At 50.6% G+C, this 57,043-nt stretch carries 56 protein-coding genes and 1 tRNA gene (1 of these 57 cut by a window edge); 23 read left to right on the top strand and 34 right to left on the bottom strand.

Annotated features, from left to right (window positions below):
- Positions 1-109 precede the first annotated feature (109 nt).
- The 3 genes from JOD20_RS14395 (at position 110) to JOD20_RS14405 (ending at position 2,416) form a co-directional block, all read left to right on the top strand.
- Positions 110-895, top strand: a complete 786-nt coding sequence (locus tag JOD20_RS14395) for a CHAT domain-containing protein (protein ID WP_338034192.1) — start codon at positions 110-112, stop codon at positions 893-895.
- 88 nt (positions 896-983) lie between these two features.
- Positions 984-1,763, top strand: a complete 780-nt coding sequence (locus JOD20_RS14400) for an RNA polymerase sigma factor (RefSeq protein ID WP_204755934.1) — start codon at positions 984-986, stop codon at positions 1,761-1,763.
- A 20-nt stretch (positions 1,764-1,783) separates the two neighbouring features.
- Entirely contained in the window at positions 1,784-2,416 is a 633-nt protein-coding gene (locus JOD20_RS14405; protein WP_204755935.1) for a hypothetical protein, read from the top strand.
- Between the two features lie 83 nt (positions 2,417-2,499).
- On the opposite strand, the gene JOD20_RS14410 is transcribed toward JOD20_RS14405, so the two are convergent.
- Both JOD20_RS14410 and JOD20_RS14415 read right to left on the bottom strand, forming a co-directional pair.
- On the bottom strand, positions 2,500-3,144 hold the full coding sequence (locus JOD20_RS14410) for an HD domain-containing protein (RefSeq protein WP_204755936.1): 645 nt from the start codon (positions 3,142-3,144) through the stop codon (positions 2,500-2,502).
- Positions 3,145-3,152: 8 nt separating this feature from the next.
- A complete protein-coding gene (locus JOD20_RS14415; protein ID WP_239583867.1) occupies positions 3,153-4,280 on the bottom strand; it encodes a glycosyltransferase family 4 protein in 1,128 nt (375 codons plus the stop codon).
- Positions 4,281-4,978: 698 nt separating this feature from the next.
- Here JOD20_RS14415 and JOD20_RS14420 point away from each other — a divergent pair.
- Complete coding sequence (locus JOD20_RS14420; protein ID WP_204755938.1) at positions 4,979-6,304, top strand: cytochrome ubiquinol oxidase subunit I; 1,326 nt, start codon at positions 4,979-4,981, stop codon at positions 6,302-6,304.
- Positions 6,294-7,304, top strand: coding sequence for a cytochrome d ubiquinol oxidase subunit II (locus JOD20_RS14425; RefSeq protein ID WP_204755939.1), 1,011 nt, complete (start codon positions 6,294-6,296; stop codon positions 7,302-7,304). The genes JOD20_RS14420 and JOD20_RS14425 overlap by 11 nt, the downstream gene beginning before the upstream one ends.
- A gap of 448 nt (positions 7,305-7,752) precedes the next feature.
- Here JOD20_RS14425 and JOD20_RS14430 read toward each other — a convergent pair whose 3' ends face one another.
- From JOD20_RS14430 to JOD20_RS14460, 7 genes are all read right to left on the bottom strand, one after another.
- Positions 7,753-8,076: a hypothetical protein gene (locus JOD20_RS14430; RefSeq protein WP_204755940.1), complete on the bottom strand. Its 324-nt coding sequence runs from the start codon at positions 8,074-8,076 to the stop codon at positions 7,753-7,755.
- A gap of 423 nt (positions 8,077-8,499) precedes the next feature.
- Positions 8,500-9,126 (bottom strand): lysophospholipid acyltransferase family protein, encoded by a 627-nt coding sequence (locus tag JOD20_RS14435; RefSeq protein ID WP_204755941.1) that lies wholly within the window; start codon positions 9,124-9,126, stop codon positions 8,500-8,502.
- 50 nt (positions 9,127-9,176) lie between these two features.
- The gene (gene hisS, locus JOD20_RS14440) at positions 9,177-10,481 is read right to left on the bottom strand and encodes a histidine--tRNA ligase (RefSeq protein WP_204755942.1); all 1,305 of its coding nucleotides are present in this window, start codon (positions 10,479-10,481) and stop codon (positions 9,177-9,179) included.
- A gap of 42 nt (positions 10,482-10,523) precedes the next feature.
- The gene (locus tag JOD20_RS14445) at positions 10,524-12,134 is read right to left on the bottom strand and encodes a peptide ABC transporter substrate-binding protein (protein ID WP_204755943.1); all 1,611 of its coding nucleotides are present in this window, start codon (positions 12,132-12,134) and stop codon (positions 10,524-10,526) included.
- Positions 12,135-12,243: 109 nt separating this feature from the next.
- Complete coding sequence (locus JOD20_RS14450) at positions 12,244-12,534, bottom strand: 4a-hydroxytetrahydrobiopterin dehydratase (protein WP_054533211.1); 291 nt, start codon at positions 12,532-12,534, stop codon at positions 12,244-12,246.
- 26 nt (positions 12,535-12,560) lie between these two features.
- Positions 12,561-13,817, bottom strand: a complete 1,257-nt coding sequence (locus JOD20_RS14455) for a glycosyltransferase (RefSeq protein ID WP_338034193.1) — start codon at positions 13,815-13,817, stop codon at positions 12,561-12,563.
- A gap of 314 nt (positions 13,818-14,131) precedes the next feature.
- Complete coding sequence (locus JOD20_RS14460) at positions 14,132-15,043, bottom strand: M15 family metallopeptidase (RefSeq protein ID WP_204755945.1); 912 nt, start codon at positions 15,041-15,043, stop codon at positions 14,132-14,134.
- Between the two features lie 504 nt (positions 15,044-15,547).
- On the opposite strand from JOD20_RS14460, the gene JOD20_RS14465 reads away from it, so the two are divergent.
- Entirely contained in the window at positions 15,548-16,495 is a 948-nt protein-coding gene (locus JOD20_RS14465; protein ID WP_204755946.1) for a TolB family protein, read from the top strand.
- Between the two features lie 68 nt (positions 16,496-16,563).
- On the opposite strand, the gene dnaN is transcribed toward JOD20_RS14465, so the two are convergent.
- From dnaN to JOD20_RS14480, 3 genes are all read right to left on the bottom strand, one after another.
- Positions 16,564-17,709, bottom strand: a complete 1,146-nt coding sequence (gene dnaN / locus JOD20_RS14470; RefSeq protein WP_054533208.1) for a DNA polymerase III subunit beta — start codon at positions 17,707-17,709, stop codon at positions 16,564-16,566.
- A gap of 88 nt (positions 17,710-17,797) precedes the next feature.
- Positions 17,798-18,433, bottom strand: a complete 636-nt coding sequence (locus JOD20_RS14475) for a PNPOx family protein (RefSeq protein ID WP_204755947.1) — start codon at positions 18,431-18,433, stop codon at positions 17,798-17,800.
- Between the two features lie 14 nt (positions 18,434-18,447).
- A complete protein-coding gene (locus tag JOD20_RS14480) occupies positions 18,448-19,623 on the bottom strand; it encodes an alpha/beta hydrolase fold domain-containing protein (protein ID WP_204755948.1) in 1,176 nt (391 codons plus the stop codon).
- A gap of 229 nt (positions 19,624-19,852) precedes the next feature.
- Between JOD20_RS14480 and JOD20_RS14485 the strand changes: the two genes are divergently transcribed.
- On the top strand, positions 19,853-20,647 hold the full coding sequence (locus JOD20_RS14485) for a DUF899 domain-containing protein (protein ID WP_204755949.1): 795 nt from the start codon (positions 19,853-19,855) through the stop codon (positions 20,645-20,647).
- 45 nt (positions 20,648-20,692) lie between these two features.
- Complete coding sequence (locus JOD20_RS14490; protein WP_204755950.1) at positions 20,693-21,478, top strand: alpha/beta fold hydrolase; 786 nt, start codon at positions 20,693-20,695, stop codon at positions 21,476-21,478.
- Positions 21,479-21,940: 462 nt separating this feature from the next.
- Here JOD20_RS14490 and JOD20_RS14495 read toward each other — a convergent pair whose 3' ends face one another.
- Positions 21,941-23,272 (bottom strand): aminoglycoside phosphotransferase family protein, encoded by a 1,332-nt coding sequence (locus JOD20_RS14495; protein ID WP_204755951.1) that lies wholly within the window; start codon positions 23,270-23,272, stop codon positions 21,941-21,943.
- Positions 23,273-23,365: 93 nt separating this feature from the next.
- Here JOD20_RS14495 and JOD20_RS14500 point away from each other — a divergent pair, with 93 nt between their 5' ends.
- From JOD20_RS14500 to JOD20_RS14515, 4 genes are all read left to right on the top strand, one after another.
- Positions 23,366-25,996, top strand: a complete 2,631-nt coding sequence (locus JOD20_RS14500; RefSeq protein ID WP_204755952.1) for a winged helix-turn-helix domain-containing protein — start codon at positions 23,366-23,368, stop codon at positions 25,994-25,996.
- A 115-nt stretch (positions 25,997-26,111) separates the two neighbouring features.
- Positions 26,112-26,381, top strand: a complete 270-nt coding sequence (locus JOD20_RS14505; protein WP_204755953.1) for a hypothetical protein — start codon at positions 26,112-26,114, stop codon at positions 26,379-26,381.
- A 14-nt stretch (positions 26,382-26,395) separates the two neighbouring features.
- Positions 26,396-27,391 (top strand): NAD(P)-dependent alcohol dehydrogenase, encoded by a 996-nt coding sequence (locus tag JOD20_RS14510; protein ID WP_204755954.1) that lies wholly within the window; start codon positions 26,396-26,398, stop codon positions 27,389-27,391.
- Positions 27,388-28,350 (top strand): NAD(P)-dependent alcohol dehydrogenase, encoded by a 963-nt coding sequence (locus JOD20_RS14515; RefSeq protein ID WP_204755955.1) that lies wholly within the window; start codon positions 27,388-27,390, stop codon positions 28,348-28,350. The genes JOD20_RS14510 and JOD20_RS14515 overlap by 4 nt, the downstream gene beginning before the upstream one ends.
- On the opposite strand, the gene JOD20_RS14520 is transcribed toward JOD20_RS14515, so the two are convergent.
- Complete coding sequence (locus JOD20_RS14520) at positions 28,347-30,032, bottom strand: adenylate/guanylate cyclase domain-containing protein (RefSeq protein WP_204755956.1); 1,686 nt, start codon at positions 30,030-30,032, stop codon at positions 28,347-28,349. The genes JOD20_RS14515 and JOD20_RS14520 overlap by 4 nt on opposite strands.
- 237 nt (positions 30,033-30,269) lie before the next feature.
- Here JOD20_RS14520 and JOD20_RS14525 point away from each other — a divergent pair, with 237 nt between their 5' ends.
- Entirely contained in the window at positions 30,270-30,737 is a 468-nt protein-coding gene (locus tag JOD20_RS14525) for an NUDIX hydrolase (protein ID WP_204755957.1), read from the top strand.
- Between the two features lie 16 nt (positions 30,738-30,753).
- On the opposite strand, the gene JOD20_RS14530 is transcribed toward JOD20_RS14525, so the two are convergent.
- Together JOD20_RS14530 and JOD20_RS14535 are read right to left on the bottom strand one after the other, a co-directional pair.
- On the bottom strand, positions 30,754-30,984 hold the full coding sequence (locus tag JOD20_RS14530; RefSeq protein ID WP_204755958.1) for a hypothetical protein: 231 nt from the start codon (positions 30,982-30,984) through the stop codon (positions 30,754-30,756).
- Positions 30,985-31,047: 63 nt separating this feature from the next.
- Entirely contained in the window at positions 31,048-31,494 is a 447-nt protein-coding gene (locus tag JOD20_RS14535; protein ID WP_204755959.1) for a hypothetical protein, read from the bottom strand.
- Between the two features lie 253 nt (positions 31,495-31,747).
- Here JOD20_RS14535 and JOD20_RS14540 point away from each other — a divergent pair, with 253 nt between their 5' ends.
- From JOD20_RS14540 to JOD20_RS14555, 4 genes are all read left to right on the top strand, one after another.
- Positions 31,748-33,073, top strand: a complete 1,326-nt coding sequence (locus JOD20_RS14540) for an FAD-dependent oxidoreductase (RefSeq protein WP_204755960.1) — start codon at positions 31,748-31,750, stop codon at positions 33,071-33,073.
- 195 nt (positions 33,074-33,268) lie between these two features.
- Positions 33,269-34,981, top strand: a complete 1,713-nt coding sequence (locus JOD20_RS14545; protein ID WP_204755961.1) for a formate--tetrahydrofolate ligase — start codon at positions 33,269-33,271, stop codon at positions 34,979-34,981.
- Positions 34,982-35,106: 125 nt separating this feature from the next.
- Positions 35,107-35,487 carry a hypothetical protein gene (locus tag JOD20_RS14550; protein WP_204755962.1) on the top strand — a complete coding sequence of 127 codons (381 nt, stop codon included), beginning with the start codon at positions 35,107-35,109 and terminating at the stop codon, positions 35,485-35,487.
- Entirely contained in the window at positions 35,484-35,705 is a 222-nt protein-coding gene (locus JOD20_RS14555) for a helix-turn-helix transcriptional regulator (RefSeq protein ID WP_204755963.1), read from the top strand. Before JOD20_RS14550 ends, JOD20_RS14555 begins: the two co-directional genes overlap by 4 nt.
- A 50-nt stretch (positions 35,706-35,755) precedes the next feature.
- On the opposite strand, the gene JOD20_RS14560 is transcribed toward JOD20_RS14555, so the two are convergent.
- Both JOD20_RS14560 and JOD20_RS14565 read right to left on the bottom strand, forming a co-directional pair.
- The gene (locus tag JOD20_RS14560; protein ID WP_204755964.1) at positions 35,756-36,334 is read right to left on the bottom strand and encodes a hypothetical protein; all 579 of its coding nucleotides are present in this window, start codon (positions 36,332-36,334) and stop codon (positions 35,756-35,758) included.
- Positions 36,335-36,362: 28 nt separating this feature from the next.
- The gene (locus JOD20_RS14565) at positions 36,363-36,980 is read right to left on the bottom strand and encodes a TetR/AcrR family transcriptional regulator (RefSeq protein ID WP_204755965.1); all 618 of its coding nucleotides are present in this window, start codon (positions 36,978-36,980) and stop codon (positions 36,363-36,365) included.
- Positions 36,981-37,476: 496 nt separating this feature from the next.
- Here JOD20_RS14565 and JOD20_RS14570 point away from each other — a divergent pair, with 496 nt between their 5' ends.
- Complete coding sequence (locus JOD20_RS14570) at positions 37,477-38,226, top strand: SDR family NAD(P)-dependent oxidoreductase (RefSeq protein WP_204755966.1); 750 nt, start codon at positions 37,477-37,479, stop codon at positions 38,224-38,226.
- A 46-nt stretch (positions 38,227-38,272) separates the two neighbouring features.
- Here JOD20_RS14570 and JOD20_RS14575 read toward each other — a convergent pair whose 3' ends face one another.
- The 12 genes from JOD20_RS14575 to JOD20_RS14630 form a co-directional block, all read right to left on the bottom strand.
- Positions 38,273-39,928 (bottom strand): CotH kinase family protein, encoded by a 1,656-nt coding sequence (locus JOD20_RS14575; protein WP_204755967.1) that lies wholly within the window; start codon positions 39,926-39,928, stop codon positions 38,273-38,275.
- Between the two features lie 52 nt (positions 39,929-39,980).
- The gene (locus JOD20_RS14580) at positions 39,981-40,619 is read right to left on the bottom strand and encodes a DUF4956 domain-containing protein (protein WP_204755968.1); all 639 of its coding nucleotides are present in this window, start codon (positions 40,617-40,619) and stop codon (positions 39,981-39,983) included.
- A complete protein-coding gene (locus JOD20_RS14585) occupies positions 40,616-41,458 on the bottom strand; it encodes a polyphosphate polymerase domain-containing protein (protein WP_204755969.1) in 843 nt (280 codons plus the stop codon). Before JOD20_RS14585 ends, JOD20_RS14580 begins: the two co-directional genes overlap by 4 nt.
- A gap of 207 nt (positions 41,459-41,665) precedes the next feature.
- A complete protein-coding gene (locus JOD20_RS14590) occupies positions 41,666-42,106 on the bottom strand; it encodes a PaaI family thioesterase (protein WP_110513579.1) in 441 nt (146 codons plus the stop codon).
- A gap of 91 nt (positions 42,107-42,197) precedes the next feature.
- Positions 42,198-43,460, bottom strand: a complete 1,263-nt coding sequence (locus JOD20_RS14595; protein ID WP_204755970.1) for an MFS transporter — start codon at positions 43,458-43,460, stop codon at positions 42,198-42,200.
- A 596-nt stretch (positions 43,461-44,056) separates the two neighbouring features.
- Positions 44,057-44,704 (bottom strand): urease accessory protein UreG, encoded by a 648-nt coding sequence (gene ureG, locus JOD20_RS14600; RefSeq protein ID WP_204755971.1) that lies wholly within the window; start codon positions 44,702-44,704, stop codon positions 44,057-44,059.
- Positions 44,705-44,717: 13 nt separating this feature from the next.
- Complete coding sequence (gene ureC, locus JOD20_RS14605) at positions 44,718-46,427, bottom strand: urease subunit alpha (RefSeq protein ID WP_204755972.1); 1,710 nt, start codon at positions 46,425-46,427, stop codon at positions 44,718-44,720.
- A complete protein-coding gene (gene ureB, locus JOD20_RS14610) occupies positions 46,424-46,816 on the bottom strand; it encodes an urease subunit beta (protein ID WP_204755973.1) in 393 nt (130 codons plus the stop codon). Before ureB ends, ureC begins: the two co-directional genes overlap by 4 nt.
- A gap of 13 nt (positions 46,817-46,829) precedes the next feature.
- Entirely contained in the window at positions 46,830-47,132 is a 303-nt protein-coding gene (locus JOD20_RS14615) for an urease subunit gamma (RefSeq protein ID WP_054533184.1), read from the bottom strand.
- Between the two features lie 15 nt (positions 47,133-47,147).
- Positions 47,148-48,011: an urease accessory protein UreD gene (locus JOD20_RS14620; protein WP_204755974.1), complete on the bottom strand. Its 864-nt coding sequence runs from the start codon at positions 48,009-48,011 to the stop codon at positions 47,148-47,150.
- Positions 48,011-48,757, bottom strand: coding sequence for an urease accessory protein UreF (locus JOD20_RS14625; RefSeq protein WP_204755975.1), 747 nt, complete (start codon positions 48,755-48,757; stop codon positions 48,011-48,013). Before JOD20_RS14625 ends, JOD20_RS14620 begins: the two co-directional genes overlap by 1 nt.
- 26 nt (positions 48,758-48,783) lie before the next feature.
- Entirely contained in the window at positions 48,784-49,527 is a 744-nt protein-coding gene (locus tag JOD20_RS14630) for an SIR2 family NAD-dependent protein deacylase (protein WP_204755976.1), read from the bottom strand.
- Positions 49,528-49,633: 106 nt separating this feature from the next.
- Between JOD20_RS14630 and JOD20_RS14635 the strand changes: the two genes are divergently transcribed.
- From JOD20_RS14635 to JOD20_RS14655, 5 genes are all read left to right on the top strand, one after another.
- Positions 49,634-50,374 carry a GNAT family N-acetyltransferase gene (locus tag JOD20_RS14635; RefSeq protein ID WP_204755977.1) on the top strand — a complete coding sequence of 247 codons (741 nt, stop codon included), beginning with the start codon at positions 49,634-49,636 and terminating at the stop codon, positions 50,372-50,374.
- A 75-nt stretch (positions 50,375-50,449) separates the two neighbouring features.
- Positions 50,450-51,310: an SDR family oxidoreductase gene (locus JOD20_RS14640; RefSeq protein WP_204755978.1), complete on the top strand. Its 861-nt coding sequence runs from the start codon at positions 50,450-50,452 to the stop codon at positions 51,308-51,310.
- Positions 51,311-51,313: 3 nt separating this feature from the next.
- Positions 51,314-51,991 carry a HEAT repeat domain-containing protein gene (locus JOD20_RS14645; RefSeq protein WP_204755979.1) on the top strand — a complete coding sequence of 226 codons (678 nt, stop codon included), beginning with the start codon at positions 51,314-51,316 and terminating at the stop codon, positions 51,989-51,991.
- Positions 51,988-52,371 carry an HIT family protein gene (locus JOD20_RS14650; protein WP_204755980.1) on the top strand — a complete coding sequence of 128 codons (384 nt, stop codon included), beginning with the start codon at positions 51,988-51,990 and terminating at the stop codon, positions 52,369-52,371. The genes JOD20_RS14645 and JOD20_RS14650 overlap by 4 nt, the downstream gene beginning before the upstream one ends.
- A gap of 24 nt (positions 52,372-52,395) precedes the next feature.
- A complete protein-coding gene (locus JOD20_RS14655; RefSeq protein ID WP_204755981.1) occupies positions 52,396-53,994 on the top strand; it encodes a hypothetical protein in 1,599 nt (532 codons plus the stop codon).
- A gap of 50 nt (positions 53,995-54,044) precedes the next feature.
- On the opposite strand, the gene JOD20_RS14660 is transcribed toward JOD20_RS14655, so the two are convergent.
- The 4 genes from JOD20_RS14660 to JOD20_RS14675 all read right to left on the bottom strand — a co-directional run.
- Entirely contained in the window at positions 54,045-54,269 is a 225-nt protein-coding gene (locus tag JOD20_RS14660; RefSeq protein WP_204755982.1) for a helix-turn-helix transcriptional regulator, read from the bottom strand.
- A complete protein-coding gene (locus JOD20_RS14665; RefSeq protein ID WP_204755983.1) occupies positions 54,266-54,691 on the bottom strand; it encodes a hypothetical protein in 426 nt (141 codons plus the stop codon). The genes JOD20_RS14660 and JOD20_RS14665 overlap by 4 nt, the downstream gene beginning before the upstream one ends.
- A 262-nt stretch (positions 54,692-54,953) precedes the next feature.
- Positions 54,954-55,029, bottom strand: a tRNA-Ile gene (locus JOD20_RS14670).
- A gap of 258 nt (positions 55,030-55,287) precedes the next feature.
- On the bottom strand, positions 55,288-57,043 hold the 3' portion of the coding sequence (locus JOD20_RS14675; protein WP_204755984.1) for an alpha/beta hydrolase family protein. Its footprint extends 131 nt past the window's final position; the window shows 1,756 of its 1,887 coding nt (coding positions 132-1,887); the start codon falls outside the window, past its right edge; it ends in the stop codon at positions 55,288-55,290.

Consider the following 57,043-nt stretch of genomic DNA (forward strand, 5'->3'; position numbering starts at 1 on the left):
CCCTACTCGAAGCGCCTCAAGACACCGCTGCATAAGGCTCATTTTTGTGCCATCCAAACGACAGACATAGGCATACTATGTCATTGCTGAGTTTCGCCCGTTGCACGATGTGCCGTTTATGGCCTTGCAAACCAGCGATGGCAATTGGCTGGTGCGCGATGAAAACCCAGCCATCGCCTTGGCTCCTAGTGCCACGATTTTGGTGCGCTATGCCTTGGGTCGCCCAGCCAGCAGCCAACAGCAACACTATTGTTTTGGCTACAATAGCGTTGGCGACGATGCCCTGACCTATGCAGAACACGAAGCTCAAGAAATTGCCAAACTTGTGGGCGGCCAGGCTTGGACAGGCGCATTAGCCACTGATCAATTTTTGCGCTATGCCCACGACGCACGGATTATTCACATTGCCTCGCATTGTGTCTATGATGCCCAGCAACCACTCAATTCGCACCTGATTCTTGGCAACGAAACCTTGAGTGCCCAAACAATTATGGATCATGTGCAGATCGATACCGATTTGGTGGTGTTGAGTGCCTGTGTTAGCGGGCGCAGTTTTGTGGCAGTCAGCGACGATCAATATGGCTTGCAACGAGCGTTTCTGTATGCTGGAACCCGCAGCTTGCTCTGTTCATTGTGGAACGCCTCAGACGTGGCAGCGTTGTTCGTGATGGATCGCTTTTATCGTCAATTACAGGCCGGAGTACGGATTGCGCTAGCACTCAAACACGCAGTTATTGCTGTACGAGACTTGACGCGGGTTGATATTATTAAACAGTTCCAAATTTGGCAGTTACCGACGAGCGCGATTCCGTTTGAACTTGATGGCCAGCACAATGACAGCCCTTTGGCAGATCCACGCTTTTGGGCTGGCTTTATGGTGATCGGTAAAGCCTAAAGTGTAAGCAACCACTGTTCGTTCGACCATTGTATAACTGTTTACGATGCTTCTCGAAGCATCACGCCTGAAAGCAAAGGTGCGCACCATGTTCGAGACCCAATTATCTGATAGCGAGCAGCTCTATACCGAACGTGCAACTCTTCTGATCAAGAAATATGGATGGACACTGCTCTCAATCGACGAGCTGGTACAACGAACTATGCGCCGTCGCCAGACCGATTTTCAAGGCACGCTTGATCAAACCCTGATTTGCTCGTACATGATTTCGTTATACGATGCATGTTCTGGCCGCGAAGGGTTCGGTCGACGTGAGGATGGCTATACGGAGCTTTTCCGCATGGTCTATAGTTATGCCATGCTTAAACGTTTTGAACCAGCTGAGGAAATTGCGCAGGCAACGATTGAGCGGGTGCTCAAACATTTTGACGATTGCCGCAAGCCTGGGGCGTTTTGGGAATTTGTGCGTTTGCAAATGAACAATGCCTTGCGCAGTTTGCGCCGTTGGACAAAATATCCCGCTGATTCGCTTGATCAACCAAGCATGAATGACGAGGGTCAAAATCGTTACGATGTGCTGGAAGATACCCAAAGCATTGCCCCAGCCACGGTGGTCATTCAACATGAAACTAAGGAGCGCATCTCGGCCTGTTTAAACGCCTATTTACGGGAACATCCCCGTTCACATAACCAATTAGCCGCATTGTGGCTGAAATATATTACCGGCCTAGATGACAATGCGATTAGCCGGACGTTGGAAACTACCGTAAGCCATGTACATACCCTGCGGAGCCGCGCAATCAAGCGGCTGCGTGATGATCCCCGCTGGCAAGCTGTTGCCACTGATCTAGGGATTGCTTACGAATAACTATTTGGTGAGGAACTACCATGAACACGTCACTTCCGACCGCATCTCACGAGATTATGCGTCAACGCCTTGTTGAGTATGCCCATGCTGTTGCCCTCGGCGCGCCAATAGATGCTGCGCTGCAAGTCGTCGCCGACCATGTTGAAACATGTTCAGGCTGCCGCGCCGAGTTATTTGATGCCTTGGATGCTAGTTATGCCTTGTATAGCACGTCGTTTGCAATGGCAGATAACATTCCAGCGCCTTCGTTGAAGTTCTTGCGCCAGCATTCGTTGGTCACCGCCGCCCCTGAAACGGTTGGCTATCGCTTTATGATCGAGTTTTCTGACCAAATGCTTCAGCAGATGCAAATTCAATTGCAATACACAGGCCAAATGCGTGGCCAGCGGCTGATTGGCACCTATCGTCAATCGTCGGTGAGTATTCCCGATGTGACGATTGAAATGTATGAGAGCATGCAACCAAAACATGCTGTTTTACACTGCTACATTCAAGTGCCAGAACGCGATCCTTTTGATCAAGCTGGAACTGAAGTCAAGGTCGTCTCGCCAAGCTACGAGAACAACGGCACAACCGATGCCGATGGCTTTGTCTTATTCGATCGTATTCCGATTGAAGAATTGGCTCGCTTGAAAATCAAAATTCTCAATTAGCAAGTGTGGGTAGTACGGGTTGTGTTGTGTTCTACCCACAGTTGCGAAACGAAACTAAAACCTAATCAACGAGAGAATCATTGCTACGATTCCCCAACTTCATGCGCTAATTGCTCCAAGAATTGGTTTAAAATACCGGTTCGTTGTTCTGCTAATGCACGGCCTGTGGCTGTTTGCATTGTTTGAGGCAGCTTTAAAAGTTTGGTATAAAAATGATCGATGCTGTTTGTCAAATCATCTGCTGGGCGAGTGCGCGGAATCGGCTGCTGTGGATCGTAGAGTCGGCGGCCAAGCTCAACGCTGAGCATCAAACAACGGGCTAAGCCAATCGCGCCCAGCGAATCAAGCCGATCGGCATCTTGCACGATTTTGGCCTCGATAGTTTCTGGTTGAATGTTGGCCGAGAAACTGTGAGCCGCAATCGCATGGCCAATTGCTGGCAAAGAGGCTGCTGGATAGCCTTGGCTGCTCAGCCATTGAGTTGCGTGTTCGGCGGCCATGCGCGAGGCTTGGCTGCGTAATGGCGAGGCCTTAGAAACCACCACGCAATCGTGCAACCAAGCTGCGGGAATAATTACCGCCAAATCGCCGCCTTCTTGGGCTTGAATTAATTGGGCATTGCGCACGACCCGTCGAATATGTTCAGGATCGTGCGAAACATCTGCTTGACCAAGCTCTTGCTCAATCCAGCTTGCAAAGCGTGGTTGCCATTGATTCAGATCAATCATCGTTCTACTTAGCTCCCAACCTTACGATACACGTCGAGCGTCGCTTTGGCCAAATTTTCCCACGAGAATGCTTGAGCACGAAGCAAGCCCCGTTCGCGCAGATCGGCACGCAGACTCGCATCATTGGCGATGCGCACCAATTCTTGCGCCAGCTGCTCGATATTATCAGGATCGACTTGGATCGCCGCATCGCCGACCACTTCGGGAATGCTGGTGGCATTGGTGGTGAGCACAGGCGTACCGGAAGCCATGGCCTCAAGTGGCGGAATGCCAAAACCTTCGTAGCGCGATGGATAGACAAAAGCAGTCGCGGCGTTATACCACAGCGGCAAATCTTCGCCAGGCACATAGCCCAAAAAGCTCACGCTATCGTGTAATTGTAATTGCTCATAGGTACTGAAAATTTCGTCGAAATTCCAGCCCTTGCCACCGCCAATTAACAATGGCATGCCAACGTCGTGCTTAACTTTGGCATAGGCACGCAGCAAATTGGGAATATTTTTGCGTGGCTCTAAGGTGCCAAGATAAAGCAAAAATTGCTCAGGCAATTGTTTTTGCTGTTTCCAAGCATTAATTTCGGCGCTTGAACGAGGGTGATATTGCGCGCCAGCAGCATTATAGGCAATGCTAATTTTGGCGGGGTCAAGCCCAAGCCGATCGACCATCGCAGCTTTGGTATATTCAGAAACCGCAAATAGATGGGCTGCTTGGCGGACACCTTGGCGAGTTGCCGCTGCCAAATACCGCCGATTGGCCTTGCGGTGCGAGCCTGTCACATCCATAAAAGCTAAATCGTGGATGGTGACGATGGTTGGCACTGGTGAAAGCAATGGCGTGATATTTAACAAGCCATGAAAGAGATTGACGCGGCGTTTGGCCAGCAGCCAAGGCGCAATAAATTGCTCCCATGGAATGCGATATTTGGGCTGAATTGTGGGCAAGCGCGATTCGACAATTTCCCAGTTGGCGGGCAAATTGAGGTGTTGGCGCACGTTTGGCCCAACAAACAGCGTGTATTGATTATCGTGGTCGAGCTTCGCGAGGTTTTCAATCAAAAAACGGGTGTGATTTGAGACCCCAGCTTGGCGAAAAGAGCTATCAAATGAGAGGAGATGACCATTAATTGTAAAATGCATAGGCTCAATTTCTAAAACTGCAAACGAGCGATTCTTCAGCGAGTATACCATACCTGGCTTTTGGGGCTATTCTAAGGGTTGTTTCAATAACCAGGTTTTTTCTCCTCCCTTCCGTCCCTCCGCTGGAGGGAAACGCAGGGGTTTTCATCCCCTGCACTCCTAATATTCATGCGGTGGATTGTGTGTATGTTTCTATATCCCCTTCTTCGATTTGGTTGCTTTGCGTTCTTCGTGTTCTTCGCGGTTTCTTGACCCTGACCCCTGAAATCTGATCCCTCAACAAGATTTCTCCTCCCTTCCGTCCCTCCGCTGGAGGGAAACGCAGGGGTTTTCATCCCCTGCACCCCTAATATTTGTTTTATGGATTGTTATTATGTTTCTATCATCCGCCAATTCTTTGTCTGATTTGTCCTTGACTACTATTTGTTTTATGGATTGTTACTATGTTTCTGCTTCCCCCTTTTTTCGATTTGTGTGCTTTGCATTCTTCGCGCTCTTCGTGGTTTCTCCTCCTTCGTAGACTTCGTGGATCAAAACTTCGTGGTTTCTTGGCCCTGATCCCTATTAAGCGTACCCTTACACTTCTATAATACGGTTAAGACCTTAGAACCATTCCAATCGTGATCCGATGGTTGGCTGAACAATTCTGGGTACGCTTATGGCTAGGGGGTTCTCCAACATTTTGCGGAGGAATACACATGGATACGTTGACCGCAGCACGGGCGCAGATGGAAGTCTCGCTCGCGTTTCACATGGTCTTTGCGGCACTGGGTATTGGCTTTCCCTTGCTGATGGTCATTAGCGAAGGTTTGGGCTTGAAAACGGGGCAAGCTCATTATCTTGCTCTGGCAAAAAAATGGGCTAAAGCAACGGCACTCACCTTTGCAATTGGCGCTGTTTCAGGCACAGCGCTCGCATTCGAATTGGGCTTGCTGTGGCCAACTTTTATGGGTTTTGCTGGCAGCATTATTGGCTCGGCCTTTACGCTTGAAGGCTTTGCCTTTTTTATCGAGGCGATTTTCCTTGGCCTTTATTTGTATGGCTGGAAGCGACTTTCGCCGCTAGCGCACTGGCTTACTGGCATTCCGGTGGCGATTAGTGGCATGCTTTCGGGAGCACTCGTTGTTGCGGCCAATGCTTGGATGCAAACGCCAGTTGGCTTTGATTTGGTGGATGGCAAAGCGGTTAATGTCAATCCGCTTGCGCCGTTTCTCTCGCCTGCATGGCTTGATATGGCCTTGCACTCAACCTTATCGTGCTATATTGCGACTGGTTTTGCAGTGGCAGGCGTGTATGCGATGGGCATGCTCAAAGGCCGCAACGACCGTTATCATCGCTCTGCATTAACGATTAGCCTTGGTTTGGCAACCGTAACTGCCTTGTTGCAACCGATTAGCGGCCATATTAGCGCTCAGCGTGTCGCCAAAGATCAGCCAGCAAAGTTGGCAGCCATGGAAGCCTTGTTTGAAACTCAAGCTGGCGCACCATTGTTGATTGGCGGCATTCCCGACCCAGAGACTGGCGAAATTCACTTTGGAATCGAAATTCCCAAAGCGCTGAGCTTTATGGCAACCAACGATTTTAATGCAGAATTACGCGGTTTGAATAGCTTTCCGCCAGATGAACGACCGAATGTGGTGATCGCTCACATTGCTTTTCAAGTGATGGTTGGAGCCGGCTTTGCCTTGATTGGCTTGGGCTTGTGGTTTTGGTGGCGACGCTGGCGTGGCAATCTTGTTCTGAGTCGAAAACTATTATGGGCATTAGTGATAGGCTCGCCACTAGGCTTTTTAGCCTTGCAAGCTGGCTGGATTGTGACCGAGGTTGGCCGCCAGCCGTGGATTATCTACGAAGTGATGCGCACCCGAGATGCAGTAACCACGGTGGATGGCGTGCCACAGGTGTTTTATCTGTTTAGTTTGTTGTATATTGGGCTAGCAAGTGTGCTGGTGTATTTATTACGTAAACTTGCAACTGGCTATCCACCTGAAGCCAACGAAAGCGAGGCGACCAATGCCGCTTGAAGTGATTGTGGCCGCAATTGGCTTGCTAGGGGTCATCACCTATGCGATTTTGGCTGGAGCCGATTTTGGTGGCGGCATTTGGGATTTATTCGCGTGGGGGCCGCGACGCGCACAGCAACGTGATGCCATTGCGCATGCGGTTGGCCCAGTTTGGGAAGCAAATCATGTGTGGCTGATTTTTATTATTGTGTTGCTGTTTACTGGCTTTCCGACGGCCTTCGCGGCCTTGAGCGTTGGCTTATTTGCACCCTTCCACATTGCGCTCTTGGGAATTATTCTACGTGGCGCGGCCTTTGTGTTTCGGGCGTATAGCCCGCAAAAAGCCGAACAACCAAGCCAAAGCAGCCAGCGCTGGGGTACGATTTTTGGTGCGGCCAGCGTCATCACGCCGGTAATTTTGGGCATGGCGTTGAGTGCAGTTTCGGCAGGCCAATTACGGGTGATTGATGGCGTTGTGCAAAGCGAAGGGATTGTTTGGCTCACGCCGTTGGCAATTGCCATGGGCTTGTTAGCTTTGGCCTTATGCGCCTACCTCGCCGCTGTGTATATGACGCTTGAAACCCGCGACGAGCTGCAAGCCGATTTTCGCCAGCGAGCGCTGCTTGCAGGCACGGCAGTCGTTGGATTATCAGTTTTAAGCTTGCCCTTACTGTATTTCAAGGCCCAACATTTGTGGGATGGCTTGATTAGCTTGCGGGCTGCGCCAGTACTTGCGGTTGGAGTTATTGCAGCTTTAATTTCAGGTTGGGCTTTGTTGCGTTGGCGCTTTCAGCTGGCGCGAGGTGCAGCAATTGTGCAAATTAGCTGTTTGTTGGCAGGCTGGGGCATTGCCCAATATCCCTACATTATTTATCCCGATGTGACTTTGGCAGCGGCGGCAGCTCCACGAGCAAGCTTAATCTTTATTTTGGTTGCCTTGCCGTTAGGCTTGTTAATTTTGTTGCCGTCGTTGTGGTTTTTGTTCAAAGTGTTTAAAAGCGCGCCGCTTGAGGATGTCTAGGCTGCGATCCTTATGTTCAGATTTGGAGGATCGCCACCCTTCCGTCCCGCCAGCGGGAGACGCAGGGGGTTTTCAGCCCCCTGCACCCCCAAATATGTATGTGTTGGACTGTTGCAGTGTTTCTCCAATCCCAACCTTCGTGCGCTTCGCGGGCCTTCGCGGTTGAGTCTCTTCCGATTCCAGCAACTAAATACAGGGGCTGAAAACCTCTGCACCCCCAAATATGTATGTGTTGGACTGTTGCTGTGTTTCTCCAATCCCAACCTTCGTGCGCTTCGCGGGCCTTCGCGGTTGCGTCTCTTCCGATTTCAGCAACTAAATGAAGGAGATTTTCCTGCCCCTTATAGGTCCAAATAGTTATGTTCTAAAATATTGAATGGGCTTTTTATGACCCTAACCTTCGTGGTTGGATTGATGATTACTGATACCTCAACGGTTATCCTTTGGTTTACGGTTGAGGTTGGGTATCGATTTCGAGCCAAGCACCGCGATCGTCGGGGAAAATCATGGCCAGAATCGCAAATTTCTGGCCGTTAATCAGCAATGGTTGCTCCAACGAAACAGTTTGTTTTTCACCAGCGACCTCAAATTGTTGTGGGCGAACCTCGATAATTGCCGTGGTTTCGCCGCGCCGAAAACTGCTTAAATGCAGCCAAACCCCTGGTTGAAACTCGCTTGGTGGTACGCCGCGCTTCAAAATAAAACTATCGGGCTTGGTCTGCGCATAAACTGGCAGGGCTGGGTTGGTAATTGAGGTTGGTTCGGTAGTCATACCACATGCTCCTACTATCACTAACAAACTTAATATCAAGATCCGTTGTAAAAGCTGCTGCATGGGACTTTAATCCTTTTCATTAACTGCAACTTGCTGATAATTAGCTTTAAATTCATCAAAGGTACTAATGCATCATATTCATAGCCAAATTGAGGGGAATTCGTTAATGAATCAGGATTGGATGAGGAAGGAGGAGGAAAAAGATGCTCAATCAATCACAAACGAATATACCAAAAACTGTAATTGATTGTCAATAATTTAGCACTATAATAGCTGTTTAGATACAATTTTTATTGGTTCTTCTTGTTAGGATTTATCAACGTGAAGTATGAGGTAGCAGAGCGGATATACTTCCCGCCAACAAAAAACGCAGGGGTTTTCAAGCCTCCCTGCGTTTCAAACATACGCTTGCAAAAACGTTTATTCGGCTTTGGGGGCTTTAATTTGAACGGTGCCTTCTTGGGCAGGGAAGCGACCAGCAGACATGCGTTCGTAGAATTCGCGCAACACCGCAAAATCGGCCTCAATATCGCCGGTTGGGTACAGTAACGGCCCAAAACCCAAGACTTTGCGCTTGTAGTTGATATAGCTCATACCAATCGGAATTTTGGCATTCAAGGCGATATAGTAAAAGCCTGTTTTCCAGTGATCGGTTGCTTTGCGTGTGCCTTCAGGGGCAACCACCAGAACCAATTTTTCGTGGCGTTCGATCTCATCGACCACTTGCTGCACCGCGTTGTAGGTTTTATCGCGGCGAATCGGAATGCCGCCCAACCAGCGCATCAACGTTTTGAAGGGAAAGCGAAACAGCGAATGCTTGCCAATCCAATAAATTGGCAGTTGGCGCGAAAATGTTGCCAGCAACATCACCGCAAAATCCCAATTGGATGTGTGATAAGCTCCAATCGCGATCCATTTTGGCTCAGTTGGCACAGTCCCTTCGACTTGCCAACCGACGAGTTTGAGCAACGCTTGGGCAAGCCAACGCAACGGACGGCCTGGTTGTAACGACATCCGCGATGGACGAAAGCCACGAAATCGCTTCATTGATGGTTCCTGTTGGGGCGGCAAGCCAACACCTGCCGCCAAAGGCTGAATTAGAGAGCGGTTTTGATCGCCGCCACGATCGCATCACGGGCCACTGCTTGCTGCTCACCAGTGCGCAAATCTTTCAATTGCACCACGCCTGCCGCCAAATCGTCGGGACCAACCACAAGGGCAAAATTGGCCCCTTTGCGATCAGCTTCTCTGAATTGATTGGCTACTTTGACTGGATTATAGGCGGTCAGCACACTTAGGCCTGCGGCGCGCAATTCGCCAGCCAAGCGCAAGCTTTCGTTCTGAAAATCGCTGGCAAACAGTGTTACATAGGCATCGATGGTGCGTTCTGGGCGTGGCCCCATATTAAGCTCAAGCATCAAATCAAACAAGCGCTCCAGCCCAAAGGCACAGCCAACGGTCGGCAATGAACGCTTGCTGAACATACCAACCAGATTGTCGTAGCGCCCGCCACCCAACAATGAACCCATCGGCGGCGAATCGAGCACTGCTTCAAAAACGCAGCCCGTATAGTACGATAAGCCACGGGCCAAGCTGGGCGAAATTGTAAAGCTATCGGCGGGCACGCCAAAGCTGGTCAAGACATCGCAAATAGTGCGCAACGCTGATACGGCGGCCAACGCAGGGGCATCATTGGCCAGCACGCTTTCCATCTCGGCTAAAACTGCGTCAACTGAGCCGCTAATGCCGACAAAATGCAAAACCCGCTCGGCAGCTTCGGCGCTCACACCGCTTTTGAGCAATTCGTTGCGCACACCATCGTTGCCAATTTTATCGAGCTTGTCGATTGCGCGATACACGCCGCCGGCCTCGTTTTCAGCAACGCCCGCTACCCGAGCTAAACCACTTAAAATCTCGCGGTGATTGAGCAGCACTTTTGCGCCAGTAAAGCCAATCGCACGCAAGCCTTCAACCACCACCGCGACAATTTCAGCATCGGCGATTGGGCTATCCACGCCGACAATATCAGCGTCGAGTTGCCAAAATTCACGGTAGCGGCCTCGAGCTTGGCGTTCGCCACGGAAGGATTGGCCCAAGGCATAGCGTTTGAAGGGCATGGTCAATTTGCCTTCATTTTGGGCTACCACCCGCGCCAAGGGCACGGTTTGGTCGTAGCGCAGGGTTAATGCATCATCGCCATATTTCAAACGATAGAGCAATTTTTCTTCGTCGCCAATTTTGCCCTCAAGCGTATCTGAGTATTCGACGATTGGCGTGGAAAGTGGTTCAAATCCATAGCGCTCTAAAACACCAATCAAGGTGTCAGTGATAAAACGCCGCAAGCGCATGGCTTCTGGCAGGTGGTCGCGCATGCCTTTGTAGGCGCGAGGAGTAATTGGCATAAATTCAATTCCTTATTTCAAGGGCACAATGCCCCAACAGCGCTAGCGCTTGAGCGAAACACCAGTTAAATCAAGCTCGCCCAAGGCGGTAATGGTGTAGCCATCAACATACGATTTTACCAAGGAATAATCGACACTATGCATCAGCGGAATAACCACAAAATCGCTGAGCAATTGTTCCTCTGCTTGGCGATACAGTGCGCCACGTTTGTCGGCATCGGCTTCAGCCTTGGCTTGCTCAATCAATTGATCAAACTTTGGATTGCTGTAATTACTGCGGTTATATTGACCATTACTGCCAAACAACACCTCTAAAAAGTTCTGGGGATCAGGATAATCGGCGATCCAGCTGAGGTCGTACAAATGGTAGTTATCGCGTTCGAGCGCTGCCAAATAATCGCCAAATTGATCTTGGCTACGAATTTCAATCGTCACACCAAGCTCATCTTTGGCAATTTGGGCGAGCAAACCAACGCCGCTGCCGCTGCTATAGCCAATGATTGGCGGGAATTTATCGACGCTGCCATAGCTCGATTCGCTAATTAATTGTTTGGCGCGGGCAATATCGGCGCGTGGCTCAGGCAAGCGCTCTGGCTCAGCGCCAGGCATACCAGGTGGCAAAATCCCACGCGCAGCCACAACCGAACCATTGTAGGAAACATCGGCCAATTTGACCCGATCGATCAACAAATAAAAGGCTTCGCGCACTTTGGGATCGTCGAATGGCGGTTGGTTGACGTTCAAGCCAATGTAGCTCAATTGCAGCTGAGGTGTGACGCGCAATTCGGCGTGTAATGGATCAGCTTCATCATTAATCCGATCAAGATCATAGGTGCCAATCGCGGTTACATCGATTTCGCCTTGCTCGAATAAACCCAACGGATTGCTACCTTCAGCACCGATCAGATAGGTAATCCGATCCAATTTGGGGGCAGTGCCATAGTAGTATGGGTTTGGCACAAGCTCCATGCGGCGGCGATGGTTCCACAAATCGAGGGTAAACGGGCCAGAACCATTGGGCTTTTCGAGCCAAGCGCTATTACCTTCAACCGTGCGCCGATCGAGCACAAAGGCTGGTGGGTGGGTCAATTTGAGCAAAAACAGCGAGCTTGGCTGGCGCAGCGTAATTTCGATCGTCTGATCATCAACAACCTTAACCCCGCTGAGCGAGCTAGCTTGGCCTGTTACTTTTTCCAGCACGCCAGCAATATCATCGAGGTAGGTTGGCGAAACAATCGAGCCAATGCTAGGATCGGTCGCCCGTTCGAGGCTCCAACGCACATCTTCGGCAGTCAGCGGCGTGCCATCAGCAAAGCGGGTATTGCTGCGCAACTTGAAGGTATAGACCGTGCCATCAGCAGAAACATCGATTGTTTCGGCCAAATCGGGCACAGCCTCAAGATCGTTGTTGAGCGTTACCAAGCCGCTGAACATCAAGCGCGCAATAAAGCCGCTGGTCGTATCGCCAACTAAAGCAGGGTCAATCGTGGCCGGATCGTCGCCTAGAGTCAGAATAAAGTTGCCACCACCACCAGCTTGGCTTTGGGCGGCTGGAGTTGGCACAGGTGCAGGCACAGAAGTTGGGCTATTGCCAACTGCGCAGCCAACCAAACTGGTCAGCAATAATCCCACAAGTGAGAGACGTTTAAACATAGCACTTCCTCGCTCAGATCCCGTCCACAAGCGACGGTTGAACTATTATAGTACACACAAATGGCACGAAGAACGCCCTTCGTGCCATTCTAGGTCAGTAGCAAATGGCTTATTGGGCTGCGGCAAACAGCTGATCGATCGTATCGGCCAAAGCGAAATCTTTTTCGGTAATGCCCTTTTCATCGTGGGTCGAGAGGGCAATGGTTACTTTATTATAGCGAATGTCAATATCAGGATGATGATTAACGTCCTCAGCAGCATCGGCAATCTGGCGTACAAACTCAATTGCAAATGGGAAGGTTGCGAGGCTGTAAGTTTTGCTAATTTGGCCATCGACGATCGTCCAATCGCTGCGTTGCTCTAAGGCTTGTTGCAATGCTGCCTTCGCCAAAACTGGCATAGTCACTCCTTTGTCGACACTTGGCGCTACATGGCTCCAACCACATCGGCATATGGTTCGCCACACACAACATGATCATACAATTCACGAATATCGTGCGCGACGGCGGCCCAGCTATAGCCTTGGGCTGCTTGCACGCCGTTGCGCCCTAATTGTAAACGCAATGGCTCATCATTCAAGAGCAAACTAATTTTTTCGGCCAAAGCTTCAGGATCTTCGCGCGGCACTAGCAAGCCAGTTTCGCCATCGCGCACCGTGTAGCGCAAACCGCCAACATTCGAAGCAATTACCGGCGTGCCACAGGCCATGGCTTCGAGCGCAACCATGCCAAACGATTCGTAGTGCGATGGAACCACGACCATATCAGCGGCGCTATAAAACAAGGGCAATTTGCGCTGATCTTGCGAGCCTTGGAACGTGACCAAATTACCAATGCCTAATTCGCCTTGCAAACGGCGTAAACGGCGCATCTCGCTGCCCCATTGATCGGGCGTTTCACGCCGATCGCCGCCAATGATTGCCAAACAAATATCGCCACGCAAGCTTGGCTGTTGCTCGGCCAACAAGGCTATTGAACGCAACAACGTATCAATGCCCTTGAGCGGCTCGATGCGGCCAACAAACAGCAACATGCGATGCGGATGGGGTGGCACGCCCAACTCTTTACGCGCAACATGATGATCAATTGGGTGAAAATGCTCAACATCAACCCCACATGGCACAACCACAATTCGTTCCATGTCGGCTGCATAATGTTCGAGCATTTGGGCACGATCAAGCGGCGTGGCCGCCACGACCCGATCAACCTCGTGCAACAACATGCGTTCAATTTCGATCCGTTGCTCGGTTTCGGCCTCATCGCCACGGGCAATCGTATTTTTCATTGCGCCCAAGGTATGAAACATATGGATGACTGGCGTTCCCCACGCATGGCGCAACTCCAGCGCGGCAACGCCAGAGAGCCAATAATGGCTATGCACCACATCATAATGAATATCTTCGCCATCAGCCACGCAACGAATTCGATGCACAAACTCTGGCAGATAATCTAAAACCCAGTTTTTATCGTAGGGTGCGGCGGGACCAACCCGCACCGCAAAAACGCGCACATTCGGCGCGAGATTGGTAATCAACGGCGTGTTTGGGTCTTGCGAACGGGTGTAGATATCGACTGCAACCCCTTGACGACCCAACTCACGGCTTAATTCACGAACATAGACATTCATTCCGCCGGCTTCTTTGCCACCCAAAGCAGCCAGAGGGCTTGAATGGACACTCAACATTGCAACGCGGCGCACAGCTACCTCCCGTGTGTGGTTTCTGCCATCAGCATACCACGAAACGGGCCATGCCTTCTGTAAGGATGAAGGATGAAGGATGAAGGATGAGGGATGAACCCAAATGGCAAAAGTCAAAAAGAACATAGGGAGTTAAATTTAACACAGCGGCGCAGAGCGACCGAAGGATGAAGGATGAAGGATGAAGCCAAAAGCCTATAGCTCATAGCCGCATCTTCGCGCTCTTCGCGCTCTTCGTGGTTGCTAGCTTTCGTGGCGAAAAATCTCCCCGATTCCCGACACCTAGCCCCCGATCCCTACTATTCTGCAACCGCAATCGGCGTGCGAGTTGGCAGTGGCACAAGCTCAGTTGGGGCAACGCTCAGAATCGTACATGGATCATGCGCTGCATCGCAAATTCGTGGCAATTCAGGCGGAACCAGCAACGAATCGGTATCCAAATAGCCTTGATCATACAAGGCTTTGGCCGAAGCAGGGCCTTGCCAACGCCAATGCCATGGCTCGCTGGTATAGCCCATTAATTCATAAGTAATGAGTTCGCCATCGCGATATTTGATTGGGTAGGATTGCACCCAACCATATTTGTAAGCATTAGCGTTCAGCCAATCCTTCAACGGATCGGGAATGCGAAAGCCAATTTCGGGTGCGCCTTGGGGCAAAAGATCGACCGTTAAGCCAGTTTGATGCTCGCTGGTACCAGGTTTGGCGCTATAGGTTGCGGCGTAGGCAATCGCCTGTTTGCGGCTAATTGGTTTACCAGCTTCGGCGGCGCTACTCAACTCGTATTGGACCCAGCCCTCGAAGGTATTGGCTTGTTCTGCATACGAACGATAGGCCGAGCGAATTTCGAGTTCAAAGCCATCACGGCGGGCAGCATCGATTAACGCTTTGAGATCGGCAACCGCTTCGCTGCGCAACAATTGGCCCGAACGCGAACCACGCACTCCAGCCAAGCGCAAATCGAGCAATTCAGCCTCGGCAGCGAGCGTCGGAATCAACGGCACAGCCGTGGGGGTTGGGGGTTGGGTTGGGCGCGGCGTGCGCGTTGGAGTTGGCACAGGCGTGCGCGTTGGCTTGGGCGTTGAAGTCGCACTCGGCGCAACATGTGCTTGTTGCAAATGCACCTGACGATCAGCAATCGCTGCCTGTGAAACCGCCCCACAGCCACCCAACAACATTAAACCACATAACCCAGCCAGCAATGACTTCACGCGAAAAACCCCAATTCGTTAGCCAACGCTTGCGATTGTACCAAAACAGCGCAATTGTGCAACTAGCACGCGTTGTAATCACAATTTAGCGGTTGGGTTTAATTGCTCAGTTTGGCTACAGGCAACCAACTCTAAGATCAGCAGGATTATCCCATATTTGCGTCAAATAACTCGCTTCTCTCGATTATTAATAGCGAATCGTAACCTTTGGATAAACCAATCATCGAGCGCCCGATATTCTCAGCTATACTTATTAGTGAGGACATATGATTCGCTATGGCTTCTATCCAAATCTTAGAGAATCATGCAGCGATAGCTTTCACTAAGGAGCAACCATATGCAAAATCCCAGCACCCAGTTACAACCTAAGCAATGGATACTTGAAAGAAGTCGGCTTCGAACAACGATTATGCTCAAGCAGAGTATCCACCCATGAACCGCCAATTTTTTCGCCGGCTTTGGTCTGCGAGCATGATCCTGAGCCTCTTGGCAGGATGCACGACGATGAAGACGAGTGAAACAACTATTCTACCGTATACGCCCCAACCGTTGCCCGCCCTAGAAGGCACGCCTGGCCAATATAGTGGCTTGGCATGGCTTGATCAAGGCTTAGTCGTTCAGGCTACAATAGCTGGTGCACCATCAGGATTTCGGTTCTTTTGGGTTCAACAATCGATTGATCTCAGCAACCTAGTTGCAATTCCTGATGCCACTGATGCAGATCTAACGTTCCACCATCGTCCAGAGCGGTTGCCTGATGGACGCTTAGGGTTGATCTATGAGACGAGTATGAAGGTCATTGGCGCGCCAACCGATCAACAGGGCTATGTTGCGTTTGATCCAATCAACAATACGTTGACCGAACTCATACCTCGCCCGGCTCCGCGCGAAATTTTGGGCCATGGACGCGTGATCTGGAATCCAAGCTTGGATCGGGCCTTAGTAACTGATGCGCAAGAACTTGGCTCGCGTTTTTATTGGTGGACGGCGGCAGAAGGATTTACGCCACTCGATCTCGATGTGGCCGTCGCTCAGTATTTTGCTTGGTCGCCTGATGGCGCAACCATTGCCTTTTTTGGCAAACCGCAAATTGGCTCGGGTGGCCCAACCAGTGCCTTATCAAGCCCGGCCAATCTCTATCTCATGGATGCCAATGCCGACAATCGGCGGATTATTCTCGAAACGGCCTATAACATTGCGGGCTTGCAATGGTCGCCTGATGGCCGCTGGTTGGCCTTGGTTGCACGCTTAGACGGTGGCCACACAATCGTTTGGTTGCTTAACCCAACCACTGGCGAACGCTTGCCGCTCACCCCACCAGGTCGCTATCAATGGCCCGCATGGTCGCCCGATGGCAGCCAGATTGCCGTGATTGCCTATGATCCCAAGAATACATGCCGACGCGACAAAGATTATATCATCACCCTTGCTGTGCCACCCGAAGCCCGCTAACCCTAAAACCAAACAGGCAAGCCACGAATCAATTGGCTTGCCTGTTTTTGATGAAGCAAATTGCGAGCTTAGGGAATGCGCATGGGCATAACCAAGTGCAGATATTCGTCGCCGCCAATGGGCCGAAACACGCCCGGCGAATTGGGGGTTTGGGTTTCCAAGGCCACTTGATCGGTATCAATTGCCCCAAGTGCTTCTTGCAAATAGCGCACATTCAAGGCTAATTTGCCATCGTCTCCATTGATTAATGCACTAATCGCCTCAACCGATTCGCCGATTTCGGCAGCATTGGCGTTAAGTAGCAAACGACCTGGCTCGCTGCCATCGCCGCGCTCCATTGTCAAAGTAACGATGTTGCCAGCAGCCTGCGAGAACAGCGCAATCCGCTTGACGGCGCGGCTAAACTCGGCGGTTGAAATGACGCTGCGGGTGGCGTTATTGCTCGCTGGTGGCACAAAACGCTCGTAATCGGGAAACTTGCCATCAATCACCCGTGAAACAAAATCAACAGTATCGCTATGAAAAATAACTTGCCCACCATTGGGCGTAATACTCATGGCAATCGGGTTTTCGCTATCGCCAAGGGTGCGGCCCAATTCGGCCATAGCCTTGGAAGGAATCACCAACTCGGCATCGTGGGCCACTGGTTCGGGCAATTCGATTGTGCGCACCGCCAAGCGATAGCCGTCAATCGCCGCGAAGGTTGCTTGTGTGCCGCTCAAACGAATCAGCACCCCTTGCAAGATTGGGTTGGGATTGGTATTTTCAGCAGCAGCTGCAACTACAACTTGGCCCACAACTTTGCGCAATAGCTCAGCGGGAATATAGGCCAAAACTGGTTCGTCGCCAAGCGCAGGCATCGCCGGAAATTCATCAGCATCAATGCCTTTGATATTGGCTTTGGTACCGCGACAGGTCACCGTTAAGGTCTGCGTGCGCGGATCAACCTCTAATTCGACGGTATCATTGGGCAAGTTGCCCACCAAATCCGATAATAATTTGGCTGGAATCGTAATTGCGCCATCTTCCTCGACTTTTGCGCCGACGAGGGCGGTAATTCCAATTTCGAGATTATTGCCAGCCAATTTAAGCCGACCACTTTCGGTTGCCAACAGAATATTTGCAAGTACAGGCAAGCTTGAGCGGCCTGCAACAGCATGGCCTGCCAAGGCTAAACCACGCTTTAGATTCTCTTGAAGACACGCTAGGCGCATAGAAAACTCGATCTCCTTGCCGCGATGCGGCAACGATAAGATTGCTACATCACTAAATGATCTAGCTCGTTATTATAGCATAATCGTTCTAAGGCGTTACCCATTGGGCAGTATACGAACCATCATCAGCCCAGCTAAATTGAGCACGATAGTTGCCATTAAATTGCAATTGCAGCCAATCTAAACTGTGAATTGTGGTTGCAATCAGGCAGAAATTTGGCCGCCCAGCTTCGCTTTCTGCGAGGGTCGGTTCGCGGTCAAGCAGATCGTGATTCAGGCCATTGTTTGGCTGGTTGCTGATTTGGCCTGGTGCTAGGCCACAGTAGCAGCGTCGCCCCAAAACTGCACTTTTTTGCCACGCTGCCTCAACCAACCCATCGTTGGTATGAATTTCGGCCAACGCGCGAATACGCAATTGCAAACGCGCAGCAGGATGATACAACAACCAACTCACCCGTGGATCACGTTCAATCAAGCCAATTTTGGGCGAACGCAAATCGCTGTGAAACCACAAACGCCGCGTTGTTGGATCAAAGCCGCGCAGCACGACCACCCGCTGATCGCTGCCATGCTCGTCGCTGGTGCCAAGCACTGGGGTATGCAATGGATCATGGCGATCGTGCACGCCATGTTCAATCAATCGCCACGCATGCTCCAGCAGCATTTCAAAAGCGACTGGCTGGCTAAAATCCAGCGGTTTTGGCAATTCAAAGCTTCCACTCATAGGCATTCTCCTAATTATTGCAACGCTTGGGCTAAAAAGCGCATCACGTAGGGCTGCACTTGCTGGTTGCTGACTCCATGCAAATTGAAATCAAAGCCATGATTTGCCAAAGGCAATTCAATCATGGTATAGGGCCGATTTGCTTGGGCCAAGGCATCGGCGACAACATCTGCATCAAGCGGGCGAATAAATTGATCGCGCCCACCATGCAGCAATAAGGTTGCTGGCGTATTTTGGTTGACCCATGTGACCGGACGCGCTTGGCGGTAGGCTTCAGCATGCGCTTCGGGCGGCCCACCAAGATAATCATCTAACGCTCCCGGCGCAAGCTCAGGCTTGATCACGTTGTAATAATCAAGCCGCGTCGGCGCATAATAGCTGACCACAGCCCGCACGCTGGTATCGGGCGCGTCGCAACTGGGAGCAATCGTGGCATCGGAATAGGCTGCGATCAAGGCTAATTGCGCCCCTGCCGAACGCCCAACCAAGCCCAAACGCTGCGGATCAACCCCGAAACGCTCTGCATTGCGCCGCACATAGCCAATTGCACATTTAACATCGCTCACCGCCGCCGGAAACTGTGCTTGCGGCGCTAAGCGATAGCTAATATCAAACACAACATAGCCTTGGCCCGCCGCCCAACGATTCCAAGCTGGAATATCGCCTTTGCCGCCACCACGCCACGAGCCGCCATGCACCACGACCAACGCCGGAGCATTCACTGGCGCGGTTGGCGGCACATAAATATCAACCAACAATGATTCACCTGCTACCTCTGCATAAACCGTATTTTGTTCACGCAATACGCCTTGTGGCGCAGCATCGCCGAGGGCAAATTGGTTTAGGCGAAACGTGCCAGGCCCAGCATCAACCACCGCTGGCTGATTCGAGCGCACCCGCAAATCAGTCAACAAGCCGCGCACCAGCATGCCTGCAATCACAAAAAAGCTGATAATCGCCACCAAGCCGGTCAAACGATTGATCAAGCGCCATAAACCGTTGGGTGGTGCCAGCCCAAATAATACGCCAACCCCAACCAAAAGAACCAGTAAAAACCACGGTGCCCACTCTTGGGCCGCAATGCCAAGCTGAAAAAAGATAAAATTGGGCGCTGGCAAGACCAGCATTGCAGCACTGACCAAGGCCAGCAGCACAATCGGCAGCATAATTGCAGTTAAGGCGATACGCACACAGGCTCCTTTATAGCGGATTCGGCGTTATTGTACCGCCTTTTGAGCCAGAATTATAGCTGGCAGCATGCCCAATTGCTGTCACAATTTTTCGCTTGCTTTTTTGAAGTCAATACTTGTATTTTTATAGTTAAGCTGCTAGAATCAACGCACAAATGTTTCATTTCAGCACAACATTGGTATTTCATGGCATTGAGCGCTTGTATTTTCGTGATTCAAGGAGCCTAGTATGACGAAGGGGATACCACAGTCAATCGCGTTTGTCAGCAACGAAGCATCAACCACGCCTACAATTGTTGATCGTCAGCACTTCCAAGCCAACATCGATACGTTACGCGTTCGCGAAAAGGCACTTACCCGCGAAGCTGATGCGATTGCCGCAGCACGTCGCCAGTTGCCGATGGTCGAGGTGGATGCCTTAACGCCGTTGGTTGGGCTAAAGGGAATGGTTCCGCTGATTGAGGCCTTCGAGGGCCGCCAACAGCTGATGGTCGCCTATATGATGTGGCACGAAGGCAAATCGGCAGCCGAACAATGCCAAGGCTGCACAATGGTTATCAACCATATCCCCGAACTCGGCTATTTACACAGCCGCGATGTGACGCTTGCCGTCTTCTGCCAAGGGCCGTTTGATCCAAGCAATCGCTATCGCGAATTTATGGGCTGGACAATGCCGTGGTATTCGGTTCCGAGTAGCTCGGTTGAGCCGCTGATTGCTGGTCGCCATTTTGGCATGTGGGCTTGTTATCTGCGCCAAGGCGAGCGGGTGTTTGAAACCTATTGGACGACCGACCGTGGCTGTGAGCAGATGGGCAGTTCATTTGCCATGCTCGACTTGACCGTCTATGGCCGCCAAGAGGTTTGGCAAACAGCACCAAACGGCTGGCCACAGCAGTTTTTCAACACCATGTGCCTGCCAAATGAGCATCCTTTGGTCGAACGCCCAATTGCTCAATGGTCACGCATCGCCCAAGGGCACGCCGACGATCTCTATGCCAGCACGAACGCAAATCCAACCGAGTAACTAAATTAATGTGAGTGAATTATTGAATTAAATGGAGCAATGCAAATGCTGGTAAAAAGTGGTTATGCCCCGATTAATGATTTACAACTCTACTATGAAATTCATGGCAGCGGCCAGCCGTTGATTTTGGTGCACGGCGGCCTAGGCGGCATTGGAATGTTTACCGATTTATTGCCAGCCCTCGCCGAACATGTTCAAGTGATTGCGGTTGAACTCCAAGGCCATGCCCGAACGAATGATATCCCACGCGCATTCAGTTATAGCGCGTTGGCCGATGATGTGGCGGATTTGATTGCCTACCTCGGTTTGAGCCAGGTTGATATAGCAGGCTTCTCGTTTGGTGGTGGGGTTGCGCTGCAAACCGCAATTCGCCATCAGCATTTGGTGCGCAAATTGATTATCATCTCCGCGCCATTTCGTGATACTGGTTGGTATCCGGCGGTTCAAGCGGCTATCCGCCAGCTCGATGAGAGGGTGGCGGCAGCAATGGTTGAATCAATTCCCTACAAATTCTATCAAGAATATGCGCCAAATCCAGCCAATTGGCCCCAGCTCGTGCGCAAAACAGGGGCAATGGGCAATCAAAGTTATGATTGGAGTAGCGATATTGCTAAGCTCCAAAGCCCATGTTTATTAATCCAAGGCGATGCCGATAGTATTCCACCAAGCCATGCTGTTGAGTTTTTTGCGTTGCTTGGCGGAGCACAAAGTGATGATCCGCAACAACGCAGCCAATCGCAGTTAGCAATTTTGCCCAATACTAATCACTTTGACATCATTGATCGCGTCGATCTTTTGCTGCCAATCATCAATCCATTTCTGGCTGGCTAATACCACTAGGGAGTAGTCAAACCAACTACTCCCTTTATCGGCACTAACGATTAATTAAGGTGCGAAATTGGTCAATGGTTATAGTGGATGACACGTACCACAGAGATGAATTTCATTATTAGATCGATGAGGATCTTGCCATGCTTTTAATTCAATAATCGTAAGCGCAACAATCTTATATTGAGTATTAGCTGTAGATGAACCATCTTTCCTGCCTGAATTACGTCCAATAGTTCGACATGTTGCCTGATGCAATACAATCGGATCTGAAGGAGCTTTTGCCACGTTTAAAACAAAGCCCTGTGGATTTTGAAAGCCAATCAAAATATGGTTCGTCGTCGCCATCAAATACAATATACGTTGAATGTTGACTCATGAATAATCACTCCTATGCAATATAATCACTCAATTGCAGCCAGCGACATAGCTATAATAGCAGCATTCACAGCTTCTAATAATTAATTATGCGAGGTCAGCAAGGGCTTGATTGACCCAAAACGGCAAGGCCCAAGCAAATTCTAAGCGCGCAGTTGGCGCTAAAGCATGCAGCAATGCTTGATAGGTTAAGGCTTGATGCAGCGCATACAGCGGCTCAATCTGCTCGAACAGCGCTTCTAGGCGCTCGATTGGCTCGTAATCGAGCCATTGGGCCAAATAGGCAGCTCGCAGTTGGCGCTTGATGCTTGGATCTGGCTCGTGAAAAACATCCTGCAAATCGAAAAATGGATGGCTCAAACCAGCACCAGCCCAATCGAAAAAGCAATAGCCCTGCGCATGCTTGGCAACATTGCGCGGGTGCAAATCGCCATGGGTCAATGTGGTTGGAATGGTATAGCTCTGGACCTGCTCACAACGGGTAATCAACTCAGCCTTATGAGCCACAAAGCGCGTATGTAATTCTGGACCAAGCGCCTCGATTACCAACCGATCAGCAGCAAAAACGTCGATTGCTGCGATTAGCACAGCGAGATCGCGTTGCACGAAACCACGCGCAGCCAACGTATCAAGAAAGCCCAACGAGGCTTGTTGAAGCTGAGCAAAGCTGGCTAAAACATCAGCACGAGTTGCAACACTCGCATTTGGGCCTAAATCTGGCCCCAAATCGGCGAGCAACAGATATTCTGGTGCATTCGGCGCTACAATTGGGCTTGGCACATGGTTGGGCAAATAGCGGGCGAGCGTCGTTAATACACGACTTTCAGCAAGCATTAATCGGGTTTGCAACGCTGTTTTGCAATAGATCCAGCCTTGATCGCTGGCAATTCGGGCCACAAACGATAAATTCGAGGTTTTAACTTGCTCAATTGGGCCAGTTAAGTGATAGCCTAAATCGGTTAATGTTTGGCCCAGCCATGTTGCCCAAGGTTGATACCAGCCTAAGCGCATCCAAGCCACATGTTGCAATTCCGGCCCAGCCAACGCACCAAAAAATGCTTGGGCCGCAGCATAATGCTCATCATTAACAAACAAGGTTGCATCCACATCGGCCAGCGCCAGCCAGCAACAATTGACTGGCAAGACCGATTGTTGTTCGTGTACTTCGAGCACACGCAGCGACTTAACCGTCTGGCTGGTTCGATCGATAATTTGGTGCAGCAATTGGAGAATCGTGCTCACTACGCCATAGTGTTCGAGCACCAGCTGATTAATCGTCTGGAGCGGAACCAGCCAAAGCTGGGCAATTGGCAAGCGAGGAATGCGCCACCCTAGACCAGTTTGTTCAATCAAAATTCGATGCGATTGAGCATCAAACAGAATTACGTAAACCTGCGATTGCCATTGAGTTGCATCCATGGCTGCTCCACTGCTAGGCCGTTCATCAACGCTAACACTCTGCTGGGTGTGGTTGGATTGACGCGGCAAATCGGCGCACTCTATAATTGAGCTATGCCAATACCCATTCTAGCAACCAAGCTGCATCTTCCGCAACCACGCCCAAATGGGGTGGCCCGTCCGCATTTAATCGCCCGTTTGGAGGCTGCCCAACATTACGGCTTACGCTTGATTTCGGCTCCAGCTGGCTTTGGTAAAAGTAGTTTGCTCAGCGAATGGCAGGCCAGCACCCAGCAGCAGGTTGCATGGCTGGCGCTCGATGAAGGCGATAACGATCCCAGTCGATTTTTCAGCTATCTTGTGCATGCCATCCAAACGATTGTGCCAACGGTGGGCGGCGCAGCATTGGCCTCGATTCAAGCGCAGCCACAGGCGATCGAACAAGCGCTAATTAGTCTGATCAATGAAATAAGTGGCAGCAGCAAAAGCATCAATTTGGTGCTTGATGATTATCATGTGATCGAAAACCATGCGCTTGACCAAGCACTGAGCTTTTTGCTTGAGCATTTACCAACGTCGTTGCGCCTAGTCATCGCCACTCGCGAAGATCCGAATTTGCCGTTGGCGCGGCTACGTGCCCGTGGCCAACTCCACGAATTGCGCAGCGCCGACCTGCGATTTAGCTTCGCCGAAGCCCAACAATTTCTCAACCATGCCATGCACCTCGAGCTGAGTGAGCCTGAAGTTGCAGCCTTGGAAGCACGCACCGAAGGCTGGATTGCAGGCTTGCAATTGGCAGGGCTTTCGATGCAGCACCAAACTGATCGCCAAGGGTTTATCGCTTCGTTCACCGGCAGCCACCATTTTGTGATGGATTATTTGCTGGAAGAGGTACTGCAACACCAATCGCCAGCAATTCAGCAATTTTTATTGCATAGCTCAATTCTTAATCGGATGTGCGGCTCGTTGTGCGATGCGCTGCTGCCAAACAACGAACAAACCGGCCAAAGCACACTCGAATATCTCGAACAAGCCAATATGTTTATTGTAGCACTCGATAATGAGCGGCGTTGGTATCGCTATCATCATTTGTTTGGTGAATTGCTGCGTCAACGCTTGCAACGCAGTTTGGCCCAGCAAGCAACAACCAGCCTCGAAGCGCTGCATATTCACGCCAGCAGCTGGTTTGAACAGAATGATTTAGAAATTGAAGCGTTTGAACATGCCGCCGTTGCCAACGCAATCGAACGTGCTGAACGCTTAATCGAAGGCAAACGGGTGCCGCTGCAATTTCAAGGCGCATTACTGCCGATTATGCATTGGCTGCAAGGCTTGCCAACCGACGTGCTCAATCAACATCCGTCGCTTTGGGTCACTGCAGCCTCGGTTTGGCTAGCAACAGGCCAAGTTAATGGCATTGAGCAACGCTTGCAAGCAGCAGAAAACGCCTTAACTCATCTTGAAATAACCCCCAAATTCCAAGATTTAATCGGGCGAATCGCGGCAATTCGGGGCACGCTGGCGCTCAGCCAAAACGATGCCAACACAATTATCGTTCAATCAGAACGCGCTTTGGCCCACCTTGCGCCCGATAATCTTTCGTTTCGAACTTCGACAGTTTGGAAATTGGGCTATGCCTATCAGTTACAAGGCCAACGCGGTGCGGCCAAACATGCCTACGAGCAAGCAATTAGCATCGGCCAGCGTTCAGGTAACTTGGTCACGGTACTGTTGGCTTCAATCGGCTTGGGCAATCTGCACGAAAGTGATAATCGGCTCAAACTTGCGACGGCGACCTACCAGCAGGTGCTCAATGGGTGCAGCAAGCTCGGATTGCCTGCGGCCAATTGTGGCGCAGAGCTTGGCCTTGCCCGAATCTATTATCAATCGAATCAGTTTGATCTCGCTGAGCAGCATTATCAACGGGCGTTGCAAGCAGCCCAATTATTGCAGCACACCGATCGCGAAGTCGCCTGTCAGGTGGTCAAAGCACGCTTATTAATTGCCCAAGGCCAGCTGGAGCAAGCAAGTTTGCTGTTGGAGCAAGCGCAGATCGCGGCCCAACAGCATCGCCATACCACTCAGCCCGCCAAAATTGCTGCCGAACAGGTGCGAATTTATTTGCTGCACGGCCAAATTCAAGCAGCCCAACAGCTTGCCCAAAGCTACAGTTTGGCAATTGGTCAGGCGCAAGTGTTTTTGGCTCAACAACAGCCAAGTGCAGCCTTGGCAGTGCTCAAACCCGCGCTTGAACAGGCGCAAGCAAACGATTGGCTCGACCAACAATTATGGTTGAGTTCAATCCAATGTTTAAGTTTAGCAGCGCTCGGCGAGCATGGTCAAGCCCTGCAAATCCTCACAAAAATGTTGCTTACTGCCGAAGCCGAGGGGTTTGTGCGCATTTTTCTTGATCATGGCAGTGCCATGCAAACCCTGCTTGCCAGCATCAATCCTCAATCAGCCCAAGCAGCCTATCGCGATTCATTGCTAGCCCAATTTGCCCGCGAGAATCTCAAGCACCTTTATCCGACAGCCCCAAGCTTGCTTGATCTGCTGAGCCAACGCGAGCGTGAAGTGTTGCAACTCATCGCCCAAGGCTATTCAAATCAGGCAATCTGCCAGCAACTCCACCTTGCCTTGGATACCGTCAAGGGTCACAATCGGCGCATTTTTGAAAAACTTCAGGTTCAGCGCCGCACGGAGGCCGTCGCTCGCGCCCGCGACTTAGGCTTGCTCAGCCAATAATCCTCAACTCGTGCACAACAACACTTTGGTGTCTAACCAACATTAGCGCAATTGCGTATGCTAGTGAGCAGTTGAGCCGTTGGCATTGAGCGCGGCGCTTGTTCCAGCAGAGGCAATGATGACCAACCACCAGCAACGAGCACCAGAAGCAATGATCTATCAAATTTGCCTGCGTGGCCAGCTTGATCAGTCGTGGGCCGAATGGTTTGCAGGCTTGGAAATCGTTGCGCTGGCTAATGGCGATACGCTTTTAATTGGCCTAATTGCTGATCAAGCAGCCTTGTATGGCCTAATTAAAAAAATTCGCGATTTGGGCATGCCCTTAATTTCGCTGCTGCCAATCAGCTCAACCAGCAACAAATGTACTTCCCATGAACAAGCATAAACTGGAGTTTTCCGATGCAAGCAATTATCTATCGTGATTATGGCTCGGCTGATGTGTTGCAACTCAGCGATGTGACTCGCCCAAGCCCTGGCGATAACCAAGTAATGATTAAAGTCTATGTTACTGCCTTGAATGCTGCCGATTGGCGATTAATGAATGGCAAGCCCTTGCCTTTGCGCTTCGTAACTGGCCTATTCAAGCCAAAACAGAGCATTCTTGGCACCGATATCGCCGGAGTAATCGAGGCAGTCGGGCGCAATGTTCGCCAATTTAAAGTTGGCGATGCAGTGACTGGCAATATTTGGGGCAGCGGCGCTAGCGGTTTAGGTCAATATATCTGTGTCCCAGAACATATGCTGGTGCTCAAGCCAGCGAATGTTAGTTTTGAGCAAGCAGCTGCCACGCCGATGGCGGCAGTTACAGCACTCCAAGGGCTGCGTCAGGGCCAGATTGCCGCTGGCCAACAGGTCTTAATTTATGGTGCTTCGGGCGGAGCTGGGACATTCGCAGTCCAACTTGCGAAACATTTTGGTGCAACGGTCACGGCTGTTGCCAGTGCCGCCAAACACGAGCTGATGCGGTCGTTGGGCGCGGATCAGGTTTTGGATTATGCCAAGGACGATTTTGCCAAAAGCGGGCAGCTCTATGATTTAATTCTGGGGGTCAACGGCTATCGCTCAATCTTTGATTACAAACGCAGTTTAGCGCCCAAAGGCCGTTATGTGATGGTTGGTGGCGACATGGCCCAAATTTTTCAAGCCCTCGCCTTGGGTAAATTGCTGTCAATCGGCAGCACAAAACGCCTCAGTAATGTGACAGCCAAAACCAATCAAGCAGATTTGGCAGAAATTGGCCATTTGCTGTCCACTGGCGCGATTAAAGCCGTGATCGATCGCAGTTATCCGCTCGCCGAAGCACCTGCTGCCATGCGCTATTTGCAAGCAGGTCACGCCAAAGGCAAAATCCTGATCAATCTGCACGCTGAACAAGCCTTGGAGCAACACGTATGAAAGCGATGCTATGTACTGGCTACGGTTCGCCTGAGGTTTTGCAATTTAGCGAGGCCAGTAAGCCAACGCCCAAGGCCAACGAGCTGCTAATTCGTGTCCAAGCAGCCAGCGTCACGCCCTCGGATTGTGCTTTTCGCAAGGGCGATCCTTTCATCATCAAGCTGATGTATGGCCTGCGCAAGCCAAAATTTGCAATTCTTGGGGTTGAATTCGCGGGCACGGTCGAGGCGATTGGCCCAGCAGTTCAGCGCTTCAAGGTCGGCGATCAGGTTTTTGGCATGAGTCCCAACACCTTTGGCAGCTACGGCGAATATTTATGTCTCCCCGAAGATAAGCCAATCGCCAAACAGCCAAGCAATGTCAGCGATGCCGAAGCTGTGGCAATTTGCGATGGTGCAACCACAGCCTTGATCTTTTTGCGCGATATTGCCAAGCTCCAAGCTGGCCAACACATCTTGATCAATGGCGCTTCGGGAGCAGTCGGCATCTACGCCGTACAATTGGCCAAATATTATGGCGCAACGGTTACTGCCGTGTGCAGCGCCACCAATCACAAATTGGTAACCCACTATGGAGCCGACCATGTGATCGATTACACCAGCAGCGATTTTACCCAAAGCCAACAGCGCTATGATGTGGTGTTCGATGCAATTGGCAAAAGCTCATATCGCCGTTGCAAGCGCTTGCTTACAGCCAACGGCAGCTATTTAATGACCGTGCCAAGCCTTGGCATTATGCTCAACATGGCGTGGACAAGCCTTGGCAAAGGCAAAAAAGCCAAATTCGCGGCCACGGGACTGAATCAAAACCCAGCCAATCTCAACTTCTTAGCCGAATTAATCGCTGCTGGCAAGCTCAAAGCAGTGATCGATCGCCGCTATCGCTTGGCCGATTTGGCCGAAGCTCATCGTTATGTCGAGACAGGCCGCAAAAAAGGCAATGTGGTGATCGAGATTTAGCTATTCAAGGTCAATGGCACCAGCACAAGGCTTTTGGCGCTCTCGAATGAATAGATTTCTAAGGGTTGGATGCGGCCACGAATCGGAATTTCGCTCAACACGAGGTCGTGCAAATCCAAGCTGCTATGTTGCATCACGGCCCGCGAAACCACGAGTTGAGTTTGCAAAGTTTTGGTAGCTTCTTCCAAACGGGCGGCAATATTTACCGCGTCGCCAATCGCGGTCAGATGTTTCGCCCGTTTATAGCCCAAATCGCCAACAATCACATGGCCGCAATGAATCCCAATGCCCATGCGCAACGGTTCGCTCACATCATCTTGCAAGCGCTGATTCAGCACATCGAGTTGATGGGCCATGGCTTGGGTCGCTGCCAGCGCATTATGACAAGCTTGTTCGAGAGTACCTTCCAAGCCAAACAAGGCCATAATCCCATCGCCAATAAATTTATCGAGATACCCACCGTTGGATTCGATCACTTGGCCCATCGATTGAAAATATTGGTTCAGAATAAAGACCGTATCATAGGGCAATTTGCCCTCGGAGAGTGTGGTAAAGCCACGCAAATCGGCAAACATAATTACAATTTGCTTATCAGCGCCATGGCTAATCATGGTTGGCGTGCCTGGTTGGGCGCGATCGTGGTGGTGCAACAATGGCCGCACAACACACGCGCCAGTCGGAATCGTTTGGCATGCCAAGCGAATATCGCCGCCAGCCCCAAAACGCTTGAGCAGACGTTGCTCGGTTTCATTCGGCGGATTCAATGCTTTAGCGCCTTCGATAATTTCGATTCGGCAGGTTGAGCAGCGCCCGCGCCCGCCACAACTATGGGCATGCGGAATGCCATTGGCAAGGCTGGCTTCAAGCAAGCTCGTGCCAGGCGGAATTGTGACTGTGGCAATACCCTTATATTCCACCGTAATCAGATAATGCTTGCGCCGCAAACGCAACACCAAAGCCCGACCGCCACCCAAACCCAGCAAGATGGCTGCATAGCCGGCACCGAATCGCGCCATAAAATTGCTTGAAGCAGCCAGCAAATCTACATTGTTTGGATTGGTAAATTGCATAACGCTGGCAATCCATGCGGGGTCTTGTTTAAGCTGGTTTACCTCGCGATGGGCGACGATGATGCCAACCATGGCCAGCAAGGGAATCACAATTTGGACAATCAGCAAGGGCTGTTTGATGCGCCGGAACCATGGTTTATGCCATAAATAGCTCAGCAAGCCAAGATTGCCATGCAACCAAACCACCACCAGCAGCAAATACAAATCGATCGCGATTGTCATTTGGCCAAGCAGCACATAGCTATAGGTGTCGCGCACGCCATACAATATGGTGGCAAAACGAGTCGCATAAACATGCGAGCTAATGAGCAAAGGCATAATCAGGCTTAAGCTCAGTTGCAGCCATTCGTTCCAATGCAAGCGCCGCCAATTGGTGATCGTTAGTAATTTATAGCCGGATAAGACGATATGCACCAGCAAACTTGCAGGCACAACCCAAAAAATCGCTGGATGCCGCCAAAAACCCAAAAAAAATCGGCGCGCCGATTCCAAGGCATCAAGCCCAAAGATTCCCCAAACATGGTTCAGCAGGTGGGTGGTAACGTAGAGCAAGAGCGCCAAACCAGCATGTAGCCGCAGGCGCGGAATCAGAGCTTGAAACATGCGAGCCATGCAGCGAATCTCCGTAAAGCCATGAGTAGCCTGAGTATACCATCTATCTTGGTCACTAGCTTAGTTCACCCAAGCCCCATTTGTCCTATCCAAATGCTTAACTTATGGGTTGTTAGCGCTCACCCATAGGCTAAAGTGGCCAAATCCAGCAGTAAGCCAACTATCAGCTACGCACCATTGTCGTAGGGATACGCAATCGGCTATTGTTGCACCAGAATAGTTTGGTAAGGAGCTTGGATGCAACAGATTCCACGCCATATTGTGACGGTTGCAGGCTGTGTGTTTAATCATGTTGGCGAGATTTTACTCTTGCAAAGCCCACGCAGCGGCTGGGAATTTCCTGGCGGCCAAGTTGAGGTTGGTGAGATCTTGCCCGCAGCACTCGCACGTGAGATTTTTGAAGAAACAGGAGTTCATGCCACAATTGAACGCTTGGTCGGGGTATCATCAAATCTGGCTTTGGGCAGCGTTAATCTTGATTTTCGCTGTTTATACCAAGCTGGTCAATTAACCACTAGCGCTGAGAGTTTAGCAGTTCAATGGGTTGAACCAAGCCAAGCGCTTAACTTGGTTCAACGCCCATCAATTCGTGCCCGTTTGCTGACCATGCTCAATCCAAGCCAATCAGTCACCTATCGCGCCTACAGCGTAGGCTCGCGCGACCTTGAGTCGCCTTACGAATTGCATGCTGAGGATGCTTATTAATTGGTGAACCATAATCCTATGGTTTTTTATTCTTGTACGACCCAGTTGGATTGGCTAAAATATCGGTTATTGAGGCAAATTGCTGAGGCATTGTTTGTAACAACCATTGCTCACAATCTAAGGCTGATGGAATTGCAACTTGGTGGATGTCCTTGCTTTGAGTAAATGTCGAACCGTGAGTTTGATTAGGGATGATTACCGCTGCGATTCCAGCGATCGTTGCTTGAAGGAATGTTCGTCGCTTCATTCGATGATTCCTTTAATCAAAGTAATTTACTATGGCTAGGTCATAGTTACAAAGCGTTTCGACTTAGTTTTGGCCAATCCCTTTTTCCAGTATTGTATATAATCCAGGCTCCAAGCTTGGCTGGCCGCTTAGCAGCAAAAAACGTTCGAGATCATTATTAGGATCGCTAAACACCCGTTCGTAGTTATCGCCTATTATCCAAACAAATCCTTGTTGAACCCGAATTGTACGGGCTGGATTAATAGTGGTAACAATAAACCCGCGATTGCCTAAATTATCAACGGCTTTTTTAGCCTCTAGCGGGGTAAGTTGCTGAAGGATAGTGAAAAATTCACTGCGTTGTGCCGTTGAAAGCTGCCACGTTGGTGGCGGCACGCCCGCAGTCATGTCAAGTTGCACGCTTACTGGATCATGCGTTGCCATGGATGAGCCACTTTCGGATTGTTGAGCACAGCCAATCCAAACGCTGCAAAAAATCATGAGCAAAAACAATTGAGTTAACCAACGCATTGTTGTTATCCTACTAGAAATTAGCTATGGAATAACGAAGCGTTATAGCCATGTACATCCTATCAATACATTACATTGTATAGCAATTTGAGCATAAATACGTGTTAACCCAGATCAATACAGCTTTATGAAGCCAACTGATCTGTGTTATTCCTCTTCTATTCCAGCAGGTTCTATCACTGAAGAAAGAAACTGTTAGTTTTTACGTCTTTCAGCAGCATTAGCAAGTATCAAACGCTTTTAGGAGAGTGTTATGCAACGACAACAGGCAGTCGTGATCGGGGCCAGTATCGCGGGTTTAGTCGCAGCGCGTGCCTTAGCCAATCATTTTCAAAACGTGATTATCGTTGAGCGCGATGGCTTGGATCCAGCAACCCAGCCACGCAAGGGCGTACCACAAGCCAATCATGTGCATATTTTATTAACTGGTGGCTTTAATGTGCTTCAACATTATTTTCCGAGCTTCACCAGCGATTTACATGCTGCTGGCGTGCCAGAACTCAATTGGTCGCGCGATGTGCAATGGTTTCAAGCTGGCTCGTGGAAAACCCGCCAACCATGCAGCATCAGCTTTTATCCCCAAGCGCGGGCAACCCTCGAAAGCCGCATTCGCGAATATGTGCGCCAACATCCCAAAATTGAGTTTCGCGGCCAAACCAAGGTCGAGCAATTGCTGTTCGATGCCAGCAAAACCACGGTAACTGGCGTGTTGGTCAATCAAGCCGAGCAAAGCAGCGAAATTGTTGCCGACTTGGTGGTCGATACAACTGGCCGTGGCTCGCGTACTGGCCAATGGCTCGAAGCTGCTGGCTATCCAACGCCCACCAAAGAAGTAATGCCGATTGATTTGGTCTATGTGAGCCAAGTTTTCAAAAAAACTGCTGCGCCACGCAATTGGCAATGTTTGGCCTGCCACCCTTCGAAAAATTCGCCGCGCGGCGCGATTATTGTGCCAATCGACGACGAACATTGGATTGTGACGCTGTTTGGCTATCTCGGCCAGCACCCAACCCCAACCAATGCCGATGTGTTGGAGTTTGTCAAAAATCTGCCAGTGCCCGATATTTATACCACCTTGGCCGAAGCTACAGCGGTCAGCGAGCCTGTGCGGTTTGGCTATCCACAACAAGTTTTTCATCGTTATGACAAGCTAGAACACTTTCCGCAAGGATTTTTGGTGCTTGGCGATGCCTTATGTAGCGTTGACCCAGTGTTTGGCCAAGGCATGACCTTGGCTTGCAAAGAGGCTCATGCTTTAGATCAAGTGCTGGCTTCAGCCCAAGGTCAACAAGCTGCAACCCTAGCCCAAGCTTTTTTCAAACAGGCCCAAAAAATCATCGAAGTTCCATGGCTCATTACCCAAGCCGAGGCCTTACGCTTCAAAGGAATGCCAGGCTCGCGTAGCCCAAAAATTCGCTTTTTACAATGGTATACCGAGCATGTGTTTTGGCTCAGCGCGCAATCAACCGAAATTTACCAAGCCTTTTTAGATGTGATGCATCTGTTGGCAGGCCCAGAAGCGTTGCTCCGACCCAAAGTGGTGCGCGGCGTGCTTGGGCGCATGTTCGGGCGCGCCTAAGTTGGGTTGCGATTTGTAAACCTCGCTCCATAAAAATAACTATAATTTAGCCAGCAAAACACCGCTACAATAGCCATGATTAAGGCAAAAACGTCCAATAATAGAAGCGGTGGCTTTGCGTTAATCGCCAGCTATTGCATGCAATGGCAACCACACCAACGGCGGTGCGGATCATTAATAAAGGACAGAGCGTTCATGAAAAGTAGTTTACAAATCGCTGCCGAGGCTTCACCTCGCCCGATCGCCCAAATTGCCGAAGCGCTTGCGATTGCTGAGCAATTTGTCGAGCCATATGGGCGGTATCGCGCCAAAATCAACCTTGATCTGCTTGATGCCAGCCATGATCGGCCTCGCGGCAAGCAGATTTTAGTAACTGCCATGACTCCAACGCCGCTTGGCGAGGGCAAAACTGCCACCAGCATTGGCCTGAGCATGGCACTCAATCGCTTAGGCAAACGCGCTATCTGCACCCTGCGCCAAAGCTCGCTCGGTCCAGTTTTTGGCATCAAGGGCGGTGGCTCTGGTGGCGGCTATTCGCAAGTTATTCCCTTGGAAGATAGCTTGATGCACTTGACTGGCGATATTCACGCCGTAACCCAAGCCCACAACCAAATTGCCGCCATGACCGACAATAGTTGGTATCAGAAAAATCCACTTGGCATCGACCCCGAGCAGATTCAGATTCGACGCGTGCTTGATGTTAACGATCGCTTTTTACGCTCAATCACGATTGGCCAAGGCGGGGCGCAGCATGGCATTCCGCGCCAAACTGGGTTTGATATTACTGCAGCCAGCGAATTAATGGCAATTTTGGCCTTGGTGAGCGGCGAAACTCACGCCGCTGTGATGCGCGATTTGCGTCAGCGCATCGGACGCATGGTCGTAGCATTCAATCGCCAAGGCCAACCGATCACTGCCGATGACATTCGGGCAGCAGGTGCAGCGACGGTTATTCTCCGCAACGCAATTCACCCAACCCTGATGCAAACGATCGAAAACACGCCAGTGTTGATGCATGGCGGGCCATTTGCCAATATCGCCCATGGTAACGCTAGCGTGGTTGCCGACCAAGTTGGGCTGCGGATCGCCGATTATGTGGTGACTGAAGCAGGGTTTGCGATGGACATGGGCGGCGAAAAATTCTTCGATATTAAGTGCCGTGCCTTTGATGCCAAACCCGCCGTGGTGGTGCTTGTAGCAACAATTCGCGCGCTCAAAGCCCACAGCGGGCGCTGGAACATCAAGCCAGGTCGGCCATTGCCAGCCGATTTGTTGCAAGAAAATCCTGATGCGGTGTATGCTGGCGGGGCAAATCTCCAAAAACACATTCGCAATGCCCAATTATTCGGCTTGCCAGTTGTGGTTGCGCTCAATGCCTTCCCCGATGATCATCCCTCGGAAATTGAGGCCGTGCAGGAAATTGCCATGAGTGCAGGCGCGTTCGATGTGGCGGTGAGCACAGTATTTAGCCAAGGTGGCGCTGGCGGCGAAGCATTGGCCGAAAAAGTGCTGGCCGCGATTGAACAAGCAGGCCAAGCCAAGTTTTTGTATGAACTGGAGCAACCATTAACCGCCAAAATTGCCAGCATCGCCACCAAGATTTATGGCGCTGCCGAGGTCAGTTATAGCCCTGAGGCCAGCGAACAATTGGCCAAACTTGAAGCCAATGGCTTTGGCAATTTGCCAATTTGTATGGCCAAAACCCATCTAAGCATCAGCCATGATCCGGCGCTCAAAGGCGCACCAAGCGATTATACCTTCCCAATTCGCGAGGTGCGTGCAAGCATTGGCGCTGGCTTTATCTACCCAATTGCTGGCGATATGATGACCATGCCCGGCCTCAGCGCCCATCCAGCCGCCGAAAATATTGATATTGATCAGCACGGCCAGACGATTGGTTTATTCTAAGCATATGTCAATGGTCGATGTCTTTTTGTAAAGCAGACATTTCTTTTTGTAAAGCATCCTTGACTTAAATAAAAAACGGGTGTATACTCACGCCAGTTCAATGATTAAGTCAAGGATGCTTTACAATGAAAGCTCAATCATCAGCAATTCGCCAATTGATCATCGCGTTCGTGTTGTTCCCAATCTTGTTGATGGCCGTGATTTTGGTGCTGCCCAAGCTGCCAGAATCGCCATGGCGCGCGGCGCTGGCAATCGTGCCGTTGGTTCCGGTGGGGCTTGGCATTAAGGCGATGTATCGGGCAGTTAGCAACATGGATGAATTTCAGCGCCACGTTCAGCTGCTGGCTTTTACGTTTGCCGTGGGAGCTACCAGCTTTATTAGCTGCGCCTATGGCTTGCTGCAAGTGTTGGTCAATGTACCGCAATTGTCGTGGCTGTGGATCTTGCCACTGTTGACAACCTGTTGGAGTTTTGGCTTAGCCTTCGCTCATCGGAGCTACCAATGAAAAATCGCTTACGTGTCTTGCGCGCCGAACGCGATTGGTCACAAGCCGATTTGGCCCAAGCCTTGGGGGTATCGAGGCAAACCATCAATGCGCTTGAAACCGGCAAATACGACCCGAGCTTACCGCTGGCCTTCAAAATAGCCGATCTGTTTGAGCTGGCGATTGAGCAAATTTTCGAGCGGCCTAACGCCGATAATCAACAAGCAACGAACGATTAACGAGTTTGCGCATGATTGAAATTTCTGCAATCATGCGCAAACTCGTTCATTTATTGATTCAAATGAATTTCAGCAATCGAACCATTAGTTGCCAAATCTGGACCAAAATTGAGGCTAACCGTTGCCGTTTGAGCATTCGCCCCAATCAACGTAATGGTTGGTGGCGAACTATAGCCAGCCCCTGGGTTAATCAATTTAAAGCCAGTAACCACACCATCGCTAACAATCGCTTCGATTTGCGCCGCAGTTTTGGGCCACGTTTCACCAGCACTGGCATTAAATCGATAATAATCAGATACTCGATCAAGAGTCTCGTTGGTAACGTTGTAGGGAGCCAAAACGGCTAAAAGCTCAGCTTTATTACGGCGCACTTGCTCAGCATCAGGTTCTTGACCAGCAGGCGCAGGGCTAACATGGCTAAAAGCTTCACGAAAAACCGTTGTGGGCACGCCTAATGCCGCTGCAATTAACACCACAGGTCGGCCTTTATCACGCGGATCGGTCGCATCACCACCAGTAATTTCGACTCGAATTGCATTTTGGTTATTTGATGATACCGTCTCGGTCGTAGTAGCACAGCTACTAAGCAACAAGCCCATCATGCCAATAATCAATAACCAACGACCCATTGAGAATCCTTCCGCTAAACCCACCCTGCTAATTGATCAACAATACTTTCAAGCCACGTAAAAACAGCTCAACCGAGCGTTCTAGCTCTGCATGCGTTGCCCCATTGACACTTTGAATCGATAAGCCATTGGAAAAGGCCATAATCGTGCGTGCCAGATCAGCTGGATCAACACCCTCAGCCAGTTGCCCCGCCCGATCTGCTTGCATCAAACGCTCGCGAATCAAGCTTTCTTGGCCTAGACGTTGGTCAACCACTGCCTGATAAATTGGCGCAGTTGTATCATTGCAAACCGGCACGCCGCGAATTAATAAACAGCCAGTAGGCACACTTGGGTTGGTAATTTGGCGAATATTAATCCGCAGCAATTGCTCAAGCGCCATATAAATTTCAGCATGCTCCAACGCCGCCGCAATCGAAGGCACACTCAGCTCGTGATAGCGCGCCAAAACCTCGCGAAAAAGTTGCTCTTTATTGCCAAATGCTGCATACAAGCTGGGCCGATTAATCCCCATCGCTTCAGTTAAATCGCTGAGCGACGCGCCTTCGTAGCCCAAACGCCAAAAGACATTTAAGGCTTGAAATAAGGCCTCATCGCGATCAAAGGCGCGCGGTCGCCCAACTTTTTGTTCTGTGATTGCTTTCATCGTTGCTAACCAATCTAGTCTGGATTGACCATAACGATCATACGCCAAACAGCTCGATAACACAAGCCAGATGAAAGGATAAAGGATGAGGGATGAGGGATGAAAGCAAAAGTCAAAAGTCAAAAGTCAAAAGTCAGAAAGCAAAAGGCAGAAGGCAGAAGGCAGAAAGCAAAAGGCAGAAAGCAAAAGGCAATAGCCCATAGCTCAAAGCCTATAGCCGTTCGTGTAATTCGTGCAATTCGTGGCTAAAATAAAGCTTCGGCCCCTTCGTGGAGAAAAATCAAATCTAAATAATCTGTGTGAATCTGTGGCTAAAAAACTAAGCTTCGTGCGCTTCGCGTCCTTCGCGGTTTCTAAACCTTCGTCCTCTTCGTGTGCTTCGTGGATCAAATTCGGGCTTGACAAATTACGCCACCTTCTATATAGTACCGATCAGTACAAAATATATGTACTCATCGGTACTATATTATTTTTATTGAATCTTGGAAGGAAGCCCATGAGCAAGCCATTAGCCGGAAAAGTTGCCTTGGTCACTGGTGGTTCACGCGGAATTGGCGCAGCCAGCGCGCTGGCGTTGGCCGAACAAGGCGCAGACGTTGCGATTAGTTATGTCGCCTCGGCCAGCAAAGCAGCAGCGGTGGTCGAACAATTACAAGCCCTTGGTGTAAAAGCCGCAGCCTTCCACGCCGACCAAGCAGATAGCGACCAAGTGGCCAGTTTGGTCAATAACGTCGTAGCGCAGTTTGGCAAGCTCGATATTTTGGTCAATAACGCTGGCGTATTTCAGGGCGCAGTCTTGAGCGATCCCAATACCGATGTTGAAGCGATCGAGCATATGTTTGCGGTTAATGTGAAAGGTGTTGCCACCGCCGTGCGCACCGCAACGCCGTTGTTGCAAGATGGCGGGCGGATTATTTCGATTGGCTCGGTAGCCGCTGATGGCTCACCATTTGCTGGGCTAGCCGATTATTCAGCCTCGAAAGCGGCGGTTGCCAGCTACACCCGCGCATGGGCACGCGAGCTAGGCCAACGTGGCATCACAGTTAATAATGTGCAACCAGGCCCAATCGACACCGATATGGGACCAGGCGATAGCCCAATGCTGGAAGTATTTACCCAAGCAATTGCGCTCAAACGCTTGGGCAAGGCCGAAGAAGTTGGCGCAACCGTGGCCTTCTTGGCCAGTCCAGCCGCCGGCTTTATCACCGGCGCGACCATCAACGTCGACGGCGGATTAAGCGCCTAAACAACCAAGGCCTGTGAGTTCATTGCAAACTCACAGGCCTTGGTTTTTATTGGGTTGCCAAGAAGGTCTTCAAATCGTTGCTACGAGTGCGAATCCGCTCCATGAGGCTCGTAACAGCAGCGTTATACTCGTCAACGCTGGTTTTTTTGATCGCACTTGGGCTGATAGTCGCGGCTAAGGCTGTGTATTTTTGCACCAAAGCCTCTGCATCAAATTGGCTGCTGGTTTCGCGCAGCGCCGCGATATAGGCCGCATAGTAAGTCGGATCATCAAGCAAATAGCGAATCAAAGGCCAATCGCTGGTTACGCTGGCTTTATCGAAGCTGTTGTTTTGGCCGCCAAAGCCGCCGCCAGGCCCGCGCATTCCGCCACCATTAGCTGGCCGATTAGGATTATTGGGCATGGCTTGGTTGTTGCCATTGGCTGGTTGATTAGGATTATTCTGCATTCCAGCAGGCGCTTGATTGCGACCGCCACCCATGCTCGCCCCCAACACAAAATTATGATCCCACGAAATCCACGTCAGTTTGCCAGTTGCAGGGTTAGTGTAAAGATAATAATTATGGGTCATCGCCCCGTAGGTATCCCAATGCTCCAACAAGGTGCTCACGCCAAGCCATTTCAGAAAAATCGGCACATCGAACACGGCCTCTAATTTGGCCCGCCATGCCGCCGGATCGCTGGTGCGTTCGCTTGAGTGCAACACATCGTAGAGCGCTTCAACATCGGCCCAGCCTGTTGCATCGTTATTTTCCTTCTGAAAACTTTCATTAATCGCACCTTTGGTGCCTTCGGCCAAACTGGCAGCGCTGCCATCGCCTTCGTAAATATTGCCGCTATCGTCGCCAAACACGCGAGCAATCGCCGTATCGTCGATCACCTCAACCGCGGTGTATAGCCCCAAACTCTCAACGCCGTTGCCATGATCAAGCAGCACTTCGTAGGTTGCGGTTTCGGCGGCGGGCAAGCCCATTTGAGCAAAGAGATCGTAGGCCAGTGTCTCGCGCATCGCCGTCAGATCGCCTAAATTATTCGCCAGCGCCAATTGTTTGAAGCCATAAAAGCGTTGGTTATCAATTTCGGGATAAGTTTTTTCAAATTGATCAAAATCGAGCTTGAAGGGCAAGTTGGCTTGCTGGCTATTCCAAGCACTCATCAACGAGGAATTGCCTTTGTAGCGCACGCCAACATTCGTCCATGTTTGGCCTTCAAAACTCAGAGTTGCCGTTACCCACATTGGATTTTCGGTCACCAAATCGCCCATATTTGGCATCCCACCAGGCATGCGTTGGGTGTCGGTGAAGGCTCCAGTTGGCGGCATTGGCAAGCCATTGGTATCAGTAAAAGCACCAACTGGGCGCATTGGCAAGCCATTGGTATCGGTAAACACGCCACCAGGAAAACCACCGCCCAGCTGACGGCTACCAGGTTCGCCAAAAAGCTCGCTCATATTCGCTTGCATGGCTTGCCACGAAGCCGAATCGATCGTGATCGTTAGTTGATTGACCGCATCCTGCGGAAAAACCACAGCATAATTTGGCTCAGCACTCTCGCCATGCGAGGCTTCATTCCAGCCAGCAGGCCGCGTCACACCATCAATAACGGTCGTTTCAGCAGGCACAACGGGCGCAGTGCTCGAAGTCGCACATGCCACCAAGTTTAATCCAACAGCCAGCAAACACAGCCAACGCCAATATTTCATCGTAACCTCACAATTTTGCAGATTAAAAAGCGAGCCAATAGCCGAATTCCGCTTAGGGCAACTGATGCTGATCGCGCAACACACGGGGATTGCTTGGTTTATGCTTAGCGCTCAAGCGTGGCGTTTCATCGTAGAAAATTTTCAAATCGGCCATATCGTGCAATAAATCGATGCGCCCAATTTCAACCCGCTTGACCAAAATGCCGGTGCGTTGGCGTAAATCGGCCAATAGTTCTTCGGAACGTGCAGGCCCGATCAGCTCAATTTTATCGTAAGCAACGCGCTTGTTGGCTTCAAACTGAAAGCCCCAACCTTTTTCAAGCACAAACAAAATCACTAAAATCACGGCGTTGGCGATGCCAATTTGCAGCAAACTGCCGCTATGCATCAGCGAATTCATCACGCCCAAGGCAATCAAAATAAATAAATAGGTCATTTCACGAATCGGAATCTCATCGGTGCGATAGCGCAGCAACGAGAAAATCGCAAACAATCCAAAGCCCACGCCAACGCCCACTTCGACGCTGGTCAGAAAGCCCAGCACAAAGTAGATGATCATATTGAAGCCAATAAAGGTAAAAACGAAATTTTTATCTTGGGTCACGGGGTAATACACGCCGCGCACAATTAGCAGCGTTACGAATAAATTAAAGCCCGCGCCGAGCAAAAATTGAGTTAATTCGGTTGTCATTGAGCATACTCCATCAAACTATGCAAATAGCGTAAGGTTGGTTTGAAGCTGTTGCGTGGTAATTCTGGGTAGAGCAAGGCTGCGCCGCTGCAATATTTGCTCATGCCAATTGTGTGCAAATGCTGGCCGCGAATGCCTTGGATAAAGGGCGAACTGCGGTTGATGCCAGCTTGTTTGACTTCGGCAATCACCACTCCTGTCAGTTCAACAGTGTGCAGATTGGCCTGAAACTGAATCCCAATATCAAGGGTTACTCGCTCGTGGGCGGCAATATTCACCAAGGTGATGCGGCTAAAATCGTTGGTCAGGGTTGGCTGCAATACACTCACATCGAACGGCACATGTCGTTGCACAAAGGCTTTGCTGGCTGGATTCAGCGTTTCTAAGCCAGTTGGGGTTGGCATTCGATGCTTGATCGTGCGATATTTATTAATTTTGTGCTTGACTTCGAGAAAGTGCTGCTGGGTATCGAGATAGGTGCGGCTGCGCACTTTGTAGCGATTGCGCCCCCCAGCATGATGCCGCCGATAAAGCGCAAAATCAGCGCTATCAAAATAGCGCGTATGATAGCGATGCATGCGCCGCCCAGCGATCTCCAGCACCCAATAATCCGCCGCTAAATCGGGGAAGATTGCAGCCAATTGCTGCATTGAGCAGACATATTTGCTATCGGTGCGATTCAGCAAGGCCACTGAATCCATCTGTTGCAAACTAATTGGCTCAAAACGCGCCAAGTGTTGGTCAAGCAGCGGCTTTGGAGCTGGTTGCGCTGGTTCGCAAGCAGGCGTTGGCTCAGTTGGCCAGATCAGAGTTGGTTGATAGCGCAGTTGTTGCAGCATAAGCTCATTCCTTCGCACGCCGCAACGCCAAAAGCGATCGGCAATCTGTGTTAGCTTCTGGTTAAGAGTGTAGCCAGCAATTGTTATAAAACTGTTAGGATCTGACGTGCTTGCGATGAGGATTTAGGTAGAGGTGATTAACAAAAAGCCCCGCATTTCCATCATGGATGCAGGGCTTCAACAAACGCGATGTTTAGGAAAACGGAATTAATAGCCTTCGGCAATTTGCTCGGAAAGTGTGGCGCGCAATTCGGGCGAAACCCGCATATATAAGCCGGTTGCTTCGGCCACAATCGTGCCATCGGGCAATTGGGCAAAGCCCTCGACCTCAAGCGCGCGCCCGCGATCGCGCACGATGCTGCCAGTAAAGGTAATTTCTTGGTCAATTGGGGCTGGCTGACGATAGCGCACTTCAAAACGGCCAGTCATCGTCCAGGCATCGATTAAAAAGCCAACCCGGCCTAAGGTTTCATCAAGAATCGTCGCAATGATGCCGCCATGGACAAAGCCCGGCCAGCCTTGATGGAGCGAGGTGGAGGTAAAGCGCGTCACAACCCGATTTTCTTCCTCGAAGAAATCTAATTGCAAGCCACTCGGGTTATTTTTGCCACAGACAAAACATGCCTGCGAATCTAATTGGCGATTCATGAATGCTCCTTTTGCAAATATAGCCGATTATAGCGCAAAAAAACCACGACTCGCAGTGAGCCGTGGTTGTAGTTTATCTGTTGTTGGACAATTAATTTAATTTGCGGACGGCAGGGTGGAAGCTAAACACGGTCGTCATAACCAGCATAATGATGCCACAGGTGGCAAACACTGCTGGCGCACCAAAATAGTCGGCGGCCCAACCAGCAACGCCATAGCCAATTGGCAATAACGCAACCGACCCAAGCAAGTCAATGCTGGCAACCCGCCCGAGCTGTTCACGCTCAACCATTTCTTGCATGGTATGCGTCCAAATCAAGCCAAAAGTTGCAATCCCAATCCCGCGGAAGACCAACACGCCAAGCAAAGCTGCTAAGGCGATGGTGCTCCCAAACATCCCAACATTCAAGCCAATCACGCCAACTAATAAGGTTGCCAAGCTAGCCAAAAACAAGGCCCCATAGCCCATCAGGCCACGGCGGCGCAACCGATTGCCTTTACTCAGCCAAATCGAGGCCGAAACCGCACCCAACGCAATGCTGGCATGCGCCCAGCCAAGCCGTTCACTGGGCAACAGCAAAAATTTATTGATCAGAATTGGCAAGGCGGTCTGGGCTGGAGCAGCCAACAGCATGTTGGCCATCGAAGAAAGAATAATCGTCATCCATAGCCAAGGATTCATGCTGACCGTTCTCAGGCCCGCGCCAACATCTTTCAAGATGCCAGTTGAGCGTCGAGCTTTCGCGCGGCTCGCATCGGTTGAGAGCAACGGAATTAAGCACAAGCCAGAAACCAAAAACGAGAAACTGTTGAATAAAAATGCGGTTGGCGCGCCGCCAATGCCGACAATCAAAGAGGCAATCAATGGCCCCAAAATCAAGGTCATTTGGGCACTCAAAGCAGTCAGCGAGTTGGCTCCAGGCAGCGATTCTGCTGGCACTACATCGGGCACCAAAGCGCTATAGGCCGGCTGAAAAAACGAATCAAAGAAGCCAAATGAGATACTTGCCGCATAAATATGCCAGAGTTGCAAGGTATTCGTCAGGGCCAGAATCCCAACGCCACCAACAATCAAGGCTCGCAACATATCGGAGCTAAACATCAGCCAACCACGCGAAAAGCGATCAACTGCTGCCCCGCCAAGCAATGAGAAGACGATCATCGGCGCAAACGAACAGATTAACACTAAGCCCATCGCAGCAGCCGAGCCAGTGTGATCCAAAACCCATAGCGAGAGCGCAACCTGATACATCGTATCGCCCAAACGCGAAATCGTTTGCCCCGTCCAGAGCATTGCAAACAAGCGTTGTTGTAAGGGCCGAAATAAACCATTCTCCGAGGTACTTGAGGTCATGCTTCCTCCTACAATTTCGCGCTACGCTGAGCAACCTCCCCACATTTGGCTTGCTCAGCTTAAATAGTGTGCAATCGTGTGCATGGGAGTTTCAGCGTGGAACCCTTAGCCCAACAATCTTGGAGTTACTTAATCCATTGCTGCGCAATGTTGAACATTCGCGAGCATTCGTTGCAGGCATTGGCGCTGAAAGCAGTTATCGGCGTGGATGGCTGTTCTCTCTGGCCTGCGAGACTGTAAATCAGCAGTTGGAATGTAGGCTATGATCGCGAGGCGAATTATACCAATTTTTAACTTTTTCTGCAAGATGCTTTTTTCTGCCTGCATGGTATAGGCAGGCAGTATAATAAACCTGAGGTTTTTGTTTAGAAATTGCGCTTAATAACAATCAGCATTATGTTAACATATCATCACACAGCGTAGCAGCTTACGCTCAGCATTTGGCTTCAAACAGTAGTTAATGACATTTGATCGCTAGGATTATGTTCATTGCATTTATACACAGCTAAGGCCCAGCATTTTACGCCTCAATAGTCGGTAGTTAGAGCAGATTGAGGCAGCAACAGCGCAATCAAGACTATTGCTGCCTGTAAAGCCTAGTGATGATGGTGGTCGTGAATCTGAATTGGCTCAGGCCGTGGCGCTGCATACACCTGATCAATCCAAGCAACCACCTGATCCAAGCCAGTTTCAGCCTTGAGGTTGGTAAAAACCAGCGGCAATTCGCCGCGCATGTGCTTGGCATCGTGCTCCATCACCTGTAACGATGCGCCAACCAACTCGGCCAAATCAATTTTGTTGATCACCAATAAATCGGAGCGTGTCACGCCTGGGCCACCTTTACGCGGCACTTTATCACCGCCAGCCACATCGATCACGTAAATCCAATAATCGACCAACTCTGGGCTAAACGAGGCCGCCAGATTATCGCCGCCGCTTTCAACAAACACAATTTGCAAATCGGGCAGGGTTGCACACAAATCGGCAATCGCTTCGAGGTTCATCGAAGCATCATCGCGAATTGCCGAGTGTGGGCAGCCGCCAGTTTCCACCCCGCGTACTCGTTCGGCTGGCAACACACCTTGACGCAGCAAAAATTCGGCATCTTCTTTGGTGTAAATATCGTTGGTAACCACAGCCACTGAATAGCGCTTGGTCAGATGCACGCTCAAACAATGGGCTAAGGCTGTTTTGCCACTGCCCACTGGGCCAGCAATCCCAATTCGCAACAGGTTTTCCGCCATAAATTCCTCACAATTAGAATAGGAAATAGCGCTGAGCCAAGGGCAAACTACTGGCTGGCTCGCAGGTCAATAATTCGCCGTCAGCTCGCACAGCATAGGTTTCAGGGTCAACTTCGATCACTGGGGTAGCGTTGTTGTGAATGAGATCGGCTTTTTGGACGCTGCGGCAACCACGCACCGCAGCGGTTGCTTTTTGCAAGCCTAGCTGTTGGCCAATCCCTGCTTGTTGCGCTGCCGCCGAAACAAAGGTCAAACTGGTTGCGCCAATCGCCCCGCCAAAGGCCCCAAACATCGGGCGATAGAGCACTGGTTGCGGCGTGGGAATCGAGGCATTGGCATCGCCCATCGCATTCCAGGCAATCATGCCGCCTTTGACAATCAGCTCGGGCTTTACGCCAAAAAATGCTGGCTGCCAGAGCACCAAATCGGCTAATTTACCAGGCTCAAGCGAGCCAACCTCGTGAGCAATGCCATGGGCCAATGCCGGATTAATCGTATATTTGGCGATATAGCGCTTGACCCGTTGATTATCGTTGCGCGCCGAATCACCGAGCAGCGGGCCGCGTTGAACTTTCATTTTGTGGGCGGTTTGCCAAGTGCGGGTCACAACTTCGCCAACCCGCCCCATCGCCTGCGAATCGCTCGAAATCATGCTAATTACGCCGAGATCGTGCAAAATATCTTCGGCGGCGATCGTTTCTGGCCGAATTCTGCTTTCAGCAAAGGCCACATCTTCGGGCACTTGCGGGTTGAGGTGGTGGCAAACCATCAACATATCAAGGTGTTCGGCAATCGTGTTGACGGTGTAGGGGCGCGTGGGGTTGGTTGATGAGGGCAGCACATAACGTTCGCCAGCAATTTTGATAATATCGGGAGCATGGCCGCCGCCCGCGCCCTCAGTGTGATAGGTGTGGATAGTACGGCCAGCAATCGCCCGCAGCGTATCTTCTAAAAAGCCAGCTTCGTTGATCGTATCGGTGTGAATTGCCACTTGCACATCGTATTGGTCGGCGACGCGCAAGCACATGTCGATTGCAGCAGGCGTTGTGCCCCAATCTTCGTGCAATTTCAAGCCACATGCGCCAGCCTGAATTTGCTGAATCAACGATTCTGGCTGGGCAGCATTGCCTTTGCACAAAAAGCCAATATTGACTGGCCAAGCATCGGCGGCTTGCAGCATGCGCGCCATATTCCAAATGCCTGGCGTACAGGTCGTCGCCTTTGTGCCCGTGGCTGGGCCAGTGCCACCGCCAAGCAGCGTGGTCACGCCATTCGAAAGCGCCTCGGGAATTTGGCCAGGCGCAATAAAGTGAATATGGCTGTCAATGCCGCCAGCAGTGACGATCAAGTGCTCGCCAGCAATGACCTCGGTGTTAGCGCCAACTACCAATTCTGGGTCAACTCCGGCCATGGTATCGGGATTGCCAGCCTTGCCAACTTTGACAATTCGGCCTTGTTTGATGCCAATATCGCCTTTGACGATGCCCCAATGATCGATAATGATCGCGTTGGTAATCACCAAATCAAGCACAGCGTGGGCGCTACTGCTTTGGCCCATGCCATCGCGAATCACTTTGCCGCCGCCGAAGGTAATTTCATCGCCATAGTGGGCAAAATCGTGCTCAATCTCAATAATCAATTCAGTATCGGCCAAACGCAGGCGGTCGCCTTTGGTCGGGCCATACAAATCAGCATAGGTTTGGCGTGGAATCCAGAGGCTCATTCCAAATCTCCTTCCGGGCGATGGCCAAATTGCAGGGCTTGGGCAGCATTGAGGCTGATTTGCACCTGATCAGCTGCATCTAAAGCCCCGTTGACCAAGCCATTATGGCCATAGATCTGGCGCGAGCCAGCAAACGCCACCACAGTCACAATTTTGCTATCGCCTGGCTCGAAACGGACCGCCGTGCCCGCCGGAATATTGAGATGCATGCCATACGCAAGGCTGCGATCAAAGACTAAAGCCCGATTGACCTCGAAAAAGTGGTAGTGGCTGCCAACCTGAATTGGCCGATCGCCCGTGTGGGCAACAAGGATTTCAAAGCTTGCCCGGCCAAGATTAGCGGCAATTGCCTCGTTTGGTTGATCGATTAGATATTCGCCTGGCTGCATTCGCGGCTCCTGTTTAACGAATTGGGTCGTGCACGGTCACAAGTTTGGTGCCATCGGGAAACGTGGCCTCAACTTGAACCTCGTGAATCATTGTGGCAACGCCATCCATCACATCGTCAACGCTCAAAATCGTCGTGCCATAGCTCATAATTTCGGCGACGCTTTTGCCATCGCGGGCAGCTTCTAGCAATTCGGCGCTGATAATCGCCACCGCTTCGGGATAATTCAGCTTGAGGCCACGCGCCTGACGACGACGCGCCAAATCGGCGGCCACGACAATCAACAATTTTTCTTGTTCACGCGGAGTTAAATGCATTGGTTAAGCCTCATCCTAATAAATTTTGCGCGGCAGATTTGGGCTTGTGCCATATAAAGCTTGTTTGGCGATGCGCCAATAGTCAAACGCCGTTGTCAGCAAATCGCGGCTATTGGTGCTCAAGCCGCGAATCATTAGGCCATGAGCAGCCAAACAACTCACGCCCCAGAGGCAGCGCCCAAGTTTGGTTTGGCTGGACGCAAAGGCCATTAATTCAGCTTCGAGGGCTTTCCACTGGCCAGCATCCAACCCAACCCGACAGATGTAGCCCGTGGCCAAATAGCTGTAGTTGCCAAAATACAGTGGATTATTGAGTTGTTGTAGACTTGGTTGCAAACGCATGCGATCAAGCAGCAATGGCCGACCCAAGGCATAAATATCGCAATCCAAGCGCAACTGACGATAGGCAAAACGCTCGCCATAGGCTTCGCGGCCAGGCGCAAGAAATTCCCACCAACACAAGCCAGCAGCATCAGCCAAATCAATTCGTGTTTGTTGATGATACATACTTTCAGCAAACGGAATCGTCGTATCGGGCCAATATTCCAACAAACTATGTTCAGCCAAATTGGCATGCATAGCTTGATAAGCCACCTGCTCGCCAGCACTGCGATAAATGCGGGTTGAACTCGTGGTCGTCAGTTGGGCTTTGGTCGCTACGGCTAAATTGATTGTAGTAGTCAGCTGATCGCCTGCCAACACGCCGCCAGCAATATTATGTAAATGCACAAAACTCGTGCCATCGGCCAACCCAAAATCGCGTACAACCTGCAACGGTGGCCGATGTTCGCGCACCGTCAAGCGCGTGCGTTGCTGCTTGAGCGTAAAATCAAGCGCCAGATGGCCATGCATTCGCTCAAGGCGCGCTGATGGTTGCATCAACTTATAAACAGGCGCGTCCCCAGCAACGGGTGACGCATACTCGCAGCATCCAAGCCGATGCTACATGGCGCGAGATCAGCAAATGTGATGCTTGGGGTTTGCTCAACAACTGCCTGAAGCGTTGGATTCAACTGCCACAACAATTGCTGGGCCTGCACTTGGCCAAGCGGCAAGATTTTCTGGCATGCCAAAATCAGGCTTAATGTCATTTGTTGCAATAAGGCGGCGAGCATCGCTTCGGCCTCAATTGCCAAGCCAGCCGCCACCAAACCAAACACACAACTATGATGGGTTTCGATCTGCTGGGTTTGGGCAAGGCTGTTGGCCTGTTGCCAACGTGGCAAGGGTTCTAGTTGCAAGGCCAAGCTTAACAAACGTCGACCAAGCACAGCGCTAGCATGACGGCTCTCGCGGGCTGGCTTGAAGGCCGCTGCATGATCATTCACATCCAGCCATGGCTGCGCAAATTCAGCAGCAGCGCCCAATTGCCAAGCCTGATAGGCCAAATAGGCTTCGAGCTGGCCGCTCTCCTGTACAAAAGCGCGCAGAAACTGGCCCAGCCCAGCCACGCCAAGTTGGCCCTCGGCCACCAACGACTCAACCCCATACGAATGGGCGGTTGAGCCAATCGGCAAGGCGCTATCAGCAAGTTGCAATAATTTGAGTTGGGCCAAAGCAGCGTTTAACATCATCACGCCAGTATAGCCGAGCAGAAAATCGCCAACTCTAGGCAAACTATCCAAACCCTATTCGAGCAGATTGCACAAACTTAGGCCTCAGGCCAGGTTGCGGCAACTAAAGCTGGCAATAGCTGTGCTGCTGGGCCACGCAAACGATGGCGCGCATGGCGGCTCAACGGCGTATCTTCAAGATTCAGGTCGATCAAACGGGCACGATGCGCTCGGGCTGTCATCGGAAAGGTCGCGGCGGGAGCCACAAGGCCCGATGTGCCAATTGCCAAAAACACATCACAAGTTTGGCTGGCTACTTCTGCCGCCTGAAGTTTAGCCAGATCCAAGCGCTCACCAAACCAGACCACATCAGGCCGCAATGGCGCGCCACAAATCGCACAAAGCGGCAAACTTGAGCTATCTGGCCACGCGGAAATACCATGGTCGCCAGCGCTACAACGAATAGTATCAATCGTGCCATGCAGCTCGATCACGGTGCTTGAACCAGCTCGTTGATGTAGGGCATCGATATTTTGGGTAATCAGCGTGACTTTGGGAATATATTGCTCAAGTTGGGCTAAAGCCCGATGGCCGGCATTGGGCTGAACCGCCAAAATCTGTTGGCGATGGGTGTGATACCACTCCCAGACTGCCTTCGGTTGCTGCAAGTAGCCCGCCAAACTTGCCACTTGTTCAATATCAAACGTATTCCAAAGCCCAGTCAAACTGTCACGAAACGTTGGGATGCCACTCTCAGCAGACATCCCTGCGCCAGTTAAAATCGTGAGCGAACGAGCTGCCCGCAAGGTTTCAATTAGGCCCTGATCAAATAATTCAGTCATATATTCCCTCGTTAGGCCGATCAAGCGTCAATTAGCATAGTATAGGATATTTGGGCCTGTGGAATAGGCTATTGCAAGCGTTCAAGCAATTATTATGGAGCAGAACATGCAGCTTAATCAAGCCTTGGAGATTTTTATGCATGGCGAAATTGGTATTCCTAGTGCTGAAAATCGCTCAAGTCGCCAGCAACTAGCTGGCCTCGACATCTTGCATAGTGATGATGTTTGGAATCAGCAGCGCCAGATTGCTGATGAAGCGATTGTACAAAGCCATGCGCCTGCTGAGGTGCTTGCGCTGCTTGCAGACTATCAGCCAAGTGTCGATCATCGAATTACCCTGGTTGATCGGCCAACCAGCGAGCATGCTGCCTACCATGCCGCAGGCTATCGCCATAGCGCAAGCGAAGTGCTGCTTGCCCGCTCCCTCAACAATCTACCAGCACCTGATCCACGCTATGCGGTGGCCCAAGCTACAACCATCGCCGATATGGAATGGCTGAACACGCACGATCCTGCCAAGCGGGCTTGGCTCACAGTCACTCGCCTGCTGGAGCCACGGTTGCGCCATAGTTTTATTCGGCTTGATGCTGAGGTGGTGGCGCGAGTACGGGTTTGCCAGGTTGATCCAGCGCATAGCTATGTGACAAATTTATACACTGCCCCCAACTATCGGCGACGCGGCATTGCTCAGGCGTTGATGATCGCTGTTTTGCAGCAAGCAGCAGCGCTTGGCGAATGCTGGAGCGTGCTCATAGCCTCCGAGGCTGGGCTACCGCTCTACCAAAAATTGGGCTATCAACCACTGGCAACGCTCACGGTTTTTGAACCAGCTGAAGCAAGCGAATAAGCCAATAATTGCCTTTGCGAGGCTTGCAAGCTCGGCTACAATACGATTAATCAGTTTTTTAGCAATGGTAGGGCAATGAATCGCTTGTTAATCACCGGAGCATCGGGCTATCTCGGCCAGCGAGTTGCTTATTTTGCTCAGCAGACAACAATTTGGAATAAAATATATAGCCAAAGTTGGCGCAACCCAGCGCTAGCAGGCGAACATGTGGCATGCGATTTGGCTGATCAAACGCAGCTTCAAGCGTTGCTTGATCGCATTCAGCCAAGCGCAATTATTCATACGGCGGCGGTCACGCCAGCCATGGGCGCTGCTATGACCAACGAGGCTTTGTGGGCAGTTAATGTGCAGGCCACCGCCAGCTTGGCAGCTTGGGCGGCTCAGCATCAGGCCCGCTTTGTGCATGTTTCATCGGATGCAGTTTGGGGTGGGCGCGATGCGGCGTATACGGAAAGTGATGTTCCAGCTCCCATCCATCCGTATGGGGCATCGAAGGCCGCTGCCGAGGCGCTGGTGGCGACGCTCAATCCTGAGGCAGCGATTGCCCGCACCTCGCTGTTGTATGGCCAAAACCCGCTTGACCCCAACACCACCATGGCCTTGGCGATGTTGCGCGGCGAGCGTGATGGCGTACTATTTACCGATGAAATGCGTTGCCCTGTCTTTGTTGAAGATGTGGCCCAAGCCTTGCTGGAACTTGCACAAAAACCAAGGCTTTATGGTATATTTCACCTTGTAGGCCCACAAATTCTCAGTCGATTTGAGCTTGGCCAAGCCTTGCTCACGTGGAATGGCCTTGATTCCACGGGTTTGCCCGCTGGCAGCACAAGCGCCAGTGGCTTACGTCGCCCATCGCGGGTTGTCGTTGATAATCGCGCAACCCAATCGCAACTTAGCACTATTCTTCGAAGCATTGATGATGTCACAAGGAGGTGACGCATGGAGCGCACACCTGAATCGATCGTTCAATTAGTCGCCGATTTGCAACACACCGATGAGTTTGTGCGTTCGCAGGCGGCGTTTACCCTTGGGTTATTTGGCGAACCAGCTGTGCCATTTTTGATTCCACTGTTGCGTTCGCCACAGCGCGAAATTCGCATGCGCGCTGCATGGACCCTGGGCGTAATCGGCGCTGCCGCCGTGCCAGCCTTGCTCGACCTGATGGAGCAAAAAAACCGCCAATTGCGGATCGAGGCAATTCGAATTTTAGGCGTAATTGGCCAAGCACGGGTGTTCAATCACTTATTAATTGCATTAACTGATTTCGACCCCGAAATTGCCGCCCGAGCTGCTCGCTCGCTGGGCAAAATTGGTGATCCACGGGCGTTTCATGCCTTGGTGCTAGCCTTGCGCCACCCCGATAGCGATGTGCGCTACGAAGCTGCTGTGGCCTTGGCCGCGCTCCACGTGCCCGATTCAATCACCCATTTGCAAGAAGCGCTGCTCCACGAAGACCCACGGGTTGAAACAACTTGGGGTACGTCGGTGCGTGAGGGCATGGTTCGGGCCTTGGAAGAAGCCGAAAAACCCCATGACCACAGTTTGATCGAAGCCTTAATGCGGCTTGGCGACATGTTGAAATCCAACGAAGAAGAAGCGGATGAGGAAACGCCATGAATGCTTGCCCATTTTGCGATCCCGCCACCCTCGAAATCGAAACCATGCTCGAAAATCACTTTTGCCGCTTTCTGCAACAACCCCATAAAGTCCTCGCTGGTTCGGGCGTAATTATTCCCAAACGCCATTGCGAAACCCGCCACGAAATGGATCTCGACGAATGGGATGCGATGCAAGACATGCTCAACCTGGTCAAAATTTTCATCAACATCAGCCATAAACCCCTTGGCTATACGATTGGCTGGAATTGTGGCGAGGTTACTGGCGTGGTGATTCAGCACGTCCATATGCACATTATTCCACGCCTAACCAATGAGCCAATTAATGGTGCTGTCCACTTCAACCTCAAATCCACTGCTACCAAGCGTTTCGACAATTAACAACCAACACCTTCAGGAGGTTGTATGTCTCTGCATGCCTTACGGCGATTCGTGCTCGTTTGCTTGCTATTGGGATCGGTTTCAAGTCTTGGGGCGAATTATTTGCCGCCAAGCAGCACCTATTTGCCAGTTGTGATAGGCAATTCCGAGTTTACGGCAAATACGTTTGTGCCAAGTTATTCAGCACTTTTTCAATTTGGGCTAAACCCTGGCTACTATGGCAACGGCTGGGACGACCAGAAAATTTATGCAATTGGCGCTGATGCTGGCGCACACAGCGCGCGAGCTTCGCTGCCCGATAGTTTTATTGGCCAATGGGGCGCAGCAATTCGGGTTCCAGTTTTTGAGTATATTTCCACGACGCTTAATTTTCGCGAAAACACGGTCTTTTTAGGTGAGCCACGGGCGGCGTGGCGCGATCCAGCCAGCTATTTCAGCAACAATGGCACGCCAGTCCAGAGCAAGCTTTGGCAAGGCATGTACGAGCCAATTTGGGATAATGGCGAAAATGGCACACCAGTTAATGATGCAAATAAATTTGCAGTTTATGCATGGCAAATTGCCAGCACTTATGGCAAATATATGCGCTTCTACGAAATTATTAACGAGCCAGATTATACTGGCAGCGCTAGAGCCTATGCTAACCCAGGAGCAAGCGGCGGCAGCTGGTGGGATAGTGCGCCAACGCCGAATGAATTACCAAATCTGAACGCACCAATCTATAACTACATTCGTTTATTGCGCATTGCCTATACTGTGATCAAAAAAACTGATCCTGACAGCTATGTTGCTCCAGGTGGGATTGGCTATGCTTCATTTTTGGATGCATTGCTACGTTATAGTGATAATCCTGATGCCGGCAAAATTACTAGCCAATATCCATTAACTGGCGGAGCCTATTTTGATACTCTGAGTTACCATATTTATCCACAGTATGGTGGCTCATATTGGGATAATAATGCTGGTGGTTTTGTCTATGTGCGGCATAGCGACCGTATGAGCCAAGTTTTCCAAGATCAATATCATGGAATGAACCAAACCTTAGTTAATCGCAACTACAATGGCACAACCTTTCCCCACAAACCAAGCATCATCACTGAAACCAATGTTTCGCGTAAAGCTTTCAATAATTATGCAGGCGGCGAGGAAATTCAGCGCAATTATTTGATTAAGGCGATTATCAAAGGTCAGCAGCTTGGTATTTTGCAAATCTATTGGTTCGCAACTGGTGAAGGCGCAGATTATGCAACTGCCCAAGATGAATATCAATTAATGGGATTTTACGAAAATCTCAAACGTGATGCGCCAAATAACCAAATTGTGACAAGTGAAGGCATTGCCAATCGCACAACCTATAATCAGCTGTATGGCTGGCGCTACGATGCAACAGCCACGACAGCGCTCAATTTGCCCAATACCATCGATGGCGCGGCCTTTCGCAAAAACAACCAACTGCGCTATGTGCTTTGGGCCAAAACCACGCTTGATCGTAACGAAACTGCCAGCGCAAGCATCAACCTGAGCGGAAGCTACAGCAAAGTAACGTGGAATGGTACAAGCAGCACAATCAGCGGCAATAATATTCAACTTACTGGCGCGCCAATTTTCTTAACCCCACAATAATGCTAAAAACGCAGCACCCTTGCGACAAAATAAGGGTGCTGCATTTTCAATTAATCAGCCTGTTCGTCAACTTCCCATTGAAAAACCTCTTCCAAGGGAACTCTGAACACATAGGCAATCCGAAACGCCGCCTCAAGCGATGGTGAATATTTGCCAGCCTCGATGGCGGCAATTGTTTGGCGAGTTACGCCGATATACTGGCCAAGCTCAGCCTGCGACATTTCGCCATGCTGAAAGCGCAAGAGGCGAATTCGATTGACAAGCGTTGCTTTCATGCACGCTGCCAGCGATAGCTCAGCACAACAATGCTGCCACACACAACTTCAGCAAGCACAATCATCAACAAAGCGCTATTGACCAAGGTCCAGCCGCTTTGATTGAACGGCATAATCATGCCTACGATAAGCATGCCCACCATCAACACATAGTAGGCAGCAGTGATTGAACGCTGAGAGATCGCCCGATCGCGCTCGTCGAGCGGCATGCGATCGGCCTTGGGCGAATTGTAGCGCAAATACAGATAGCCACCGCCAAGAATCAGCATGCGAACCACGCTGGCAATGCCAAAAAAGCCTAGTTGGCTCAAATTGGGCAGCGTATCATCGGGCGGAGAAATTACTGTAAGTGCAAAATAAGGGCCAAATGCCACTGCCAACGCAATCAACGAGAGCCACGCAGTTTTTTCACGGTACGCCATCGAACACTCCTCCAAGCTAGTTCAACTAATTTATGTTAAAAATACTATACATCATGTAAATTATTTTTGTCAATATGTATAGAATATATAACATTAAAGAATACTACCTAGGGAGAGCTTTGAATAGGACGTTTTTATACCAAAAATATAATAAACTAATCCGCTAGTAATAGTTTTCTTGGCGATAAGCTTTATTTAAATGTTAGGAATACAATTTTTACTGGGTGATTGGTTTGGGAGATTTGGTGAGCGAGGGGGTTGATGGTGGGCCATGAGGGATTCGAACCCCCAACCAAGCGGGTATGAGCCGCGTGCTCTAACCGTTGAGCTAATGGCCCTTCTCACCGGAGTGTATAGTACCATATTTTTCAAATAATGGTGCAGCAATTCATTCAAATCAATCATGCTCACATGGTGGATTTATTGATTAAAATAGTTAATCACCACCCTTCCGTCCCGCCTCAAGGCGGGAAACGCAGGGGGTTTTCATCCCCCTGCACCCCCTAAAGTTTAATATTTGGATTACCCATAACACAAAGATCTAGTTCCGTTGCTTACTTTCGATAAGAATCTTTAAGCTACTCTTGCAGCAAAGCCTAAAGATACTGACTAAAGAAGTCGGTGATGCGGTTGTAGCAGGTCACTTTGTTGGCATATTTCAGCACATCGTGGCCTTCATCGTTGAACAACAGATAATCGACATTTTTGCCCAGCGCTTGCAACTCGTGGACGACTTCGCGCGATTCTTGCTCGATCACCCGTGGATCGTTGGCTCCTTGGGTTACCAACAAGGGGCACGCCAAATTGTGAATGTAGGTTTTTGGTGAGCGCTCGACCAAGAAATCCGATTCGGTTACAGGGTCGCCAACTTGGGTCGCCATATAGGCCTTCCAGGTTTCGGGCACGCGGGCCGAGAAGGTGTGCAAATCATACGGCCCAAACATATCGATCCCAGCTTGCCAAAGCTCTGGATGGCGACCAACCAAGGTTAAGGTCATAAAGCCACCATACGAACGGCCCATTACCCCAGCGCGTTTGGTATCGATCAAGGGATCGTTGGCAAGCACTTTGGTCATAGCATGCACATGATCAAGCCGATCCTGGCCGCCCCAATCGTGGGTAACTTGGTTCATATAATTAAAGCCATAGCCGCTGCTGCCGCGCACATTCGGCACAAACACCGCGAAACCTTTCAAGGCCAAAAATTGAATCAATGGCATCGAGAACCAAGCAAAATCAGGCCGTTCTTGGCCTTGAGGGCCGCCATGAATGTAATAGACCAATGGGCGCGGGCCTTCGTAGCCTAAGGCTGGGGCTGGGCGATACAATCGCGCGGAAATGCGCAAGCCATCGTGCGAGTTGAACGAGGCATCTTCACCAGCTGATAAATGTTCGACTGGAATGCCTAAAACCCGTTCGTTGGTATGTTGTTGCAGCTCTTGGTTCGGTTTGATCGTGTAGATTTGGGTTGGAGCGATGGCGGTCGAGAACGAAAGCGCAAAGCTATCGCTATCTGAATCATAGGCAATCGATTCCAAAACGCCATTATCAAGCGGCGCTTGACCACACAATACTTTAGTAACCAGCATGCGCTTGGTTGCGAGATCTAGCTCAGCTTCGTAGCACCACGAACAGCCATCGATGTTGTAGCCAAGCAAATAGCGCTGCTCGCTGAGCTTGGTCAAACGATCAAACTCGCCTTGGCCGGTATGCACCAAGCCTTCAATCGCAACTGAATCTAAGCTTTGCGAGCCATCAAGCCGCAACAAGGCCAAACTATAGCAATCATCAAATAAGCTCGTGCTAAACAAGGCATAATCAGCGTTGACCCATTCGGCAAAACCCATGCCATTTGGCTCGATTGTGGTTGTGCGTTGTTCCATAGGCGTGCCAAAAATAACACTGCGCTCGGTGCTGCCCAGCTTCTGCCGATAGACCACGGTATCGCCAATGCCATAGGCATCGATGGTCAATATCGTTTGTTGATCGGGCGAAGAAGTGGCATAGAATGGGCCTTCAGCGGCAGTAGCGAGTAAGGTTGCGCTACTTTCAAGCACATTAATTTGATAACCGCTAAATTCAGGCCGCGTGCGTGAACTAGCCGTCAAATAGCCAATCCCAGTTTTAAGATCGATTTTGGCAATCGTGGTTTGCATTCCGGCAAATTGATCACCGAAAATCAACTCAGGGAAGCCACCAGTGAGGGGAATGCGCATTGGCTGATAATTTTCGTCACCATCTTGATCAATCATAACCACAATTTGATTATATTCAGCCAGCACCACGAACGATTTACCATCCATATGGTGCGGCGTTTGCAAGGCAATATTTGGTGGCAACAGCGGCTCAGGC

The sequence above is a fragment of the Herpetosiphon giganteus genome (assembly GCF_016907925.1).
Classification (GTDB): Bacteria; Chloroflexota; Chloroflexia; order Chloroflexales; family Herpetosiphonaceae; genus Herpetosiphon; species Herpetosiphon giganteus.

What these genes read in the sequence shown, in the direction of transcription:
- JOD20_RS14400 (WP_204755934.1), top strand. Translation starts at nt 984, where the DNA reads ATGTTCGAGACCCAATTATCTGATAGCGAGCAGCTCTATACCGAACGT.
- ureC (WP_204755972.1), bottom strand. Translation starts at nt 46,427, where the DNA reads ATGAGCCTCTGGATTCCACGCCAAACCTATGCTGATTTGTATGGCCCG.
- JOD20_RS14450 (WP_054533211.1), bottom strand. Translation starts at nt 12,534, where the DNA reads ATGCCAGTTTTGGCGAAGGCAGCATTGCAACAAGCCTTAGAGCAACGC.
- JOD20_RS14540 (WP_204755960.1), top strand. Translation starts at nt 31,748, where the DNA reads ATGCAACGACAACAGGCAGTCGTGATCGGGGCCAGTATCGCGGGTTTA.
- JOD20_RS14590 (WP_110513579.1), bottom strand. Translation starts at nt 42,106, where the DNA reads ATGAATCGCCAATTAGATTCGCAGGCATGTTTTGTCTGTGGCAAAAAT.
- JOD20_RS14550 (WP_204755962.1), top strand. Translation starts at nt 35,107, where the DNA reads ATGAAAGCTCAATCATCAGCAATTCGCCAATTGATCATCGCGTTCGTG.
- JOD20_RS14535 (WP_204755959.1), bottom strand. Translation starts at nt 31,494, where the DNA reads ATGCGTTGGTTAACTCAATTGTTTTTGCTCATGATTTTTTGCAGCGTT.
- JOD20_RS14500 (WP_204755952.1), top strand. Translation starts at nt 23,366, where the DNA reads ATGCCAATACCCATTCTAGCAACCAAGCTGCATCTTCCGCAACCACGC.
- JOD20_RS14490 (WP_204755950.1), top strand. Translation starts at nt 20,693, where the DNA reads ATGCTGGTAAAAAGTGGTTATGCCCCGATTAATGATTTACAACTCTAC.
- JOD20_RS14435 (WP_204755941.1), bottom strand. Translation starts at nt 9,126, where the DNA reads ATGAAGCGATTTCGTGGCTTTCGTCCATCGCGGATGTCGTTACAACCA.
- JOD20_RS14510 (WP_204755954.1), top strand. Translation starts at nt 26,396, where the DNA reads ATGCAAGCAATTATCTATCGTGATTATGGCTCGGCTGATGTGTTGCAA.
- JOD20_RS14485 (WP_204755949.1), top strand. Translation starts at nt 19,853, where the DNA reads ATGACGAAGGGGATACCACAGTCAATCGCGTTTGTCAGCAACGAAGCA.
- JOD20_RS14545 (WP_204755961.1), top strand. Translation starts at nt 33,269, where the DNA reads ATGAAAAGTAGTTTACAAATCGCTGCCGAGGCTTCACCTCGCCCGATC.
- JOD20_RS14430 (WP_204755940.1), bottom strand. Translation starts at nt 8,076, where the DNA reads ATGACTACCGAACCAACCTCAATTACCAACCCAGCCCTGCCAGTTTAT.
- JOD20_RS14630 (WP_204755976.1), bottom strand. Translation starts at nt 49,527, where the DNA reads ATGACTGAATTATTTGATCAGGGCCTAATTGAAACCTTGCGGGCAGCT.
- ureG (WP_204755971.1), bottom strand. Translation starts at nt 44,704, where the DNA reads ATGGCGGAAAACCTGTTGCGAATTGGGATTGCTGGCCCAGTGGGCAGT.
- JOD20_RS14565 (WP_204755965.1), bottom strand. Translation starts at nt 36,980, where the DNA reads ATGAAAGCAATCACAGAACAAAAAGTTGGGCGACCGCGCGCCTTTGAT.
- ureB (WP_204755973.1), bottom strand. Translation starts at nt 46,816, where the DNA reads ATGCAGCCAGGCGAATATCTAATCGATCAACCAAACGAGGCAATTGCC.
- JOD20_RS14420 (WP_204755938.1), top strand. Translation starts at nt 4,979, where the DNA reads ATGGATACGTTGACCGCAGCACGGGCGCAGATGGAAGTCTCGCTCGCG.
- JOD20_RS14575 (WP_204755967.1), bottom strand. Translation starts at nt 39,928, where the DNA reads ATGAAATATTGGCGTTGGCTGTGTTTGCTGGCTGTTGGATTAAACTTG.
- JOD20_RS14585 (WP_204755969.1), bottom strand. Translation starts at nt 41,458, where the DNA reads ATGCTGCAACAACTGCGCTATCAACCAACTCTGATCTGGCCAACTGAG.
- JOD20_RS14425 (WP_204755939.1), top strand. Translation starts at nt 6,294, where the DNA reads ATGCCGCTTGAAGTGATTGTGGCCGCAATTGGCTTGCTAGGGGTCATC.
- JOD20_RS14445 (WP_204755943.1), bottom strand. Translation starts at nt 12,134, where the DNA reads ATGTTTAAACGTCTCTCACTTGTGGGATTATTGCTGACCAGTTTGGTT.
- JOD20_RS14410 (WP_204755936.1), bottom strand. Translation starts at nt 3,144, where the DNA reads ATGATTGATCTGAATCAATGGCAACCACGCTTTGCAAGCTGGATTGAG.
- JOD20_RS14505 (WP_204755953.1), top strand. Translation starts at nt 26,112, where the DNA reads ATGATGACCAACCACCAGCAACGAGCACCAGAAGCAATGATCTATCAA.
- JOD20_RS14415 (WP_239583867.1), bottom strand. Translation starts at nt 4,280, where the DNA reads ATGCATTTTACAATTAATGGTCATCTCCTCTCATTTGATAGCTCTTTT.
- hisS (WP_204755942.1), bottom strand. Translation starts at nt 10,481, where the DNA reads ATGCCAATTACTCCTCGCGCCTACAAAGGCATGCGCGACCACCTGCCA.
- JOD20_RS14560 (WP_204755964.1), bottom strand. Translation starts at nt 36,334, where the DNA reads ATGGGTCGTTGGTTATTGATTATTGGCATGATGGGCTTGTTGCTTAGT.
- JOD20_RS14465 (WP_204755946.1), top strand. Translation starts at nt 15,548, where the DNA reads ATGAAGACGAGTGAAACAACTATTCTACCGTATACGCCCCAACCGTTG.
- JOD20_RS14665 (WP_204755983.1), bottom strand. Translation starts at nt 54,691, where the DNA reads ATGGCGTACCGTGAAAAAACTGCGTGGCTCTCGTTGATTGCGTTGGCA.
- JOD20_RS14520 (WP_204755956.1), bottom strand. Translation starts at nt 30,032, where the DNA reads ATGGCTCGCATGTTTCAAGCTCTGATTCCGCGCCTGCGGCTACATGCT.
- JOD20_RS14555 (WP_204755963.1), top strand. Translation starts at nt 35,484, where the DNA reads ATGAAAAATCGCTTACGTGTCTTGCGCGCCGAACGCGATTGGTCACAA.
- JOD20_RS14570 (WP_204755966.1), top strand. Translation starts at nt 37,477, where the DNA reads ATGAGCAAGCCATTAGCCGGAAAAGTTGCCTTGGTCACTGGTGGTTCA.
- JOD20_RS14405 (WP_204755935.1), top strand. Translation starts at nt 1,784, where the DNA reads ATGAACACGTCACTTCCGACCGCATCTCACGAGATTATGCGTCAACGC.
- dnaN (WP_054533208.1), bottom strand. Translation starts at nt 17,709, where the DNA reads ATGCGCCTAGCGTGTCTTCAAGAGAATCTAAAGCGTGGTTTAGCCTTG.
- JOD20_RS14530 (WP_204755958.1), bottom strand. Translation starts at nt 30,984, where the DNA reads ATGAAGCGACGAACATTCCTTCAAGCAACGATCGCTGGAATCGCAGCG.
- JOD20_RS14635 (WP_204755977.1), top strand. Translation starts at nt 49,634, where the DNA reads ATGCAGCTTAATCAAGCCTTGGAGATTTTTATGCATGGCGAAATTGGT.
- JOD20_RS14660 (WP_204755982.1), bottom strand. Translation starts at nt 54,269, where the DNA reads ATGAAAGCAACGCTTGTCAATCGAATTCGCCTCTTGCGCTTTCAGCAT.
- JOD20_RS14645 (WP_204755979.1), top strand. Translation starts at nt 51,314, where the DNA reads ATGGAGCGCACACCTGAATCGATCGTTCAATTAGTCGCCGATTTGCAA.
- JOD20_RS14455 (WP_338034193.1), bottom strand. Translation starts at nt 13,817, where the DNA reads ATGTTGAGTGTCCATTCAAGCCCTCTGGCTGCTTTGGGTGGCAAAGAA.
- JOD20_RS14615 (WP_054533184.1), bottom strand. Translation starts at nt 47,132, where the DNA reads ATGCATTTAACTCCGCGTGAACAAGAAAAATTGTTGATTGTCGTGGCC.
- JOD20_RS14580 (WP_204755968.1), bottom strand. Translation starts at nt 40,619, where the DNA reads ATGACAACCGAATTAACTCAATTTTTGCTCGGCGCGGGCTTTAATTTA.
- JOD20_RS14475 (WP_204755947.1), bottom strand. Translation starts at nt 18,433, where the DNA reads ATGAGTGGAAGCTTTGAATTGCCAAAACCGCTGGATTTTAGCCAGCCA.
- JOD20_RS14595 (WP_204755970.1), bottom strand. Translation starts at nt 43,460, where the DNA reads ATGACCTCAAGTACCTCGGAGAATGGTTTATTTCGGCCCTTACAACAA.
- JOD20_RS14525 (WP_204755957.1), top strand. Translation starts at nt 30,270, where the DNA reads ATGCAACAGATTCCACGCCATATTGTGACGGTTGCAGGCTGTGTGTTT.
- JOD20_RS14640 (WP_204755978.1), top strand. Translation starts at nt 50,450, where the DNA reads ATGAATCGCTTGTTAATCACCGGAGCATCGGGCTATCTCGGCCAGCGA.
- JOD20_RS14620 (WP_204755974.1), bottom strand. Translation starts at nt 48,011, where the DNA reads ATGCAACCATCAGCGCGCCTTGAGCGAATGCATGGCCATCTGGCGCTT.
- JOD20_RS14495 (WP_204755951.1), bottom strand. Translation starts at nt 23,272, where the DNA reads ATGGATGCAACTCAATGGCAATCGCAGGTTTACGTAATTCTGTTTGAT.
- JOD20_RS14655 (WP_204755981.1), top strand. Translation starts at nt 52,396, where the DNA reads ATGTCTCTGCATGCCTTACGGCGATTCGTGCTCGTTTGCTTGCTATTG.
- JOD20_RS14650 (WP_204755980.1), top strand. Translation starts at nt 51,988, where the DNA reads ATGAATGCTTGCCCATTTTGCGATCCCGCCACCCTCGAAATCGAAACC.
- JOD20_RS14515 (WP_204755955.1), top strand. Translation starts at nt 27,388, where the DNA reads ATGAAAGCGATGCTATGTACTGGCTACGGTTCGCCTGAGGTTTTGCAA.